A 57,671-nucleotide genomic window follows, 5' to 3' on the forward strand; every position below is an offset into this window, starting at 1 on the left:
AGTGGCACGGCGTGCGCCCGGATACCGATCCGGTCTACGCCGCGTTGCGCGCGCGCGACGCGGTGCTGGTCAGCGCGGACTGAGCCTCGCTTCTCCAACCTGGAATACCCGTATGCAAGATGGAATCCTGTTGCAACTGCTGAAGACGGTGGTGTTCCAGATCCCCGTCCTCCTGGTCTACCTGATCGGCATGGGGATGCTGGTCACGCGCCGCGCCGGCCGCCCGCGCACCCTGGGCCTGTGGGGCCTGGGACTGCTGTTGCTGGTCGTCATCGTCGGCACCGCGCTGTCGCTGTTGCCGGCCTGGCTGTTGTCGCAGGGCGCCAGCTTCGGCCAGTACGCGGTCGCTTTCTCGGTGCTGCGCGCGTTCACCGGGCTGATGGCCGCGGTGGGCGTGCTGTTGGTGGTGCTCGCGCTGCGGTTCGCCCTGCCGCCGCGCTAACTGGGCGGCGGCGGTGCCACGGACCAAGTGGGACGGGGCACCGCGCGACGTCGCGCGGGTCCATCAACGTTGGCGACAATGCCAAATCCGCGCTTCGGCGCGTCGTTCCACAGCCGCCGGAGATTGCAATGGACACTGGAATCCTGATCTCGATGTTGACCACGGTGGCCCTCCAGCTGCCGATCCTGATCGTCCTCAGCGTCGGCCTGGCGATGGTGGCCACGCGCCGCCGCGGCCATGCGCGCACGCTGGCGCTGTGGGGATTGAGCCTGCTGCTGGTCGGCGGGATCTGCGGAACGCTGACCTTGCTGCTGCCGATGTGGGCCGCGGTGCATGCGGTGAATCTTGCCAGCCACATGGTGTTGCTGGGCATCGTGCATGCGGTGCTGACCCTGCTGCATGCGGTGGCGATGCTGCTGGTGGTGTTGGCGCTGCGCCTGTCCTTATCGCGCTAGCCTGCGCGCGCCTTGGCGGCGGCCGTCGCCGTCGCCGCTACACTGCCGTGGCCATTTGCCGTGGCCGGGATGATCGCGATGCACGTTGAACGGTTCATGGATGTTGCGTTGTTGGCCGGCAGCGTTGGCCTGGCGGCCAGGCTCGGCGTCCTGCTGCTCGGCTTCCTGTTGCTGTGGCGCTGCGCGCCCGGCCGACCGCGCACGCTGTTGCAGTGGGGACTGGTGGTGCTGCTGGCGCAGGTGCTGCTGCCGCGCCTGCTGGGAGGAGTGGTGAGCGCGTGGCAGCTGAGCTTCCCGTCTCCCGGCATCGTGCTGTGGGTGCAACCGGCGATCCGGCTGCTGCAGGACCTGCTGTTCGCGATCGGCCTGGCGTTGCTGCTGCAAGCGTTGTGGCTGATCCTGCCGCGCAAGCGCGAGGTGGCGCGGGACTGAGCGGCGTGCGCATGCGCGGTCGCGGCGACTGCGACCAGACGTGAGAAAATGCCGCGATGAACGATGACGCCCCAGCGGCCGCGCCCCGCGCCGCCGACACGCCCCAGCGCCAGCTGACCGAACCGCTGAAACTGGCGATCCGCGAGACCTACACCAAGCTGCAGGCCAACACGCCGGGCTTCAAGGTGCGCCGTGCGCAGAGCCAGATGATCGGCGTGGTCTCGCGCGCGCTGGGCACGTCCGGCGGCGTCGGCGTGGCCGAGGCGCCGACCGGCGTCGGCAAGAGCCTGGGCTATCTCACCGCCGGCGTGCCGATCGCGCTGGCCAGCAAGAAGAAGCTGGTGATCAGCACCGGCACCGTGGCATTGCAGTCGCAATTGGTGGAGCGCGATATCCCTGCCTTCCTCAAGGCCACCGGCATCGAGGCGACGGTGGCGCTGGCCAAGGGCCGCACCCGCTACCTGTGTGCGCGCAACGTCGCCGAACTGCATGGCGAGGCCGCGCAGGACAGCATGTTCGAGGACGAGGCGCCGCTGTACGACCGCCCGCTGAGCCCGGCCGAAGCCGAGCAGGCGCGGGCGCTGGCCAAGGCCTATGCCGACAAGACTTGGAACGGCGACCTCGACGCGGCGCCCGAGCCGATCCCGCCGTCACTGCGCGCGCGTATCACCACCAACGCCGCCGGTTGCGCCGGGCGCCGCTGTTCGTTCGCGGTGCAGTGCCCGGTGCTGAAGGCGCGCAGCGACGTGCGCGAGGCGCAGATCGTGGTCACCAACCATGCCCTGCTGCTGTCGGCCTTGTCGCTGGGCGACAGCGACAACGGCCAGCCGTTGATCGCGCCGCCGTCGGACATGCTGCTGGTGCTCGACGAGGGCCATCACATCGCCGGCGTCGCCATCGACCAGGGCGCGGCCAATCTGCCGCTGGACGAGATGGCGCGTCGCACCGGGCGCTTGCAGGCGCTGGTCGGCGCCGCCTATCGGCTCGCCGACAAGGACACCATCGGCAACCAGTTGCCGAACGAGGCGATCGAGCTGGCGACCCAGGTCAGCAAGGGCCTGAAAGCGTTCCGCGCCGAGATCGAGCGTGCCTGGGTACCGGAACCGGGCCAGGACGAGCCGATGTGGCGCGCGCCGAACGGGCGCCTGCCGGAGCAATGGAGGCCGCTGATCGAAGCGCAGGCGCAGGACACCGCCGCCCTGCTCAACTGGGTGCAGGCCGCGCACCAACTGGTGGCCAAGTCCAAGCAGGAGGACGCGGCCAAGGAGCGCCTGCAGCGCAGCCTGGGCATGGCGCTGGAAATGGTGGAACAGCAATACGCGCTGTGGCTGGGCTGGCGTCGCGAGGACCAGGACGGGCAGGCGCCGATGGCGCGCTGGATCACCGCCTCGCGCGATGCCGACCTGGTCTGCCATTGCTCGCCGGTGTCGGCGGCGCAGGTGTTGCGCGCGCTGCTGTGGAGCGAGGTGGACTCGGCCGTGCTGACCTCGGCCACGCTCACCGGCGGCGGCGATTTCCAGGCGCTGGCGATCGACAACGGCTTGCCGCCGCACGCGGAGATGGTGTCGCTGTCCTCGCCGTTCGACCTGCCCAACCAGGCCGAGCTGGTGGTGCCGAAGTTCCCGGTGGCGCCGGACGACCGCGAAGGCCATCCGCGCGAGGTGGCGCGCTATTTGGTCAAGGAACTGGACTGGGGCAAGGGCTCGATCGTGCTGTTCACCTCGCGCTGGAAAATGCTCAAGGTGGCCGACCTGTTGCCGGTCGCGCAGCGCAATCGCGTGCTGGTGCAGGGCGAGGGCTCCAAGTCGCAGATGATCGGCGAGCACATGCGCCGCATCGGCGCCGGCGAAGGCTCGGTGCTGTTCGGGCTCAATTCCTTTGGCGAAGGCCTGGATCTGCCGGGCGAGGCCTGCACCACCGTGGTCATCACCCAGGTGCCGTTCGCGGTGCCGACCGATCCGCAGACCGCCACCCTCGGCGAATGGTTCGAGAGCCGCGGCCTCAACGCCTTCAACCTGATCGCGGTGCCGCACGCGCTGCGCACGCTGACCCAGTTCGCCGGGCGCCTGATCCGCAGTTCCAGCGATCACGGCCGTGTCGTCATTCTCGATTCGCGCCTGCTGACCAAGCGCTACGGCAAGCGCATCATCGACGCGCTGCCGCCGTTCAAGCGCGTGATCGGCTAGCGGGGTAGCGGCGACGGCGAAGGCGTCGTCGCTGCCGTTCGAACGGTGGCAGCAGGACCCGCGGTGGCGTGTGGAAGCGCTCCACGGCGCGAGCGTGGCGGCAGCGCCGGCGCAGCCGGTGGCGGGTCACGGCGGCATTTCGCGCTCACCTGCACCTTGCCCCCGCCGCAGTAGAGAGCAGCGCCGCCAAGCGCGCGCCCACCGCCAAGGTCCACAGCCTGACACGCCCCGCTACGCGCCATGGTGGCAGCCTGGAGGAGGCCGTCGGTGGTACCGCGGTCCTGCATCGCCAGGCATGCGCGGCTGGACGCCGGCACAGGCGACGCAGGTTGCTGGTGCACACGGCAGTGGCTTGCTATCGTGGATTTTCCCGCTTCCCTAGCCGCGCAACAGGTCATCGCCTCGCGGGTGCGCGCCAGAACCCATGGATCGAGTTCTTATGTCAACACCAAGGTTGCGCCTGGCCGCAATGACGGTCGTCATCGCGTTTTCCGCCGGCCTGCATGCCGCGCCCCGGTCGGAGGCGACGACGCCCGGCGCCAGCGTCAATACCGACTACCGGCAGCAATTGCTGCAGCTCGCCGAGGCGGACCAGAAGATCCGCGCCGAAACGCTGAAGCAATACACGCCGCAACAGCTGCAGAGCGATCCTGGACTGGCGCGCACCTTGGCCATGCAGATCCACGCGTCGCAGCAGCAGAACCAGGCGCGTCTTTCCGAGTTGATCGCCAAGTACGGGTTTCCCGATGCCGCGGCCGTCGGCGTCGATGGCGCGCATGCCGGCTTCCTGCTTGCGCAGCACGCGCCGGATCGGGCGTTTCGCGATACGTTCCTCCAGGGCATCGAGGCGGCCGCGCAGAAGGGGCTGTACAGCAAGGCGGACCTTGCGCTGTTCGTGGACCGCAACCGCATCCTGGCCGGTCAGCCGCAGGTGTACGGGAGCCAGCGCAAGGCCGACGGCAGCCTGTTCGAGGTCGAACAGCCCGAGCAGTTGCAGCAGCGCCGCGCGGCGATGGGGCTGCCGGACGAGACGGAAAAGCCGTAGCGCCGGCCCCGCCTCAGGACGCGGCGCGTGGGATGCCCACTCGCCGCGTCGTCTGCGCGATGCCGAGCGCATCCCGCAGGCACGGTGATGCATGACGGCGTTGCCGGCGTCGACGCGATGGCGGTTCTGGTGCCTCGCTCCGGCATCGGCCAAGCCGCACGGCGCAGCGCGTTACCACGGCGTCTACGATTTGCGGTCGATTGCACCGCGCCTGGGCCTGGCAAATGGCGCGTGGCGCGCTCAACTTGCAACCGATCCCACGCGCCATGGGCGACCGCAATCACGGCTTGCGGCCAAGCATCCATCGCGCCTATCGCGACCATAGCAACTAACGAATTCTCCGCGCGCGGCACCGCCGCCATGATGCAGCTCCCTTCACACGAACTGACGCCATGCGCCCTGCAACCCTGTTGGTGCTCGCCTTGCTGTCGCAGACCCTGGTCGTTCCCGCCGGGTTCGCCCAGTCCACGCTCACCCGCGACAACGGCGCGCCGGTCGGCGACAACCAGAACTCGCAGACCGCCGGCGCCACCGGCCCGACCCTGCTGCAGGACGTGCAACTGATCCAGAAGCTGCAGCGCTTCGACCGCGAGCGCATTCCCGAGCGTGTGGTGCACGCGCGTGGCACCGGGGTGCACGGCGAGTTCACCGCCAGCGCCGACATCTCCGATCTGACCAAGGCCAAGCTGTTCACCGTCGGCGAGAAGACTCCGGTGTTCGTGCGCTTCTCCTCGGTGGTGCACGGCAATCATTCGCCGGAAACGCTGCGCGATCCGCACGGCTTCGCCACCAAGTTCTACACCCGCGAAGGCAACTGGGACCTGGTCGGCAACAACTTCCCGACCTTCTTCATCCGCGACGCGATCAAGTTCCCGGACATGGTGCACGCGTTCAAGCCGGACCCGCGCACCAACCTCGACGACGATGCGCGCCGCTTCGATTTCTTCTCGCACGTGCCCGAGGCCACGCGCACGCTGACCCTGCTGTACTCCAACGAAGGCACGCCGGCCGGCTACCGCTTCATGGACGGCAACGGCGTGCATGCCTACAAGCTGGTCAACGCGCAGGGCGAGGTGCACTACGTCAAGTTCCATTGGAAGAGCCTGCAGGGAATCAAGAACCTCGATCCCAAGCAGGTGGTGCAGGTGCAGGGCAAGGACTACAGCCACCTGACCAACGATCTGGTCGGCGCGATCAAGCGCGGCGACTATCCCAAGTGGGATCTGTACATCCAGGTGCTCAAGCCGGAAGACCTGGCCAAGTTCGACTTCGACCCGCTGGATGCGACCAAGATCTGGCCGGACGTGCCCGAGCGCAAGATCGGGCAGATGGTGCTGAACAAGAACGTGGACAACTTCTTCCAGGAGACCGAGCAGGTGGCCATGGCGCCGGCCAACCTGGTGCCGGGCATCGAGCCTTCGGAAGACCGGTTGTTGCAGGGGCGCATCTTCTCCTACGCCGACACCCAGCTGTACCGCGTCGGCACCAATGGCCTGAGCCTGCCGGTGAACCGGCCGCGGGTGGCGGTGAACAACGGCAACCAGGACGGTGCGATGAACGCCGGCAGCACCAGCAGCGGCGTGAACTACGAGCCGAGCCGGCTCAGCCCGCGGCCGCAGGATCCGAACGCGCGTTACAGCCAGCTGCCGCTGTCGGGCACCACCCAGCAGGCCAAGATCGTACGCGAGCAGAACTTCAAGCAGGCCGGCGAGCTGTTCCGCAGCTACAGCAAGAAGGAACAGCAGGACCTGATCCAGAGTTTCGGCGAATCGCTGGCCGGCACCGACGACGCCAGCAAGCACATCATGCTCTCGTTCCTGTACAAGGCCGACCCGGCCTACGGCAGCGGCGTCGCCCGCGTCGCCAAGGGCGACCTGGCGCGAGTCAAGCAACTGGCCGCGCAGTTGCAGGATTGATCGCCTCCCCGCGCGGTGCGGCTGCGTTGGTCGCCGCATCGCGCCTTCCTTGCCGGAGATCGCATATGCCCCGTTTGCTTCCGCTCGCCCTGGGCCTGCTGGCCGCCGCGACCGCCACGGCCGCGCCGGCGCCGGTCGCCGCCGACCCGGCCACGGTCCAGGCGCAACTGCGCGACTATTTCTTCGACGCGGCGCGCGAAGGCCGCCAGGACATGCTGGCCGAGTTCATTCGCGCGCACTACGACCTCAACACCCGCGACGACAAGGGCTATACCGCCTTGATCCTGGCGGCCTATCACGGCCAGCAGCCGGCGGTGGAGCAATTGCTGCGCGCCGGCGCAGATCCGTGCGCGCAGGACAAGCGCGGCAACACCGCGCTGATGGGCGCGATCTTCAAGGGCGAGCTGGCGATCGCCAAGCGGCTGATGCAGGCCGAGTGCGCGCCCGACCAACGCAACAACGCCGGGCAGACCGCGGCGATGTACGCGGCGCTGTTCCAGCGCACCGAAGTGCTGAAGGAACTCGCCGCCAAGGGCGCCGACCTGCAGGCCAGGGACGCGCAAGGCAACGATGTGGCAAAGCTGCAGCGCGGCGAGTTCGCGCAGGCGCCGGCGCGCTGAGGCATCGGCGGCAGTAAGTGCCGCGCTCCGGGCGCCAGGCGAGCGGCGGGCGGTGCGTCGGCACGGGTTCGTGCGCACACCGGTCGGACCCGGCTAGCGCGTAGCGCCACGCTCGCCGCCAGGTTCGGCCGGCATCCAGCGCCGCGTCGCTGCCCAGAACAGCAGCGCCGCCGCGCTCGTCGCCGCGCCCAGCGTGCACACGCCGGCCCAGCCGAAACGCGCATAGGCGGTGGTGGAGCCGATCGCGCCCAGCCCGCTGCCGAGCGCATAGAACAGCATGTAGCCGGCGACGCGCCGGCTGTGCGCCTGCGCGTCGCCACGGAAGATCAGGCTCTGGTTGAGGACATGGATCGCCTGACCGGCCATGTCCAGCGCGACGATGCCGGCGATCAGCGCCGTCAGCGACTGCATGCCCATCGCAAGCGGCAGCCACGATGCCAGCAGCAGGACCAGCATCGCCCCGCTGCCGCGTTGCGCGCAGCCCCGGTCCGCCCAGCGGCCGGCGCGCGCCGCCGCCAGCGCGCCGATCGCCCCGACCAGGCCGAATGCGCCGATCGTGGCGTGCGAATAGGTATACGGTTTCGCGCTCAGCGGCAGCACCAAGGCGGTCCAGAAGATCGAGAAGCTGGCGAACAGCAGCAGGGCGATGCCGCCACGGAGCTGCAGCACCCGTTCGTGCGCAAGCATGCGCAGCAGCGAGCGCAGCAAGGCCAGGTAGCCGGGCGGAGAGTGCGGCGGCGGCAGCGCAGGCAAGGCCAGCCGCAGCGCCAGCAGCAACACCAGCATCGCCGCCGCGGAGACGGCATACACGGCACGCCAGCCTCCCAGGTCGGCGATGGCGCCGGCCAGCACGCGCGCCAGCAGTAGACCGATGACCACGCCCGCCTGCGCGGCACCGACCACCCGGCCGCGCTCCGCCGGCGCGGCGCTGGCCGCGGCATAGGCGATCAGGCCCTGGGTCATCGCGGTGCCCAGCAAGCCCAGCGCCAGCATTCCGGCCACCAACACCGGCAGCGACGGCGCCGCCGCCACGGCCAGCAGCGCCAGCAGCAATGCGGCGCCCTGCCACAGCATCAACGGGCGCCGCGCGTAGCGGTCGCCCAGCGGAACCACCAGCAACAGGGCCAGCGCGCACCCAGCCTGGGTCGCGCCGATCAGGCCGCCGACCGCGCCGGGGTCGATGGAGAATTCCGCCGCCAGCGCATCCAGCAAGGGCTGCGCGTAGTACACGTTGGCCACGCTGGTGCCGCTGGCGCAGGCGAACAGCAGCACCTGCGCGCGGCGCAGCGGGGGCGCGGCGAGCGCCGCGACGGGGTCGCGATCGGCTGGGGCGGACGAGGGTGCGGACATCGCAATCCGGTTGCAATTAAAAACCACACAAGGTGGTCGAGTTGGTTTTAAAATGCAACCGGATAGTCGCGATCGAATGGGAGCACGCATGGCCAGACGCAGCAACGACCCGGCACCCCCGTGCCCGGTGGCGCGCACGGTGGACCTGCTCGGCGAGCGCTGGGCGTTGCTGATCGTGCGCGACGCCTTCGACGGGATCCGCCGGTTCGGCGACTTCCAGCGCAGCCTGGGCGTGGCGCGCAACATCCTGGCCGACCGCCTGCGGCGGCTGGTCGAGGCGCAGATCCTGGCGTTGCGGCCCGCGGCCGACGGCAGCGCCTATCAGGAATACGTGCTCACCGAGCAGGGCGAGCAACTGTTCCCGTTGCTGCTGGCGTTGCGCCAATGGGGCGAGCGGCACCTGTTCGCGCCGGGCGAGGCGCACTCGCGCCTGCTCGATCGGCGCACCGGCAAGCCGCTGCCGGCGATGCTGCCGCGCGATGGCGCCGGCCGCGCGCTCACGCCGCAACAGACGCTGCTGCGCAAGCTGGACGTTGCCGACGGCGGCAGGTGACCGCGTACCGCGGCGTCAGCCCTGCCGTGTTACGCGCGTCAGCCGTCGCGAGGCGACGGTGGCGCAGCAGGCATGGCGCTGGCGGCACCGGATCGGCGAAAATGCTGCCGGACCAGCCTGTCCCGGTCCGTCGCCCGCCTTCCGCGCGCCGCCACCCCCGGGCCTGCCGCACCGTCGCCACCCGCTGTCTCCCTCGGCGTTTCGCCGCGCCTTCGCCATGGCTGCCGCCGCTCATTCCGGATCCGTCTTGAACACCACCGCCTCGCCCCCAGCCACCGACGACCTGCCCCTCACCGAGCGCCTGCGCGTCGCCCTGGACCTGCTCGAAGCCATCGACGCCGACCGTAGCGTGCTTGACGCGCTGCCCGAGGCCGACCGCGTGCGCCTGCACCAGGTCGTCGCCAAGGTCTATCACCCCGAGCCCAAGGCGCGCCGGCAACTGCTCAAGCAGCAGGCGCGCGAACGCCACCAGGAGAAGGTGCGCAAGGCCGAGGCGCTGCTCGAGCAGACCGGCATCCGCGCGCTGCGGCGCAAGCCGGTGTTCAGCACGCCGAACTACTTCCCGCCGCATGCCGCCGGCCTGCACGATGCGCGCAACGCCGCGGCCGAGGAACCGGCGGCGGCCCACTCGCCCGAGCTGCGCCACTGCTACGTGTGCAAGCAGAAGTTCACCCAGTTGCACCATTTCTACGACCAGATGTGCCCGGCCTGCGCCGAGCTGAACTACTTCAAGCGCACCGAGACCGCCGACCTGCGCGGGCGCGTGGCCTTGCTGACCGGCGGCCGGGTCAAGATCGGCTACCAGGCCGGCCTGAAGCTGCTGCGCGCCGGCGCCGAGTTGATCGTGACCACGCGCTTCCCGCGCGATTCGGCCGCGCGCTACGCGCAGGAGCCGGACTTCGCCGAGTGGGGCCACCGCCTGCAGGTATTCGGCCTGGACCTGCGCCACACGCCCAGCGTCGAGGCGTTCTGCAGCCAGTTGCTGGCCACGCGCGAGCGCCTGGACTTCATCGTCAACAACGCCTGCCAGACCGTGCGCCGGCCGCCGCAGTTCTACGCGCACATGATGGCCGGCGAGACCGCCGCGCTGCACGAACTGCCCGAGCACGTGCGTCGCCTGGTCGGCCACTACGAAGGCCTGCGCAGCCCGGAGCTGCTGCCGGCCGCGTCGGCGACCACGCTGCCGGCGGGCTTGGGCCATGGCATCAGCGGCGCCGATGGCCTGACCCGCGCCGCCGAACTGTCGCAGGTGCCGTTGCTGGCCGATGAACTGCTCGGCCAGCAACACCTGTTTCCCGAAGGTCGCCTGGACCAGGACCTGCAGCAGGTCGACCTGCGCGGGCGCAATTCGTGGCGCCTGCTGATGGCCGAGGTGCCGTCGGTGGAATTGCTGGAGACGCAACTGGTCAACGCCATCGCGCCGTTCATCATCAACGCGCGGCTCAAGCCGTTGATGCTGCGCACGCCCGAGCGCGACAAGCACATCGTCAACGTCTCGGCGATGGAAGGGCAGTTCTACCGCAACTTCAAGACCACCCGGCACCCGCACACCAACATGGCCAAGGCCGCGTTGAACATGATGACGCGGACCTCGGCGGCCGATTACCAGAACGACGGCATCCACATGAACAGCGTGGACACCGGCTGGGTCACCGACGAGGATCCGGCCGAGATCGCCGCGCGCAAGGTGCAGGAAGAGCGCTTCCATCCGCCGCTGGACATCGTCGACGGCGCTGCGCGCATCGTCGACCCGATCATCCATGGCTTCAACACCGGCGAGCACGTGTGGGGCCAGTTCCTGAAGGATTACGCGCCGACGGATTGGTGAGGCTGGCCGCGGGGAGGACGGCGACATCGGTGCATCCGGCGCCGCGTTGCGCGCTCGTCCCGGTGACGGCCAGACGCCGCTGGGGCGCGCGGGAGCGATAGCCCATGCCAGGCGCCGCTGCGCATGGAACGGCTGGAAGCGGTATCGCGGCCGTGCGGGACGCCTTGCCTCGCGCCCGCCGGCGCGAGGACAGGCAGTACGCTACCGCGCTACTCGGTCTCGGTGCGGGCCGGCGCCGCTGCGCCGTCCTTCTCGCGGCCCCAGAATTCCACCAGGATGGTCATCGCGGTCCACACGATCAGCGTGGGCTGGACCTTGCCGGGGATGATGTCGTGTCCCTTGAGCATCAGGTCGATCATTCCCGGGAACGTCAGCACGAGCACCACCGTATAGATCGCGTAGGCGATCCGATGCCGGCTGCTGGTGATGAAGAGGATGGAGACGACGATGCCGGCAAGCATCGCCAGCACCACCCCGAACTGCCAGTTGCCGAGCTTCTCGGTGCCAGTGAGGGCCAGGCCCAGCACGGCGCCGAAGAACATGTTCATGCCGTTGAGGTTCGCCTGGTATTCGTCCCCGGTCATCTTGCCGAGGCCGAGCTTGCCGAAGCTGCCGCCGATTTTTTTCCACATAGCTCCTCCCCATCGCGCCGGCAATGCGCGTCATCGCACCGGCTGTATCGCACTGCTGCACGCGATGCCTGCGCCCCCGCGCGGCATCCGCCCTGTTCCCCGTCCGTCCGATGCCGGTCGGCATCCGCGGCCCAGGCCAACTGTAGCGGAGTTTGGCGCCGGCGACAGCGGCAACCGTGCGCAGGGCGCCGCTACCCGATGAAGCTCCGCCGTGACGCGGTTGCGATGCTGGCCGCGGCCAAGCGTCTGACCGAATAGTGCCGCCGGGAGATACCCGATCGTTCGCGTGTGCGCCCCGTGCCCAGTGGCGCGTGCGCGTCGATGTACTTACTGCGATCGTGTCTGCCGTGTCTGTTCCATGGGGGCGCGTGTGAGGCGCTCCGGGTGTCGCGCCAAACTGTCGCCAGCTGCGGCGCTAACCCAGATCCAGCAGTTCTCCGCGGACGCCACTGGGGGCCAGATGCAGATAGCCGACGCTAATCGGCAGGCGGAAGCGGCGCGGGCCGGCGCTGCCGGGATTGATGTACAGCACGCCATCGCGTGGCTGCAGCGACGGCATGTGCGAATGCCCGCCGACCACCACGTCCACATCGGCCGCCACCTGCGCCAGAGTCTTCAGATCGTGGCGCACGTGCAGGCGCACGCCGGCGATCTCGACGTCCAGGGTCTCGGGCAGCGCCTGTGCCCACGGTGCGGTATCGATGTTGCCGCGGATCGCATGCAGCGGCGCGATCGCGCGCAGGGCATCGAGGATCTCCGGCTTGCCGATGTCGCCGGCATGCACGATCGCGGCGCAGCCCTGCATCGCCGCAAGTGCCTGCGGCCGCAGCAGCCCATGGGTGTCGGAGATCAGGCCGATCCGCAGCGGGCGGGTGGGAGGCATCGTGCTGCCCGCAGTGGAGAGAGATGGCTAGCCTAACCGGCGGAGACGTCAGGTTGTGTCGTCGGGCGGTGTTGCTTCCGCGTCGCTCGTGCGCGAGCACCGGCCTCACTCATTCCGCACGTCCCAATTGGCCGGCGAGTTCAGTGTGAAGCGCATACTGCTCGGCGACGTCGACCAACGTGCGGGAGCTGCGTGTAACGGAGCCTTCCTCGGTCGAAAGAAACGGAAAGAAGCTGAAGCACTGGTCGCCGCCGGCCTGCTGCGCGTCGGTCTCCCAATCGGGCCAGCGCAACCCTTCGTAGAAGACGCCCAATCGGTCGCTGAGCGCCCAGCGCAGGAAATCGGAGTAGCCGATCTCCATGGCTTCCCATTGCAGCGTGTCGGGCGCGAAGTAGTACATCGCGCCCGGATCCTGTCCCAGGCCGCCGCCGTTGATCGCGAAGAAGCCGCCGACCAGATCGTCCGCCACCATGAGATGCCCGGAAGAGCGGCCGGCGTTCCAGCCGACGATGTCGCGCGGCAGACGCGGATGGCCGGACCCGAGGATGCGCAGCCAGCCGTGGTCGATCAGTAGCCCGCCGGTCTCGTACGCGATCGCGCCCATCGGCGACCGCGTCGTGACCTGAAGGCCGACCAGCGCATCCCCGCGCTGCGATGACGGCGGAAGCAGTTCGAACGGACGCTCGGCTTCGGCAAGCCATTGCCGCACCAGCGGCATCGCCGGGTCGTCGTGGTCGATCAACTCTTGAAGCGTGCGCATGCGGCGTCCTGCATCCGGTTTGCGGATGTTGCGAAATGGGGTGGAAGCTTGATTGGTCGAACCGCGTGGCTGCCGGCCGCGCGACGCCACCGCGTTCGAGCGGTGCAATCCTGCACACGGCCTCAGCAGCGCGCGGCGATGGTCTGCCGATCCAACCTGGGCGGGCGGAGTCGCACAATGGTGCCGCCGACCTCAGGATGCAACCACATAGGCGTTCAATTCGGCCATCAGGCCGTCTTCGAAGCGCCACACGTCGCAGTACGCGTGCGTGGTTGCCTGCCCGTTCGCATCCTTCAGGGTGATCTCGCCGATCGCGGCAACAAACGGGCCTTCCGCGATCATGCGATGCACCTGGAACACCGGCGGCGCCTTGTACGCCTCGGTCATCCACTGGCGTACCGCGTCCTTGCCGCGCAAGGTGCGCTCGCCGATGAAGTTCCACACGGTGTCTTCGGTGCAATGCCGAAGGAAGCCATCGAAGTCTGCGCGGGAGATGGCCGCGTTGGCCTTGTTCAGTGTTTCCTTGTGCAGGTCCGACATGGTGCTTTCCCGATCGACGGATGCGTGCACGCTAGCGAACCGCGCGTTGCCGTTCCGTCATGACGCCACGTGCCGCGCAACGCGCCTTCTCCGTCGCCGCACGGGGACTGTCAGTCGCCCGGCTTGGCCGGCCAGGCCAGATCGACGAGGTCGCCGATCTCCATCGACCGGTCGGCTCCGCGCATCGCGTCCTTCCATTCCTGCGGCGACGGACTCGGACGCGTGGTTGGTGCGGCGCCCCACAGCGTGGTGTTGATCGCGAAGACCACGACGCCGCCCTTGGCCTGGAACGGCGGCACCCGCTCCAGCGACGTTGCCAGCCGCGTGGAGACCGGCGCGGGAAGGGCCGGGGAAAAATCCAGCCAGACCTTGGAGCGTCCGCCGGGCCGCACCGCGACCACGATGAAGCCGGCGGCAGGCGCTGGCTTGGCCGCCTCCGACAGACTGGCCTGCGCGGCGGCGTTGACGGATTTGATGAAGTTGGAGAGGTCGTCGACCTGGACGCGCTGGCTCAGCACGCTGTCCGGCTGCAGCAGCATGAGATTCTGCATGGCGTACGGCTGCGCCGCGAACGTGGGGCCGCTGATGAGCATGGCCAGCAGGGCGATGATGGATTTCATGGGAGGTCCAGTGGCCGAACCAGGCCTGGTTGGGAGACGGATGGAGTGGAGAGGACAGCCGTCCTGCCTCGGTGCAGGGAGCATGGACCGACTGACGTGGAACCGGGCCGAGCGCGGCGAGCGGCGTGGGCGGGCATGAGCACCGGGCTATGTCGCCGCATCGTCGTCCTCAGGATGCAGGCCGAGCAGCGTTTGCTCGAAGCCGACGATGCTCACCGTCTTGTAGTCGATCATCCGAATGCGCGACACGGCAAGCTGGACCAGCGAGGGCTCTGCGCCGAGCAACCGATCCTTCACCCCGGCACTGAGATCCAGCAAAGGGAACACCCGGCGCGCGTCGCCCACCTCGACGAACGCGTGCAGCGGCGCGCCGCTGGGGCACGCATAAACGGTGAGCCACTGCGATCGGAAGTCGCCGACCTGTTGAAGCGCAAGCCCGCAGTAGCTGCAGTATCTGGACATGCGCTATCGCCGGAATCCAGTCACGTCGCGACGTGGCGCGGGCGAATGCTCAGGCCGATCGCCGCTCATCGCGCTCGCTCGCTCCAAGCCACGCCCAGTATGCGACCACCGCCGCCAGCCAGGCGAAGCCGATGCCGAGACAGGCTTTGGTGGGGCCGAACCATTCGAAGGAGTTGCCGGGATTGCGCCCGAGCAGACGCGGCCAACCCTCCGTCTGCCAGAAGTCGACGAACAAGAATGCCGCGAGCCACATCGGCGCGATCCATCCCGTCGAAAACAACACAATGCATAGCTTCCTGAAGTGACGCATGGCTTGCTCCGCGGCCTGAGGCTTGAAGGGCAATACATGACCGCGTGGCGCTGATCGTGCACCCTCGCTCCCTGGCATTGCCGCCTATGCAGAGTGTGCCACAGCAAAGGGAAGCACCGCGTCGGGCGACGCGGCAGCGGAAGCCGCTGTCGGCGCGACAGTGCCATGGTGCGATGCGAAATGGCGGGGCGCCAAGCAGCGCGCAACAAAACGCAGGCAGGAGATGGCACCGCCGCAACCAGGCGTTGTCGGGTCAGCCGATTCAGTCTTCCGCTATTCCGTATAGGTCCCGCGCCTCCCAGTCGTGGAGTGGCTTGCACAGCTGGGATGCGGGAATCGATGCCCAGTACCGCGCCGCATCCACGCGCGAGCGGGGCGCGCCCGGTGGCAGGGACGCGATGAAGTCCGACGCCGCCTGCACGACCCATCGCCTGCCGAACTGCGCGACCAGATAGAACGGAACGAAGCGGTTGCTCGCGTCCAGTCCGGAGGCATGGATCTGCGCCATCAGCGAGGCGAGGCCCCGATCCGGATCCGGCTGCAGCTCCGCGAGCAAGTAGCCCGCCATTTCAACGGCGCGACCGTCGGGGCGAAGAATCGCCAGCGACCATAACGCCTGGAACTGGGTGTCGTGCGCCATGCTGGCCACTTGATGGCAGGCCTGACGGAAGTCGTCGTAGCTGACGATCTTGCCGAGTTGCTCCTGGAGCTTTTGCGTTGCTTCCATGATTCCCAATGCTTGGGTCAACGGGTGGCGGTTCGGTGTGGTCGGAGCGCGTGAGAGAGGAGCGTATCTCCCTACGCACGCCCGGCGCTGGATCAGGCCAAGCCGCGGGGTGGTCTCGATGCCGCCCTGGTCCGGCCGCGTTTGACAGATGCCCGTGCCTTGTTGTCCGTGCGAATGAGCGGGTCGCAGCCCTGCATGGCAGGGCGGGTATGCGCGAGGTCGATCGTCTGCAAGCTGCCGCAGTCCGGATCGGCGTAGCTGCAGGGGATGAAGCGCAACGCGCGGCTCGGCAGGCCGATGCGGCGCTGGAGCGCGTTGTTCCGCTCCGCGCTCTTGATCACGTCGACGATGTCGCCGCGCTTCAGAAACTTGCCTGCCATGCGTCCTCCTGACGGGCCTGATCGCTGGTCAAGCCGCGCCGTGCAAAGGCTCGGGCTTGAACGGATGGTCGGGCGCCATGGCCTGGATGACGGCATGCAGATCCTCCACGGCGCGTTGGCGGATCTTGGGAGATTTGATGTGCCCAGGCAAGCGGCTGAGCCAGTGGCTGTTGGGGCCGTGCCCACCGCCGCGCAGGACCGACAGGCGGCGCGAGGTGGGAAGGAGCTTGCGGCCAAGCACCTGCACGCATTCGGCCAGTTGCTCGCGAGAGGAGAAGCGAAACACGAAGCCCTGCGATTCGACGCAGAGCACGGGGTAGCCGGCACGGCCCGCGGGGCGCGGTGCCGGTGGGGTATATGCCGTGGACGAACACCAGGTAGCGCCTTGCTGCTCCATATGAACCCAATAGGCCATGGGTTCCTCCCGCCAGTCCGGGACATGTTCGATCCAGTTGCGAGGAGGCTTCCTCATGCCATTTTCTTCCGAGTTGTGCCGTTCACTGTATCAGCCTGGATGCGCCGCCTGGCCGCACTTTGCGCATGCATCCCTGCGTTCCAGAAGGCGGCGTTGCCGTCTGCGCGAAACGGCAGGGGATACCGGCTGTTGACCCTACTTTTCCATGATCCTACTCAGCAGCGCCTTGCCCCCGCGTTTGGGCGTGTGCTGGCGCAGCCATGCGGGGAGTTCGCTCTTACGCGTAGGGGGAACGTAGCCGACGCCGCAACCGCATCCCTTGAATGCGAAGTCGTGCTCATAGAGCGTCTGGATGATGCTCCACGCTTCTTCCGCTCGTTGCGGCGGTGGACGGAAGTCCATCCCCATCGAAGCCATGGTCGCACCGCACTGCGGGCATGTCGACACGTCGGACAGATAACGGGCATGAATCTGCTCCAGCGTGATGCCGCTCGCTTCTTCCGCCTGCGCACGCGCCGACGCAGACGCCGCACGGCAGATACGCAGATAAGCGGCCTTCAGCGGCGATTGCTCGATGAAGTCCGCGATCGCGGGCTTGCGAAATGCCTTGCGGCACGTCATGCACGCAAAATGTTGTTTGTAGGTGTGCATCGCGTATCTGCACATCGTGGCTGTCTTCGGTTGCTAAGGCGAGTTCGTGGTCGGCCCGGATTCTAGCCAGGCCGGCAGGGCGGCGCCATCGCCGCACGGGTCGGAAAGCCCCGTATTGCGCTGTCGATCCCCAAGATGTCTCAACCTCCAGCGCTGGAAGTAGTTCGGTCAGCGATCCTATGCGTCCTCGTCGTCCTCGTCGTAAGGAACTCGCGACCATGCGCAGCCGGGTTCTTGCCGGGTCGCGCACCAGCCCGCGGGCAGGTCGGCGAGCTCAGCGATCGTATGGTCGGTCTCGACCATGCAGCCTAGGCAGACCAACTTGAGATCCTTTTCGTCGAGCGTGGTGCCGCACAGGAACTGCCAGTCACCGTCGCGCTCGTGGTAGACCTCCCGCACCGGCTCTTCCGTGGCAGCGATGGCGTTGCCCTGCAGGTAGTCGACGGAAAGCGAAAACCTGCCTGATAGAGAAGCTGCACCGCCTTCCAACCGTCGAGATCGCGCCGAAGCGGAGCCATAAAGCCGCGCCCCATCGGCGAAAGTGGCGCGCGACACGTGGGGCAGGGCGACGGTGCGCCATCCGGGCGCAGTGCGCGTTTGAAGCTCAGGCGGCATTGGAGACAGGCATGTGCCATCAGATACTGCGGACCACGCCGGGCAGGCGGTGGGCCAGCCGGGTCCCTTAGGGAGCGAAATCCTGCCCGTGGCGGACCTCCATTCTGCTCGATCTTTCAGTGCGTGAAGTCACGGCTGCGCAACCTAACACCTGAGTTAAGGCGCGCCGCGAAGCAGCGTCGGCTTGGATGAGTTGTTAGGCCCGCTGGACCTCGCCGCCAGCGACAGAAGCGATGAACTCTGCTGTCTGCCGACAAAGCGATTGATCCGAAGAGCGAACCACCAGAATCAAAGGGTCAATGGAAATCGGTTCTATGTCCACCCGTTGCCCCGGATTGCTGCGCAAGCAAACGGTTAGCTCTGTCCATTGGCGATCCTCTGGGTTGACGCTGTCGCCGTCAGAGTCGATATCGCAACCGACGCCCCACAGGTGCTCGGCAACCTGAAAGTAGGGTGGCCGAGCGCCTGGCGCGATGATTTGCAGGGAGTGATCCATTGCTTATTTGGCAGATCGCTGTGGAGAGTAGGTTGCGGGCCTAACGCCGGAGTTAGGGCGCGTGAGGTACGCACGTCGCCTTGAACGAATTGTTAGGCCGCCGGCTTGAGGAAGGCGCCACGCCGTCGTGCCGTGCGTAGCAACAGCACAACCACGACTGTGGCTGACACGATCACCAGCAGCGAACTTTCCGGACCGAACATCCCGCCGGTCAGCCAGTCGGGCCCGGCATAGCGGCTTTCGAGCGGCGCTACGGCGCGCCAGTCCTCGATGCCGGAAAGCGGCACGCCACTGAGAAAGATGGTGAAGTTCCATGCTGCGTGATTGGCGGCCACCACCCACAGGTTGCGCGTCAGGACGAACAGCCCGCCCCATAGCAGGCCCAGCACTGTCACCGAAATCAGCATGGCTACGACATCGCCGGGTCCACCGTGCGCCACGTTCTCCAAGTGCGGCAGGGCGAACAGCACCGCTTGCACCGCCAATGCCACCACTGTTCCCCAAGCCCGCTCCAGCAGACGAAACAGCAGGCACCGGTGGACCAGCTCTTCTAGGGTGGCCGCAATTCCAATGAAGGCCGCCACGCCCAGCAGAGCCGGCGAGGCGCCGCGAAACAGCACCAGTTCGTAGGCGCCGAACGCGAACAGCATGGCGATCGGCAACGCTACCAGAGCGGCGCCGCCTACACCGCCAAGTATCAGGGGAACCGGCTGCAGCTGCAGCTCGGTCGCTTTGCGCCTTTCATGCCAGCGCACATAGGCCCAGTAGCCCACGATGGCCACAAGGATGATGCCGGCACGTCTGAACACGCTGAGCCATGCGGGTCCAGGCTGGAACACCGTATCGATCAGTGGTAGCAGGCCTTGCCGAAAGACCAATACCGAACCCATGATCGCCACTCCGCCCAGCAGGAGCGAGCCAAGCATCCGGAAGGTGACGCGTATGCGCTGGCGCGCGATGCCTTCCGATTCTGCAGGAAGGGGGCGGCTTGGGTCGAAACGATCAGAAGACATGGCATCTTTGCTGGATAGGGACGAGTCAGGGGGCAGAGAATCTGCAGCCGGGTCGTGATCTTGCAGGTCGGTCTAACGCCTGAATTAAGCCGACCCGCGAAGCGGGTTCGGCTTGAATGAATTGTTAGGGCCCACTAGCGAGAGAGCGAATCTGCCGCTCTTGGCGCTGACGGACCCAGACTGTAATACCGCGATTAATAGCCCGAATAAGACCGCCGGCCACAAGCGAGGCAAGTAATAGCCAAACAAATGTTGAGTTGTGACCCTTTCTGTAGTGACTAGACTCAAATTGCAAAAGGTAGAAGAGCAAGAGCCAGGAGCAAAACCAGGCAATCAGCCATATATTGAAGCTCGTCTTGTGCCACGGCGCGACCAGCGGGAAAAAGAACGCAACGAGCAGAGCACACATGGCAAAAATTGCTGTGGCCACGACTGAGCCTCCTTGTGGGCCCTAACGCCTGAGTTAAGCAGTGCCGGGAAGCGGCATCGGCTTGAGTGAATTGTTAGGCCCCTACTCGCGAGGGTACCAACCGTCTTTGTTGCGTTCTGGCAAAGGCACCCCCTTGCTATGCAAGTGCTCGACAAATCGATCCTCTACGATCGGACCCCATCCGTCATGGCCGCTCTCCCAGCATGTGCGGCATACGGTTAGCTTTTAGCTAGGAATAACCTTGCCAGCGTAAATGTGCGGCCCGAACTGGAACGAAGATCTGCATAAATCGCAGTTGTACATGAACTTGGGATCGGGCATCTGCGGATATCCTTTGTGCGGCCTAACGCATGAATTAAGCCGACTCGCCAAGTGGGTTCGGCTTGAATGGATTGTTAGGGCTCATGCCGGGGCACTGACCGCGAGCGATAATCGGTGCCTGCAGGAGCCCAGAACATGAAACCGTTCTTGGAGATCTCCAGTGTATCCGATAGCCCGCGCTCTCTAAGCTCGCGCCGCAAGCCATCAATGCCGTCAGACGTCTCAATAATGTATCCCTCTGACAACACGTCCCCATAGTGCTTCTCGGTGTTCTGGCGGGCAAGGTCAACAATGTCCTCGGAAGACGCCCCAATAGACCATACGTGGACGTCTTGATCCGTGGCGTAAGTCTTGATGCGCCAGGCGCCGTCGTCAGTTCCAAGGAACTGAATAGTGTCAAAGACATCGTCAGTCGCTTCCGCCTCGGAGTTGCTGAGGTAGCTGCTTTGAACTGTGAGAAAGAAGACTACGAGGACGATCTTCATGAGACCTAACGCCTGAATTAAGCCGACTGGCGAAGCTAGTTCGGCTTGAACTAATTGTTAGACAGCGGCTGACTATCTTTGACTTGCCAGCCATCGCGCCATCTCTGTGACAAGAACAAATGTAGCTATCAAGAAGTCGACTCTTACACCGGAGGCCCCGAAAGTGTGCTTCTTTCCTGGTTGTTTCTGCGAGAACTCAACGTATCGTTTGGCAAGTGGATGAAAAGAACTGTTAATGCTTTTAATAGAGTCAACTTGCCTAGCGAGTTGAGCAACCTTGTCCTCTGCAAGTGTATCTCCATCATGTGCCATGCCATTACGAATGCGGTTGACCTCATGAGCAGACGCCAAAAAAGGAACTGGCATGCCAAAGGCCGCTGCCAGTGCGATTTTCTGCGCCGTGAAGCCTGGCACCTTGATGTATGGAGCCAGGTCGCTTGTGATCCGAGAACGCAAGAAGTGATTGAGAACTTTCTCTAGCGCGAGATGCATGCGTAGCACAACGCCTATTTCATCTTCAGTTTCGGCGGCGTCGATCAACTTTCCTGTGTCAAACCAATCCGCTATAACATCCACGACGTGCCTCCTCTGCTGTCTAACTACCATTGTACCGCCCAAAAGCGGTGATGCACCAAGTATTACCCAACGCCAGACGTCTGCAAAGCACAAATTTGTAAAATAAATCAATAGCCTGCCAAGTATTGGTCGCGCTTCCAGGCGTCGATGCCGGCTGCGCTATCCGACATTCGATCTGCCGTATGAGTTACGCCCGCGAAGATCGAGGTGTAACGGCGCATCCGCTGCCGAGGTTGCTGGCGCAGGCGCATGGCCGATTGCGGCTTCGGCATTACAGCCTGCGCACGGAGCAAGCGCATGTTGGCTGGCTATGAGCGGAAGGTGCGCAAATGGCGCATATGCGGACGGCCGCCGTAGACATCGAAAGATGTTTAGCGACGGCCCGCGAGCGGCAGCGACCTTCATTGCCTTCGCCAGCGCGCCTCCACGTTGAGTAGCACTTCGCAGTCGCAGAAGCCGCCGTAGCTCTTCAGCCAGGGGACGACCAGCGCGGGCTGCAGATGGTGCGCGAGCAGAAACTGCTCGGTACGCCGCAAGGAAAAAGTCGCAGCCCTCTGCGCGGGCTGCGTGCAGATGCTCGAACAAGGCCCAGAGAGTTTCCTTCGGCATCGGTAGGGCAGCCTCTCCGATCGCACGCTGCCTGGCCTCCTCGGCCCTGCGCAGTTGCTGGCGTCGCTGGATTTCCGATTTCTCTGGCATGGGCGTTCGTGAGAAAAGACTTCCAATCCTGGCTGTCGCCGTCCGTCCGAGGCAAGCCCGTCTGCATGGCCTCCGCTTGAACGCTAGGCCGCCGCAGCATGCCCCGGCCGCCAGCCAAGGAGGCGGGCAGGCAGGAACAGAATGGCGCGCAGGAGCGCGAACACGGCGGAGAACGTGATCCCCACAAGGCGGAACGGCAAGCTCAATAGCCAGACGATTGGCCACAAGACCACGACCAGCAGGGCGAGCGGCCAGCACAGGACAAGGAGCAGGCACCAGGCAATTGTCGCAATCAGCGTTTTCACGATGCGGCTCCTTCGACCCGTGAGCGGAGCCGGAAGGATCGCAGATTGCCAGGCATTGCGACCACTGGCCTGCGACGAACCAGCCAACGCGGTGGATAAAAGCGCCGAATGTGGCGACGAACTGCCAGTGGCATACGCCCGAGTCATAGCGAAAGCCGCCACGCGCGCCGAAGCTCCGGACCGGAACATCAAGCATTAACCCGCACGTAGCGGGGCGAGGCGCCATGGCGCCGCGCCCACGTGGCGTGTTGTACCGTTGCCACGCGCCCTACCCGATGTCGCGCGACGGCGCAGGGCGATGCCTTTCTTCTCCAGCAGACCCGATCGATGATGTCTTCCACTACGTCCCCTGCCGCCCCCGATGCCGCGCCGCACGGCGCCGCCGCCGTGTTCCGCGTGGTCACCGGCAACTTCCTCGAGATGTACGACTTCATGGTCTATGGCTTCTATGCCACGGCCATCGGCCATGCGTTCTTCCCGGCGAAAAGCGCGTTCGCCTCGTTGATGCTGTCGCTGGCCACGTTCGGCGCCGGCTTCCTGATGCGCCCGATCGGCGCGCTGGTGCTGGGCGGCTACATCGACCGGAACGGGCGCCGCAAAGGCCTGATCCTGACCCTGGGGCTGATGTCGGCCGGCGTGCTGTTGATCGCCTTCGTCCCCGGCTACGGCACCATCGGCGTGCTGGCACCGTTGTTGGTGCTGCTGGGCCGCCTGCTGCAGGGCTTCTCCGCCGGCGCCGAACTGGGCGGCGTGTCGGTATACCTGGCCGAGATCGCCACGCCGGGTCGGCGCGGTTTCTACGTGGCCTGGCAGTCGGCCAGCCAGCAGGTGGCGGTGGTGTTCGCCGCCGCGCTTGGCGTCGCCCTGCATGCGCTGCTGGCCGACAGCGTGATGGACGATTGGGGGTGGCGCGTTCCGTTCTTTATCGGCAGCCTGATCGTGCCGCTGATTTTCTTCATCCGCCGCTCGCTGCAGGAAACCCCGGAGTTCGCCGCGCGGCAGGCGCCGGACCTGGCCGGCATCGCGCGCTCGCTGCGCGCCAATGTCGGGCTGATCCTGGCCGGCGTGGGCATGGTGATGATGACCACCGTGTCGTTCTACCTGATCACCGCCTACATGCCGACCTACGGCCGGACCGAGCTGCAGCTGAGCGAGTTGGACAGCCTGGTGGTGACCGGCTGCATCGGCTTGTCCAATTTCGTGTGGCTGCCGGTGATGGGCGCGCTGAGCGACCGTATCGGTCGCAAACCGCTGCTGGTGTTCGCCAGTGTGGCGATGCTGCTGACGGTGTGGCCGGCGCTGCAGTGGCTGGTCGACGCGCCGTCGTTCGTGCGGCTGCTGCTGGTCGGCGAATGGCTATCGCTGCTGTACGGCGCCTACAACGGTGCGATGGTGGTGGCGCTGACCGAGGTGATGCCGGCGGAGGTGCGTACCACCGGCTTCTCGCTGGCCTACAGCCTGGCCACCGCGACGATGGGCGGCTTCACCCCGGCGGTGTCCACCTGGCTGATCCACGCCACCCACAGCCGCGCCGCGCCGGCGCTGTGGCTGTCGCTGGCGGCGCTGATCGGGCTGGGCTGCACCTTGCTGCTGTTCCGCCGTCAGCGCGGCGGCGGCGCCCCTGTCGCCGCCTGAGCGCGGCGCGGCGTCTGCGCGGTTCCCGCGCCTCAGCCCAGATCCAGTGCGGCCGTCAGGTCGCCTGGCACCACGCCGCTGGCGGCATGCATCGCCCGCTCGCGCTCGACCAGGCCCGGCAACGGCTCCAGGCCGAAGCGGCGGGTGATGAAGCGCAGGATCGAGCCCGTGTCGTAAACGCTGTGGTCGACATGGCCGCGCCTGGCGTGCGGCGACACCACCAGCGCCGGGATGCGCGAACCCGGGCCCCAGCGGTCGGCCTTGGGCGGCGCCACGTGATCCCACCAGCCGCCGTTCTCGTCGAAGGTGATGAACACGACGGTCTTGTCCCATAGCGGGCTGTCGCGCAGCGCGTCCACCACCATCGCGATGTGGCGATCGCCGGCGGCGACGTCGGAATAGCCGGCGTGCATGTTGAGGTTGCCTTGCGGCTTGTAGAACGTCACCGGCGGCAGCGTGCCGGCCTGCACGTCGGAAAGGAAGCGGTTGTCCGGGGCACTGTCGCCCAGGCCGCCGTCGCGCAGGCGGCGCGCCCGCGCCGGCGTGCCCGGGGCGAGGTTGGCGAAGTAGTTGAACGGCTGGTGATGGATCTGGAAGTTGGGGCTGCCCGGGAACTCGCTGGTGTCGCCGGTGTCGCCCTTGCCCTGCACCGCCAGCGCCCAGCCGCCGGCGTACCAGGCCCAGTCCACGCCCTTGGCGTCTAGCGCGTCGCCGATGTGGCGGTGGGTCTGCGCCGGCAGCGTGTTGGGGCTGTTGGGGTCGGCATGGTCCGGGCGCGCCGGGTCCTGGCTGGTGCTGGGCTGGAACGGCGGGCTCATCGTGTTGATCGCCCAGAAATCCGGAGTCAGCGCGCCGTTGCGCACGAAGCGCGGCCGACCATTGAGCGCGGTGTCCGGCGAATTGTCCTGCACTGCCAGGCGGATCTCGTCGGGACGCTTGCTGGCCAGCACGCTGATCTGCGTCCGCGCCGGGCCGCTGTCGGCCTTGGGGTAGAACGGCGCCTGCGCGGCGATCAGGTACTGATGGTTGAGGAACGAGCCGCCGAACGCGCCCATGAAGAAGTTGTCGCACAGCGTGTAGTCGCGGGCCAGGCTCCACAGCCGCAACGTGGCCGGCGCATCGGCGTAGTGGCCCATCACCAGGCCGCCGGCGTCGCTCCACGCGGCGAAACCGTCGTTGCGGCCGCCGTTGATCTGCATCTGGTTCTCGTAGAAGCGATGCACCAGGTCGCGGGTCACGAGGCCGTGCGGCAGCAGTTGACCATCGGGCGTGCGCAGCGCGAACGGCGCGTTGGGCAGCGGCCCGATCGCGTCCTCGCCGATCTTGTAGCGGCGGTGCGCCACCACCTGTTCGTCCGGCGCCAGCCCGCCCCAGATCGGCGGCAGGATGTCGAGCAAGCTGCCGTCGCGGTCCACCTGCCGCGCCTGCGCCGGCGTCACCTTGGACAGCGGCCGCTGCAGTCCCGGGAACTCCGGGAATAGGTTGTTGAAGCTGCGGTTCTCGGCGTAGATCACCACGACGTGCTCGATCTTCTGCCGCAGTTGCCGGTCCAGTTCTGTCGGCGACAGCGCGCGCGCTTGCGTGCGGTTGGCGCTCTGGGTGCGGGCTTCGGCGGGGCCGCCGATCGCCAGCGCGCCGCCGGCCAGTGCGAGGCCACCGAGCAGGCGCCGGCGTTGCGGGTTTTCGGGGGCGGTGTCGGTGTCGGCGGGGACGAACGCGGGATCCTGGGGCGGCTTCTTCACGGGGTCATCGGAGGAGAAGGGAAAGGCACCCGCCAGTTTGGGCCGCGTGAATGACAAGTCATAGCCAGCCTGCCGCAGTGCGCACCCGGTGTTCAGCGGCCGTATCACAGCCGGTGATGCAGTCGATCCAGGATGGGGAGGATTGGCGGTGTCGGCGGCAACTCAGTCGTGCGTTCGGCACGAGGCATAGAGCGCAGCGCGTGCGGCGTCGCCGTGCAGGCGACGCATCTGGCATTACGCGGGCTTTCCGGCGTCTTCGGCGCCCTCGGCGTCACCCAGCGCGTGTTGGACGTACAGGCGCTTGACCAGCACGTAGAGCACCACGGTCAGCGGCGCCGCCAGCACCACGCCCATCGGCCCGAACAGCACGCCGATGCCGAACAGCGAGAACAGCAGCAGCGCAGGCGGCAGATCGACCGCGCGCGCCTGGATCAGCGGCTGCAACACGTGCCCCTCGAGCTGCTGCAGCACCACGAACAGCAGCAGCGCGCCCAGCGCGACCTGCGGGCTGACGGTGAAGCCCAGCAGGATCGCCGGGACCGCGGCCACGATCGGGCCGACGATGGGGATGAAGTCCAGCAGCGCGGTCAACAGGCCGATGCCCAGCGCCACCGGCACGCCCAGCAGCCACAGGCCGACGCCGGTCAGCGTGCCGATCACCGCCATCGCCAGCAACTGCCCGGTCAGCCAGGCGCGCAGGGCCTGGCCGCTGGCGGTCAGTGCCTCGTCGGCGACGCCGCGACGGTCGCGCGGCAGCAGATGCAGCAGCCCTTGCCGATACAGCCGAGGCTGCGCGGCTAGGTACAGCCCGCCGACCATCATCAGCACCGCATCGGTGACGCCGCCGCCGGCCGTTAGCACGATCGCGCCGGCGTGCGCGGCCAGGCTCGAGGCGCCGTCGCGCAACTGGTCGGGGATGCGCTCGATTTGCGGCCCCAGCGGGCCGGACTGCAGCCAGGCATGGAACTTGTTCCAGGCCGCCGGCAAGGTGGCGCGGAAGGTGTCGATCTGCGCGGCGACCTCGGCGCCGAACAGCAGCACGATCGCCGACAGCGCCAGCACCAGCAGCAGGATCACCAGTGCCAGCGCCGCCCACTCCGGCAGCGGCAACCACTTGCGCAACAGCGCGGCCAGCCCATGCAGCAACACGCCCACCACCACCGCGCCGAACACGATCAGCAGCAGCTCCGACAACTGCCAGGCCAGCAGCGCCAGCGCGCCCAGCGCCATGACCACCAGGACCCGCGCCACGAAGGGGCGCAGGGACGACGGGGAACCGGGGACGGAGGCATTCATCGGCGCGATCCGGATCAGGACATGAGCGCGCACAGTAGTGGCAGGGGGGGTGCAGGGCGGGCGAAGAGCGGCTACGGCTGGTTGGGGAAGCGCCCTACTCGGTCGGCTTACGCCTGCGCCTGTCCGTGGTGCGTTCGGGCCCTAGTCGGATCGAGGCGGGTGGGCGGCGCTGCCGCATGGCGGCAGACGGCCAGTGTTGCACGTAGTAGCCGTGCGTCGTCGGGTGCGCTGTTGTCTACATGGTGAGTGATGCCGGCGTGCATGCGGGGCAGCCGCCATTAGACCCCTCGGGTGGACTGCCGTCCGTTCTGGTTCCAGGCCTTGATGGCCACGTTGACCTGCTCACGGATATCGACATCCGCCTTGCGACCGAGATACGGCGACCGGCTGCCCAGTAATCCCGGCGCGGTCCATTGCACCTGTTCAGCGAGCTGCGCGATGAAATCGCGACCGAGCGCATGGAATTGCGCCACTTCCTAAGCAGTCAGCGCCATGGTCCACGCGTAGCCGACCGCGCCATGGCTGCAGTTGACGTCGAGCAGCAGCGTGTCGCCGTCGCGCAGCAGGAACCAGGCGTGCGGTTCGTGGTCCACTACCTGCATGGCCTGCCCCCATGACGCGCGAGGATGACGCCTCTCGCTCGATCACTCGGCATTGCCTGCATGACGGGACAGCGCCTGCCGATCAGTGCGACGGCTTGTTCTTGCTGTACACGATCTTCTTGGCGCCGGCCGCGCAGCTGCCGATGACCTTGCGATCCTTGACGTCGGCGTTGTCGACGATCTCCAGCGTGTAGTCCTTGACCCCGCGGGCATCGAGTTTCGCGGTGAGCTCGGCCTTCAACTCATCGCAATGCATGCGGGCAAAGGCTGGAGCGGAAACGAGGGTAAGCAACAGGACGGCGAGAGTGGACTTCATGATCGTACCGATGATCGAGGAGAAGGGGCGAGTGCGTGGCAGGCCGGGTTCGACGCGTTCGAGACTTGGCCGCGAGGCCGTCCTGGCTGCCTGGCGGCTCTCGCCTGGCAGGCCGATTCGACGTGGATCGAGTGTAGCAAGCCGGACGCAGGAGCAACGGCGCCAGCGACGACCTGCGTGATCAGTGGGTGCTTGACGATGCGTCGCACGCGGGCGGGATGCTTGGAGAGGCGAGATCTAGGGATCGATCCAGACGCCCGAGTCGTACATCAACCGCATCGTGTAGTTGAGTTGCAGCGTCTGATTGGGGCCGCACGCGATCTCCGTGGTCTTGCCCGACGACCCCGGACGCGACACCAGGATCGACGAGCCCGACCTGAGCGGGTCGACCAGGCTGTACTGATAGTCGCCATTGCTGAATTCGACCGACGCATTGCCGTTCAGAAACGAGCGGTAGGTGAACAGCCCCGTCGGCGGCTTCTTGTCGGCGGGGTACTGTAGGACCAGCTTTCCTGCCTCGGAGGCGCGGTACTGGATGTAGCCGCTCGTTCGATTGGCCACCTTCGACGAACACAGCGAAAAGACGCGCTTGCGGGTTTCGCACGTCCACAGCGTGATTTCTTCCTTGGCGCACAGCGGGCTGTGTTGGTACTCGCTCTCGGCGTCCTTCAGCGTCGCCTGGGTGATGGACGGAATCGGCTCGGAGGCTTGTGCTGTTGCGAGTCCTAGGCTCACCGAGATGGCGGTGGCGATAATTTTCATCCAGGTTTCAATCACTTTTGCGCCTAATCTGGCTTTAAGTAAGGGGCCGCGAGCACGACCCGGCTAGGCGGACTTTTCCCATGTGCGGCGAACAAAATTAGCCAACTTTGAGAAAATTTCCGCATTGGTGCTTATTGTTGCCGCATCGGTCGTAATGAGGAATTTCTTCGGATTGCGGGTAAACGAAATCTTTGCTTCATCTAGGAGTTGTTGTGCGTCGTCGGCGAGATGCGGGGCAATGCGAAAGCCTAAAAGCGACTTGCCGTTACTTCGCTTGTGGAGCCAGAAATAATTGTTGCGACCAACGCTAATGGAAACGTAGTTTTTCACATAGCCGACCTGCGGTTCCTGAAGCTCATGGCCCACTACGGAAAGCAGTGTGTCAGCTGTCTCTGCAGTCCACCTCGCTTTCTTGCTCCAATAATCCCGGTTGACCTCAACGTCTTGTTCTGTGGCGCCATCGTCGATTTCTTCATAAGTGTCCAGAACCTTTGTGAAGTGCAGCGCTTTCTTCCCGCCGATGTCTACCAGCGCGACTTGGATGGCGATGATTGGGATGGAATGGCTCAGGATGTGAATGACATTAAAGAAGCGCCGCGTGATGCTTTCTGCGACCAAAACGGCGTAGTGCTGACGCTGAGGCCAACGGCGCTTTTCGTTATCCCAGTACTCGATTGTCCGAATGATGTGGGTTTCGTCTGTTTCACCCAGCATCACCTCGACTTCGTACATGGAGTCGTCCTGGGGGTCCTTGAGCAGAATGTCGACTCGGCCACCAGAGCTCTGCCTCCGCTCCTTAATTAGTGCATCCAAGTCGCCCAGGCCGAGCGCCGCCGGATTGCTCCAAATCTGATCTTGAAGCCAATATTCATCATATCCAGCGTCCCTGAGTGCTACTGATTGCGCAAATGTGATTTCCTCAGCCATGATGATTTGATGATCGAGTACTGAATGGGCCTAGCGTTTGCGCTGAGGGCGCAGGCATGCCTGAGCGCGTCCACTCGAGCGAAGGTCAGGCATCAGCGCGAGCGTAGAAGTTGCCTGCCTTTCGGATGGATGTGTACGCCGCGTTCAACTCCGCGCGATAGCCACGCCCCAGCGCGATGGGATTCAGAATGAGTCCATCGCAGATGAAATGACCCTCGAACTCAAGCACTCCGGCCTCAAATATGAAGGGTGGTTCATCAAGAAGCTCGTTCAGTGGCGTTGTGAGAGCGCGAACGGCGTACGCGTTCTTGATCTCCTTGTCGAGGAAAACGGCGAATGTCTTGGTGTGGCGCAGGTACACCCATTGGCGAAACCTCAGTGTGCGCATGGCTGCGACGACGGTCGGTTCAATCGGGTCGCTTTCGGATGTGAGCCGCGTGACGGCGGCGTCGATCAAAGACGGGTTGGCGTGCACGAGAGCACGCGCAGTGGCGAGATCTTCGTTGATCGATCCGGTACGCGGTGCATCGGCGTCAGAGAGAACGCGGAACAGTATGGACTTGTAGCCTTCGATGAAGCGAAGCGCTTGTTCACGCGGAAGGAGCATGTTCTATGAGGCCTGACGTCTGAATTAACCCGCGCCGCGAAGCGGCGTCGGCTTGATTGCATTTTTAGGGTGCTGACCGACCAAGGTGCAGCTGCCATTCAATGTAGCCATTGTACTCGTTTGCGATACATTGTTGAACGTGCCCACGGCGATCCGCAAATGTAGTGAGTGGGCCGCTACGCGACAGCAATCCGTTGCAGCCGGTGCAACATAGCTTCAGGTTACTAGGGTCATCGGTGCCACCAACGCAGCCACAACGTGGTCAACGGTAGCCGACCAGCAGGTAGAGAAAGAACTTGGCAAGTCTGAGTCGCAGTACTGGCAACTACCATTGTCACGCTCAAAGGCCTGCTGCCGAATTTTGTGATGAACCCTCACGCTCCCCCAACGCTTGAGTTAAGCGCGCCGCGAAGTGGTCGTCGGCTTGGACGAATTGCTAGGCTTTTGGCCGGCGCTCGATGGAAGCTGCCAACGCCTGGATGAGCTTGGCAGAATCCGCCGGCTCAATGAAGTCAGCGGCAGAACATGCCTCGATGACGTCGAGGACAGCCCAGTACGGCACCTCCGCGGAAGAAATAGGGGCGTACTTGCCCTCAGCGTTCCATCACGCAAGGCGAACGGCTCTTTCCTCGTAGCTGTGCTTCTCGCCAGAGATTGAGTTGCCTCCCGCAGAAGGATCAGGAAGTTCGATTCGGGCGGATCCGGTTTCGGGATCAGGCACGTAGCGGACAGTCGACGCTATAGACCTCAGACGCACTACAGTCACTCCTTCAAAGGTAATGCCTAAATCCGTCACGCCGCGAAGCGGCGTCGGCTTGAATAAGTAGTTGGGCGGTGGAGTCACGAGGTGGTAAAGCCCGGACCGTGCTCCACAGCGCCGCAGCCGAGAGCCGAGCATGCCACACATCGCGGTCTTTGGGCTTGAACGAGGTACTGGCCGCTGGATGTGATCGAGACCGAAGGCGATGATCGCAGTGGGTAACGAGGCCGGGCGACAAAGCGGCGACGATCCGGCGACACATGCACTCACGCCAACGCATGATCCGCTCAAGAATAGGTGCGCCATGCGCAGCCTGCTAAACTCCTGGTGCACACGGGACGGCGCGGCACAGCGTGACAGAGCAACGGAAGGATCGAGGCGTCGATGAAGTCGGCGAAGGGGCTGGCACGGCACCTTCCCGGCACTCGCGCCGGAGCGAATGCCTGCGAGGCGCACTTGCAGTGCAGAAGAGTGACCTTGCCCGGGCAGAACGGGAGCAGGCGTCGGGCCGCGTCCGCAGCAGCTGGGCGCTGGGCGTGGTGATCGCTGTGGGTATGGCGTTCGCGGCTTGGCGACTGCACGTTGTCGTCCACGCACTCTATAGAGGTTATGTCCTGGCATGCCCACGCCTGTCGACGGCGGGGTGCCGACGGATCCACGCCGATGATCTTGGATATTGGGCGAGCATGGGGGGCAATACGCTACTCGGCCTCCTGTTGCTTGCTGCTGCCGTGACGGCCGCCCTGGTCCTCGGGGCCATGTACCGGCGCCCATCACCGGTGCTGCAACTCATGCGCGACAGAGTGAAGCGCATCGAGGATGCGTTGCGCGCACTCCCGCTTGACGTAGACCGACGACGCTGACGTAAGGGGTACGGCGTCATGCGCCCAGGGTTGAACGGAAGTCTCTTGCGGAACGTTTAAATGACGCCATGCAATCTCCTGCGTACCAAACGCAAGACAATCATGCAAAGGAGAGCGGCTGCTGCAAAAGTGACTGGAAGAGCTAGAACTCCCCAGAGGATGCCTCCGGAAGTAACATTGTTGCCGTCCGGCGTGATGCAGCTGGAGTTCGTTAGCTCATCGATGCAGTCGGCATGCGTATGGTACCGCTCGTAGTATGCCCACCAAAGCAGGGCTGCAAGCGCCGCGACACATGCAAACACCATTGCCGGGATGCGTATGCCTTGGCTTTGGCTGCGTCTCATGGACATCTAACACCCGAGTTGCGCCGTGCCATGAGGCGGCATCGGCTTGAATGAATAGTTAGCCACCTGGCCGCATCACTGGACAAGCCCCAACTAGCGCGTTCGAAACGAGAACACTCATAGGGTCTTTCCAGACATCTTTGTGGGCCAGTAGATAATTATCAACGACGTCTCGCAACGCTTCGCTGCTCATTTCAAAAGTACATGCATGAACCTTCCGTACCTCTTCCTTGGAGGCTCCGTAGAATCCAGAGCTCAGCAGCCCGTCTACAACGCCCATTACATAGGCTGATCGAGTGGCTGGTGACTGCGTCACATACGTTTCGCCTTTCAAGTACCCATCATAGACATGCACCGACTGCGCAGAACTAGTCGAGGTAACTAACAACAGGCCAGCTAATACTCCAAATCGCATAAACAAATCTCCAAGGGGCTAATGCCAGAATTAAGCCGAACCGCGAAGCGGATTTGGATTGAATGAATTGTTAGGCCCCATCGCTGGGGCCCCAGTGCCTAAGCGTTGCCTCTACCGCAGATCTTATCTGGGCCTCACCGATGCCGGAACATTCAAAAAAGGCATTGAATGAATCCGAGAGTCTATAAAAGTCACTGTCAGATAGGAAGCCCAGTGCGTCTAGCGTCAGAGGAGCGGGAACGATCTTGACGAATGCTGAGTACACCTCGTCACCTGTAGCGTCGTCGACAGCGCCACCAATTGAAGCGCACAGTTCGCGGTTGAGTGTTGTTACCAACAGTAGGTCATGCTCGCTCATGGGGCCTAACGCCTGAGTTAAGCCGCGCCGCGAAGCGGCGTCGGCTTGAATGAATTGTTGGGCGGCACTATTGCGCTAATAGAGCATGCCGCCAAATTTTAGTAGCACAGACTTGCCACGGAATAGGCCGAAGTAGTTGGCGCCACTCTTACAGTGAACGTAACGCAGGTCGTCACCCACCTGCATCATGGAAATAGCCTCAGCCCATTCTGGCGAATCCGAGAGATTGGGATTGCCGATTAGATCAGCGTAGTCCAGGGTCTGATAGCGCCTCATAGGTTCGGTGACTGTGCAGAGGGGTAGTCCAAGTTCGCGCGCGACTCGCATTGGCTCGATGTTGGGGCCAAGTTGGTGCGCGCAGCTTGCAATGAACACGGCGCTGGCTATCGCAATTAGTTGCACCGAGGTTCGGATTTTAAAATTTCCAGAGTGCATGTCTATGCCGACCAACGCCTGAGTTAAGCCGTGCCGCCAAGCGGCGTCGGCTTGGACGAATTGTTAGGTTGCAGCCTACCGCAGGTCAACGGCGTTGGATGGATCGAGCCCAACTTTCACTGGCAGATCCCTGACGTTCTCGGGAATGTCAGGGCCGCAGACTTGGTGGCACTCAAGGACTAGCTCGCCCTGGCCAAGAAACGCCACGAACCCGCACTCGGTCTCTTCGATGTGACCTGCTACGTATGGCTCGCTGAGGGTCTGGGGCTCAGTGGGTAAGCTGGCGTGAGCCACCGTGACGAAATACCCACAGCCAGTATGCTCGTAGCGGACTGGCTGTCCTGCGGCTGCGATGGCGTGTAGCTGCTCACTCGAGAGGATGCCCTCGGCGAGGAGGCGGATTGCTTCTAGCTCGAACTTGCGTAGTGCTGCCATCTGCAACCTAACCGTTGAGTTGAGCGGCGCGCGCGCCGGCGCATGAGCTTGGCACTTTATCCTCACGCGTCCGCTCGAACGATTTGTTAGGTGTCATTGGTATCCTCCAGCTGAACGTCGATTGTACTTGGGTCCTGGCGCAGCACCCGCTCCACATCTGCGAGGAGACAGTCCGCCAGCTGCTGCTTATCAGCCTTCGCGAACATACCAAGAAGCCCTCCTCCCTCCGCAAAGGTGAATGCCTGCCAAGAGTTGTCTCCATGGTGGCCATTCGCACACGCTACAAACAGACGAAACTTCGGATCCTCGACCTCTACAAGGCGACCGAAGTCTTCGGCGATGCAACCCTTCACGCGCCACCCAAGTGCAGGTAGCTGCGTGGACAGCCATTGTGCGAACGCGCGGCCAAAGATTCCCGGGTTAGTCTCGTCGTCCTCGCCGGGCTCAATGACGAAGCGGGAGGACCGAGCATGAATCTGGCGAGTCGACTGCATGACGCCTAACACCTGAATTAAGCCGACCCGCGAAGCGGGTTCGGCTTGAATGAATGGTTAGGACCAGCCGCCAGCTTGGTGACTGATCCTGCCATCGCCGCACACCCACACGACCAGCTGTGCATCAAACGCTAGCTCGTTTGGTAGCCACATGACCGACCAGCAGCTTTTCTCTGGGTGGCCTGGCTCCTCATGCCACGAGATGCTAGCAAGGTAACGGTGGGTGTTTGAAATTTTATTGCTTGAGACACAAGTATCGGCCAAGCGTAGTGCTTCAGGAAGCTCAGTGCTGGGCTTGGCTAAGGATGCGCCGCTAGCTAGTAACAGTGTGCCGAGAAGACATGCGCGGTTGAGCATGATGGCCTTTGAGAATATCTGACTGGGCCTAACGCGTGAGTTAAGCCGACCGGCGAAGCCGGTTCGGCTTAAATGAATTGTTATGTTGCAACGACAGCCTGCCTGAGGATTCCATTGGCGCGCCAGCGCTTGCTGAACTCGGACCGAAGCATTAGTCCTTCTGCGCTATATGGCAAGAGGATCTTGTTTGCTATAGCGCCTGCTAATGGAGAGAAGTGGCCATCCCCTCCCGGAGCGATGTAGCTCACAATTACACTCGCGCCGGTAGCAACATCCGCGACTAGCTTTGACAAGGGGGCCGCAGGTAGCACGGAGACTCGTTGATAGGCCGAGCGTTCTAAATCGTTTGGATCTGGATCTGGATCCGAATGAAGGCGAACACGCAACCCAAAGCTTTGCAGTGTCTCAGCCAAGCAGACGGCGAAAGATCCAAACGTTTCGCTGTAGTTGCAGCGGCGGATGATTTCGGCTGGCTCAGCTGCTATTCCGTGGCGTGTGAGCACAAGCCAGACTGAAATGGGGCCACATGACCTCCAAGTTTCGTTAGCTCAGCAGGCGCCTTCTCAACGTTTGCGTACATGCTTGCCTTGGAACATAACGCCTGAATTAAGCCGAGCCGCGAAGCGGCTTCGGCTTGAATGAATTGTTAGGTGCCATGCTGAAGCACTTTACGGCTCAATGTCCACGTTTAGCTCGGCGCGCTGATTGAGCGAGTTCTCCTCCCATTTGCCAGCGATCGGGCGAGTGGACCCGTACTCGGTTAGAGCAATGACACAAAGCGGATCTACGCCAGCGGCTAGCATGAACCTGTATAGGAGAAGCGCTCGTCGTTGGGCGAGATAGCGGCACTCTTGCCCGGAACACTCATACTGATCCGTATGGCCCGCAATCTCGAACCTGACGTCCGGGTAGCGCTTGATTAGCTCGACAGAGCGATTCAAGTTGGCAATTTGGTCTGCCCCAGTAACAGCCTCGTCGATCGTCTCGCCCTTGATGGGATGGCCGGCCTTGAAGAAAGCACCAGACAGGTCGAGTGAAGAACTGCATGCAGCGGCGGAATATCCACCGAGCAGAGCTGTCGATAGCAGGATTGAGAGGAGCTTGGACATGGCACCTAACTACTATTGGACCGCCTAAAAGCGGTGATGCACCAAGTATCCTCCAACTTCAGACATCTGCAAAGCAGGGAATTCTTACCCCACATCAGTGACTTGCCGGATGGTAGCTGCGGCTCCGGACGTCGATGCTGGCAGCGTTATCCGACGTTCGAGCTGGCGTATGAGTTACACCCATGAAGATGAAGGCGTAACGGCGCATGCACCGCCGAAGTTGCTGGAGCGGGTACGTGGCCGGTTGCGGCTTCGGCACTATAGCCTGCGCACCGAGCAAGCGTATGTTGGCTGGATACGGCGCTTCATCCTGGCCAACGACAAGCGGCATCCATCGCGGATGGGGCAGGCCGAGGTCGAAGCGTTCCTGACCAATCTGGCGACCCAGGGGCAGGTCTCGGCCGGCACGCAGAATCAGGCGCTGGCGGCGCTGTTTTCCTCTATCGTGATGTTCTGGGCGTGGAACTGCCCTGGATGGAGAATCTGGTGCGCGCCAAGCGGCCGCGGCGAATTCCGATGTTGCTCTCGGTCGAGGAGGTCGCACGCTTGCTGGTCGCCCTGGAGGGGCCTTGCTGGCTGATGGCCGGGCGGCTCTACGGCAGCGGCATGCGGTTGCTGGAATGTCTGCGGTTGCGGATCAAGGATGTGGACATGGAGCGCGGCGAGATCGTGGCGCGTGACGGCAAAGGCGGCAAGGAGCGGCGTGTGCCGTTGCCGGCGCGGCTGCGCGAGGCGCTGCTACGACAACGCGACAGGGCGCTGCTGCTGCACGCGGTGGATCTGGCCGAAGGTGCGGGGCGGGTGTATCTGCCGCACGCGCTAACGCGCAAGTACCCCAATGCCGAGATCGAACCGGGCTGGCAATACCTGGTCCCGGCGGCGCATCGGTCGGTGGATCCACGCAGCGGTCGGGTTGGCCGGCATCACGTGTCCGAGGAAGTGCTGCAGCGTGCAGTGCGGGCGGCGCGGCACCGGGCCGGCATCGTCAAGCCGGCGACCTGTCACACGCTGCGCCATTCCTTCGCCACGCACCTGTTGGAAGCCGGTCACGATATCCGCACGGTGCAGGAACTGTTGGGTCACAAGGATGTGGCTACCACGCAGATCTATACGCATGTGCTGGGGCGTGGTGCGTCTGCGGTGCGCAGTCCGCTGGACGGGTTGGGCGCCGGCGAGCGCCGCTAGCATCGAGAAAGTCCCCGGCTGTGGTCGTTTGTGGTCTCGCGTCGGGACTAAAAGCACCTCCAATAGCCCCCAAAAGCTACACCTAAGCACTCGCAAGCGACTGATGTGCTTAGCGCGTAGCTTTCGAAGTCGAGGCTACTAGAGGTGCCATGAAGTCCCTCCCACAGTGCAACGCCGCGACGCCATGCAGACCTTGGGAGTCCGGGGTCTTCATGGCATGGCAGCGCCTCACCCGTCCAACATCGCCTTGTCCCGCACCGCGCCCTTGTCGGCGCTGGTCGCCAGCAGCGCGTATGCCTTCAATGCAGTGGTGACCTTACGCGGGCGCGCTTCCACCGGCTTCCAGCCTTGCGCGTCCTGCGCTGCGCGGCGGGCGGCCAGTTCGGCGTCGTCGACCAGCAGGTTGATGCTGCGGTTAGGGATGTCGATCAGGATGCGGTCGCCGTCGCGGACCAGGCCGATGGCGCCACCCGCCGCCGCTTCGGGCGAGGCGTGACCAATCGACAGGCCGGAAGTGCCGCCGGAGAAGCGGCCGTCGGTGAGCAGGGCGCATTGCTTGCCCAGGCCTTTGGACTTCAGGTACGAGGTGGGGTACAGCATCTCCTGCATGCCGGGGCCGCCCTTGGGGCCTTCGTAGCGGATCACCACCACGTCGCCGGCCTTCACCTCGTCGGCGAGGATGCCCTTGACCGCGGTGTCCTGGCTCTCGAACACCTTGACGTTGCCTTCGAACACATGGATGGACTCGTCCACGCCCGCCGTCTTCACCACGCAGCCGTCCTCGGCGATGTTGCCGTACAGCACCGCCAGCCCGCCTTCCTGCGAGTAGGCATGGGCGACGTCGCGGATACAGCCCGTAGCGCGGTCAGCGTCCAGTGTCGGCCAACGCGTGGCCTGGCTGAAGGCGACCTGGGTGGGGATGCCGGCCGGCCCGGCCTGGTAGAAGGTCCGCACCGCGGCGTCGTCGCTCTGGGTGATGTCCCACTGCGCGATGGCCTCGGCCAGGCTGCGGCTGTGCACGGTGGCCTGATCGGTGTGCAGCAGGCCGCCGCGCGCCAGTTCGCCGAGGATGGCGACGATGCCGCCGGCGCGGTGCACGTCCTCGATGTGGTACTTCTGCGTGTTCGGCGCCACCTTGCACAGCTGCGGCACGCGCTTGGACAGGCGGTCGATGTCGCGCAGGGTGAAGGGCACCTCGCCCTCCTGCGCGGCGGCGAGCAGGTGCAGGATGGTGTTGGTGGAGCCGCCCATCGCGATGTCCAGGGTCATCGCGTTCTCGAACGCTTCGAAGGTGGCGATGCCGCGCGGCAGCGCGCGCGGGTCTTCGGCGCCGTACCAGCGGTGGCACAGTTCGACCGCGGTGCGCCCGGCCTTGAGGAACAGTTGCTCGCGGTCGGCATGGGTGGCGACCACGGTGCCGTTGCCGGGCAGGGCCAGGCCCAGCGCTTCGGTCAGGCAGTTCATCGAGTTGGCGGTGAACATGCCCGAACACGAGCCGCAGGTGGGACAGGCGCTGCGCTCGAACGCGGCGACCTTTTCGTCGGAGGCGGTGGGATCGGCGGCGATCACCATCGCGTCGATCAGGTCCAGGTTGTGGTCGGCGAGCTTGGTCTTGCCGGCTTCCATCGGCCCGCCGGAGACGAACACGGTGGGGATGTTGAGGCGCAGCGCGGCCATCAGCATGCCGGGGGTGATCTTGTCGCAGTTGGAGATGCACACCAGCGCGTCGGCGCAGTGCGCGTTGACCATGTACTCGACCGAGTCGGCGATGATCTCGCGGCTGGGCAGCGAGTACAGCATGCCGTCGTGGCCCATGGCGATGCCGTCGTCCACGGCGATGGTGTCGAATTCCTTGGCCACGCCGCCGACGCGCTCGATCTCGCGCGCGACCAGCTGGCCGAGATCCTTCAGGTGCACGTGGCCGGGCACGAACTGGGTGAAGGAATTGGCGATGGCGATGATCGGCTTGTGGAAGTCGGCGTCCTGCATGCCGGTGGCGCGCCACAGTGCGCGGGCGCCAGCCATGTTGCGGCCGTGGGTCGAGGTCTTGGAGCGATAGTCGGGCATGGGAGCAGCGAACGTGCGGGCGGGGAGGCTGGCGATGGTGGCGCGATCGGATCGTTGCTGCTGCAACCGTCCTGGCGTCCACCGCTGGGCCGATCACGTTAGCACGCAGGCTGGCGCCGCCGCGCGCCGGGCGGGAGTGGGAAGCGGATCGCAGACCCGCCTGCCTGCGCTTGGCAGACTGGGTAGGCCGGTGCGTCAGGGGGCGTCGGCCCGGCCCGCCCATCATGACCACAGGAGGTGTCCATGCTTCGGCATGCGCGTTTGCCGTCTTCCGCTGTTTCCTTCCCCACCCCATCCATCGCGTCCTCGCCGGCCGATCCGGGCCGCCGCAGCGTGCTGCGTGCCGGTGTCGGCCTGGCCGCCGGCGCCGCCCTGTGGGGCCTCGGCGGCCAGGCCCGCGCTGCGGGCAGGTTGCCCTTCGCCGGTCTCAATATGTCGGGGCTGGCGTCGAACAATTTCGTCGACAACGCCATCATCGACCGCCACTACCGCGATATCCGCGACCAGCACATCGCCGCCGCCGGCGCCTGCCCGCTGTTCCGCCTGCCGACCACCGCCGCGCGCTTCAGCACCGGCCAGGGCATGCCGCTCAACGCCACGTATTGCGACCAGGTCGAGCAGGTGCTGAACCGGCTCGCGCAGCGCGGCAAGCTGGCGATCCTGGAACTGCACGACTACATGCGCCTGCCGATCAAGGTCGCGAGCAAGTCCGGTTACCGGCGCGATAGCGCCGGCCAGTTGATCGGGCCGGACGGGCGTGTGGTCACCGATCCCGCCGCCGACGCGGTGTGGGCCGGCACCTACCGCAAGGGCAACTACCTGTACCTGGGCTACTTCGATCCTGCCGACAGCCTGCTCAAGCTCTACGAGTATCGGGTGATCGGCACGCCGGGCTGCACGCTGTACAACGCCGCCGGTCTGCCGGATCTGTGGAGCCGCATCGTGCAGCGTTTCCGTTCGCATCCGGCGATCTTCGGCTGGGGCCTGATGAACGAGCCCTACCAGGGGCCGGAGGTCAACGCCGACGGCAGCAAGCTGGTGATGGCCGACCACTGGCTGCGCACCGCCACCGCCACCGCGGCGCGCATCTTCGATTTCGACCGGTCGCACTACGTGTTCGTCTGCGGCAACCAGTACGCCAGCGCCCGCCAATGGGAGGATCTGTCCGAAGGCCTGTACGCCATCCCCGATCCGTACGACCGCATCGTCTACGAGGCGCACAACTACCTGGACGAAGGCGGCCGCGGCGGCGGCAATTGGCGCAATCCCAACGAAACCGTCGCCGCGGACACCGGCATCGAGATGGTCACGCCATTCCTGCGCTCGCTGGGCCGCGCCGGCAAGCGCGGCTTTCTCGGCGAGCACGGCTATCCGGCGGGCAATGCCAGCGCCGAGCTGGCGACCACGCGCATGCTTGCGCATCTGCAGGCCAACAATATCCCCAGCACGCAGTGGTGCTTCGGCCCGGGCTGGCCGGACAACGATGTGCTGGGCATGAGCCGCGACGTCGGCATGGACATCCAGGTCAAGTCCAACATCGCCGCGGTGCAGCCGTATTTCACGGCGCGTCTGTCCAGTTACGTGCCGCCGCCGCCGCGCTGATTGCGCCAGCGTTTACGTTTGCGAACGCATTCGGCCGGCCGCGGGTTCCCGTGGCCGGCCGAACCGGGCATCATCGTGGCTGGACTCAGGAAGACGTTGCCATGAAGAGGTCGAAGACGACCGCGCTGCTGCTGATGAGCGCCGCGCCGCTGCTGTTCACCGCCTGTGGGCGCGAGCCCGAGAGCAAGACCCAGGAAGGCCTGTACACCTCGGTGGATGCCTGCGTGGCGCAGACCCACGACATCGCCACCTGCCGCGAGGCGTTCGCGCGGGCGCAGAAGCAGGCCGCCGAGCAGGGCCCCAAGTACGCCAGCCGGGAGCAGTGCACGCAGGACTATTCCGCCGAACGCTGCGTGGAGCAGCGCGACAGCCAGGGCCATTCCTTCATCGGGCCGCTGATGACCGGCTTCTTCCTGTCGCAGATGCTCAACGGCAATCGCATGGCCGGGTTCAATGCCGCGCCGGCCTACCAGGACCGCCAGAACCAGTGGCAGCGTCCGGCCACTGGCGCGGGCGCCGGCACGGCCTTGCGCGGCAATCAGACCATGACCCATATCGGCGCCACGCCCAACCGCGCGGTCACCGTCAGCCGTGGCGGCTTCGGCGGTTCCAGCGGCGCGCGCGGCAGCGTCGGCGGTTGATCCCGCCGCTCCGGAGCGAGGCACGCAACGCATGAAACGCATCGCGATCGTCGAACGCGGCGACTGGCGCGCGCAGGCCGCCGAGTGCGGCTTCCGTTTCCACACCATCGACGGCGAACGCTATTGGGACGAACGCGCCTACTACGCGTTCACCCTGCGCCAGATCGAGCGCGACCTGGAGGACCCCAGCGCCGAGTTGCACCAGATGGCGATGGGCCTGGTGGACGAGATCGTCGCCAGCGAGGCGTTGCTGCAGCGCCTGGCGATTCCGCCGGCGTTCCGCGACTGGATCGCCGAGAGCTGGCGGCGCCGCGATCCGCACCTGTACGGGCGGCTGGACCTGGCCTACGACGGCACCGGTCCGGCCAAGCTGTACGAGTTGAACTACGACACGCCGACCTCGCTGTTCGAATCGGCGTTCTTTCAATGGCAGTGGCTGGAAGACCAGCGCGCGCAGGGCCGCCTGGCGCAGGACGCCGACCAGTTCAACTCGATCCACGAAGCGCTGGTGGCGCGTTTCGCGGAGCTGGCGGCGCAGTTGCCGCCGCCGTTGTACTTCGCGGCGGTGCGCGATTCCGAGGAAGACCAGGGTACGGTCGCCTATCTGCGCGACTGCGCGGCGCAGGCCGGGCTGTTCGGCGAGGCGATCGCGATCGAGGACATCGGCCTGTCCGAGGACGGGCGCTACACCGACCTGGACGATGCGGTGATCGGCGCGCTGTTCAAGCTGTATCCGCTGGAGGACCTGTTCGCCGAGCGCTTCGGCCAGGCCTTGCCGGGCTCGGGGCTGCGCTTGCTGGAGCCGCCGTGGAAGGCAGTGCTCAGCAACAAGGGCATCCTGCCGCTGCTGTGGGAACGCCATCGCGGCCATCCCAACCTGCTGCCGGCCACGTTCGACGACGGCAATGCGCTGTCGCCGGGTTGGGTGCGCAAGCCGCTGCATTCGCGCGAGGGCGCCAACATCGCCCTGCACCTGGCCGACGGCCGCAGATTCGAGAGCGACGGGCCCTACCAGGGGCCGTGCATCCTGCAGCAGGCGCATCCGTTGCCGGCGTTCGACGGGCGCTATCCGATGGTCGGCAGCTGGATCGTCGGCGATGCGGCGTGTGGCATCGGCATCCGCGAGGACGACGGCCCGATCACCCGCGACAGCGCGCGCTTCGTGCCGCACGCCATCGTCGAAGCGGGGCGGCCGGGCGTGCTGTATGCCTGAGCGCACACCGTTGCCGGGCGCGCCATCGCCCGGCGCGCCGCGGCGGCATCGCAACGACGGGACGCCGTTGGCCGCCTATGCGGAGCGGGTGGCGGTGCGCTGCCATCGTTGCGACGCGCCGGGCTGGGTGCTGGCGCAGTGGCAGCCGTATCGCTGGCAGGCGCGCTTTCGCTGCGGGCAGTGCAGCGCGGCGCTGGACAGCGGCAACGGCGACTGGGTGGGCGCGGTGTGGCTGTCGGGGCGCCGTGCCTGCGGCCATTGCGGGCACCAGTGGGTGCAGGTCTGCGCGACCTCGACGGCGCGGATGCCGCCACCACCGACCCTGCCGGGGCGATGCCCGCGTTGCCGCAAGGACAATGCGGTGGCCGTGCAGCCGCACCGCGTGCGCGACGCGCTTCCCTGCGACCCGCATTTCGGCATGGCCCTGGCGCTGGTCGCCTCGACGCGCGTCGGCGTGGTGTGGGCCTACAACGCGCGTCAGCTGCAGGAGCTGCAGGACTATGTGGCGGCGACGCTGCGCGAGCGCCGCGGTGTGTTCGGGCGCTCGATGGTGGCGCGCCTGCCGGGGTGGATGAAGCTGGCGCGGCACCGGACGCTGATGGCGCGAGCGCTGCAACGGTTGCAGCACGCCTGCGCGGCATTGCCGCCGGTGCCTGCCGCCGCTCCGTGAGCTGGCCGCCCGGAATCGAAATGTCGGACCTGCGGTCGCCTGGGCCGCGGCGGCGGGATGGCGCGTCGCGTGCGGCGCGGTGCGGGCGCGTGCCACGCCAATCGCGATGGCGTGCGTCGCAAGGACGGCGCCGGAGCGGTACCGCATGCGAATCGAAGGCCACGGGTCGGTTGCCCAGCGACACGGTGGATCGGCGCTGAAGCCCCTGCAATGCGTAGGGCGAAGGAGGACATCGTCCGCGACATCGCCGCGGTCGTCGGGCCTGTGCTGGAACGCAAGGGTTTCACGCACAAGACGCATCGATTCGATGCGGCGGACGGCTTCGGCAACAAACGTCCGCGCCCCCTGGCGCGAGCTCCTTCGTCATGCCGCGCCAGGCATGAAAAGACCGGCGGGCATCGCTGCCCGCCGGTCCATTGCCGTCCTGGCGTGTCGCGCGCTTACTGCACGCAGGTGCTGATGGTGTTCTGCACCGAGCTGCGGAACGCGGCGACGCCGTCCAGGTAGGCGAAGCCGGCCGGCAGCGCCGGGCGGGTGCTGCTGCTGTAGAAGATGCCGTACAGGTCCTTCACCGCCTGCACGTGCGCGGCGCTGCCGTTGCCGCTGGTGAAGCCGGCCAGGTAGGTGACCGCCGCGATCGGGTAGGCGTTGGTGATCGCAGCGCTCGGGTTGACCAGGCGCACGCAGTTCTTCACCGCGGTGCTGTTGTTGCCCGGCACCGCATTGACGGTCGCGCCGTCGAGCACGCGGCCGCTGAGCAGCGCGCCGGACGCCAGCGAGATCGGCGTCGCCTGGCCGGCGGAGTTCTTGCCGAACTGCGCCGGGTCGAAGCCGTTGACGGTGACGTAGCTGGCCGCCTGCAGCAGCACTTCGCCGATGTCGGCATAGCCCAGCGCGTTGCTGTTGGTGACGCGCACCGAGGTCACCACGCCGTTGTTGCCGCTGGCGTCGATCGCGCGCGAGCCGTACACGCCGCTGACCCCGCCCGGCAGCGCCGAGGTGAAGGTCTGGTTCGGGGTGAAGGCGAAGCCGGACGGCACGTTGCTGGTGCCGTTGCAGTTGGCGGCCAGGAAGCTGGTGAAGGCGAACGTGGTGCCGCTGCCGTCGGTGCGGTAGACGATCTTGATCGGGCCGGTGGTGCCGCTGCCGGACACGTTGCCCCAGTCGCTGACCAGGCCGGAGTAGATCTGGCAGACCTGGGCGGTGGTGAGGTTGAAGACGGTGGTCGGCGTGCTCTGCGGCAGCGCGATGGCGCCGGCGAGGGTCGGGATCTGCACGATGCCCACGCGGCCGGCATTGTTGCCGCCCAGGAACGCGTTGTAGTCGTTGGTGCTGTACGGCGCATCGGTGCCGATGAAGTCCGGCGCGGCGTTGGCGCCGCTCAGGCCGGTGGGCGAGGTGCTGAAGTCGTTGCAGGACTGGTTGGCGGCGGTGGACACCAGGGTGTTCTTGCCGAAGCCACTGCCGGTCTGGCAGTACGAAACCTTGTTGGTGCTGTTGTTGCTGTAGGTCAGGAACACCGAGCCGGTGCCCAGGGTCGCAGTGCTGAAGCCGGCGCCGGCGGTGTTGCCGGCATTGGTCGACAGGCGCGCGTTCGGGGTCGTGCCGGTGTAGGTATTGCCGACGTACGGCTGCGCCGGGAAGGTGGCGCCGCCGCCGTACAGATTCTCGGCCGCCATGGCCGAACCGGTGGACAGGGACGCGATCGCAATGGCGATGGCGCTGATACGGGGGAAATGAAGATTGAGCACTTGCCTCTCTCCTTGGTGAGAAAACGACGGAAGGGATCCGGGGGAATTCTTGACCTGTAGCGTGCTGGCGCCATCGACTGGCGCCGAGAAAGGTTGCGCTGGGCAGATGATGCTGCGACGACACGCGTCGGAATGTTTTTTTACCTGTGATGCAACGTCCGGAATCGGGTCGTGGTTAATCGCGTTGACATAATGGATCGACCTGAAACTAACGATTAACTTCCGTATTTCGTTTCGACATATTCCGTGTCTACGGAATGCACCGTTTGAAGCTTGCCGCGGCGCCCTGTTCGGCGCGCCGCGGCCTGCGTCGCCGCACTGTCATGGCCCGGGCTGGCAGCGCGGATCGTCGACCTTGCAGTCGCCGAAGCCGAGCACCTGCACGGTGATGACCGAGGGCGCTTCGCGCGGGGTGGCGCCGGTGCGCGAGGCGAGGTCGCCGACCGCGTCGGAGACCGCGGCCGCGGCATTGGACGCCGCGCTCAACGCGCCGCTATCGACGTTGCGCGCGGTGCCCACGCCGACGGTGTCGCCCTGCACCTGGATGTTGTCGGCGTTGGCGACGAACTGCGCGGCCACGATCAGGTTGCCGCTGGCGCGAATGCCGGCGTCGCCCGCATCGACGGTACCGCGCGGGGCGACCAGCACCGCATTGCCGCGCGGATCGTCGGTGGTCAGGCGCAACGTGGCGATGCCGGCGCCGCTGACCTGGCCGCTGGCATCGAGCGTGCAGTACTGGTCCTGGTCGCACAGGTAGCGCGCCCGCGCGCGCTCGGCGCTGGTCTTGCTGCCCTTGCCGGCGTTGATGTCGCCGTTGGAACTCCACAGCAGCAGGTCGCCGCCGCGCTGGGTGAAGATGCGGCTCTGCGCCAGCAGCACGCTGGCATCGGTGAACACGCCGATGTCGCCGCGGCCCACCGCCAGGATGCCCTGCTGCGCCGGGCCGATCAGCACGTTGCCCTGGGAATCGGTGACCACCGGCGGCGCCAGCGCGCTGCCGACCTGCAGGCCGCCGCCCGGGCCGAGGATGCGGATATCGCCGCCGGCCTGGGTCTGCAGGGTGGAGCCGCGCATGTCCAGGGTGCCGGTGATGCTGCGGGTCGCCGCGCCGTTGACCCCGCCTTCCAGGTTGTTGCGGGTGTAGCCCAGGCGCGACGGGAACAGCGTCTCGATGGCGGCATAGCCGCGCGTGTATTTCTGGAAATCCGCGCTGGCCGGATCGGCATGGCCTTCGCCGACCTGCTTGAGCACGTCCAGGAACACGCGCTCGGCCAGCAGGCGGCGGGTGTCGGCCGGCAGTTGCTGGAAGCGCTGCCAGGCCGCGGCGGGGGTGAGCGCCTCCTGCGCCGCGGCGGCGTGCTGCGCGACCGGGACGGACGCGGACGCGTCGGGCGCGCGTTGCTGCACGAACTCGACCAGCCATTGCCGATAGGTGGCGCTGCTCTGCGCGCTGCCCGGATTCAGGTACAGCGCGCTGAGCGCGTCGGCCTCCTCGCCGTTGGCGACGCCATAGCGCACCACCAGGTCGGCGCCGGAGGTGGTGCGGATGCCACCCGCGTTGCGGTCGACCAGACTGATGCGCAGGCCCTTCATGGCCTCTTCCGCCGAGGTCAACGGACCGAGATTGCGCCCCGCCTGCACCTCGAACGTGCCCGGGCCGGCCAGCGTCATCCAGCCCCAGCGAATGGCCTCGTCCCCGAGCGGACCGCCCAGGATCGGGGTGTAGTAGAGGTCGCGCCCGGCCTGGACCCGGGTCACGTCCGAAGCCCGATGGTTCTGCGCGCGCAGGTCGAGATTGACGATGTCGCGCCCGGCGCGGATGTCGGCGGGCTTCGGCAACTGCAGGGTCAGCGGATTGAGCATGAAGCCGTCTGCCGCATAGCCGCTGGCCACGTCGCCGTCGCGGCTGTAGAGGCGGACCGGTTGCGCGTCGTCCTGGTGCAGGCCGAGTGGGGTGCCGGCGCCGGCGGGATTGTCGTTGCCGTCGTAGTTGCCGGTTTCGTCCAGCATCGCCAGCTGCCGATTGCTCTTGCCGGCCACCAGCGTGTCGTTGAACAGGCGGATGTCGCCTTGCGCCAGCAGTTCCAGCTGTCCCTGCGCCGACGGCGCCAGGCGCCCGCTGGTCTCCACTTGCAGGCTGCCGCCATGGGCGACCGCTTCCACCGTGGCCGGCAGTACGTTGTCGAACACGCCCTCGTTGACGATGAGCGCGTCGGTGCCGCGGCTCGTGTCGCGCGCGCCGTTGCCGAACAGCACGCCGGGCAGCTTGAGCGTGCCGAGGCGGATGTCGCCGTTCAAGGCGTCGACCGCGATCGCCGAGCCGCTGCCGTAATCGGTGGTGGCGCGGGTGCTGTCGCCCATCAGCGCGGCGACGCCGCCGGTGGACAGGACGTAACCGGGATTGACGATGGCGCCGAGCGCGGCATCGCCGCCGGCGTGGATCGACCACTGGCCGTCCTGCACGGCGATCACCGGATCCACCGCGCTGACGACATCGCGCAACGCGCCGCTGCTGCCGTAGCCCTGGCCGCTGAGCGTGAACGCGCTGCCGAGGTTGCCGCCGGCGTCCAGGCGGCCTTGTCCGCGCGCCACGAAATAGTCGCCGCCGAGCACGTCGCGTCCGGCCTCCACCTGCAGGTCGCCGCCGCCGTAGGTCTGGCGGCCCTGCGCGGTCAGCCGGTAGCTGGTCGGCAGCGACACCGATAGCTCGCGCACATCGCGCCCGGCCTGCACCGCGACGTCGCCGCCGCTGCTGAGCACGCCCTGGGCGAAGCCGCCGTAGTTGATCAGCCCGGCGCTGGGCGTGACGCCATCGGCGCCGACCGGATTGCCGACCTGCAGCCACGGCCACCAGTACTGGCCGACGTAGTTGCCGGCCACGCCGGTGCGGCTGCCGTCGCCATCGAACACCTGGCGGTTGCCGAGGATGTCGCGCCCGGCCTGCAGCAGCAGGTCGCCGGCGGCCTCGGCATTGGCTTGCGCGCTGACCAGTTGGCCGGGAACGCTGCTGGCGACGCCGCCGGCGTCGATGCCGGCGCGCACGATGCGCACGTCGTCGCCGACGTCGCTGCCGCTGCCCGGCTGGCCGGCGCTGTAGATGCTGGCCGGCGCATCGGCATCGGCGAAGCGCAGGTCGCGCGCGGCGGCGATCTGGATGCTGCCGGTGCCGGTGCGCACCACGGTCGGCAGCAGCACGTCGTTCTTGCCGGCTTCCTGGTAGCGCTGGTGGCCGTCGAGCACCACGTCGGCCTCGCTGCCGGTGCGCAGCGCATCGGGGCGGATGCTGGCGAAATCGGCGCCGGCGACGATGCGGTAGCGGCTGCTGTCGCCGCCGATCAGGCTGGTGGTGGCCAGCGGCAGCGGATTGCTGGCGTTGGCCTGCAGCGACGGCGTGTTGTGGGTGGCGGCCGGCAGCAATGCGCCGAGCACCGGCAGCGAGGGCAGGGTCAAGGTCGGCAGCGGGTATTCGCCGGAGGCGTTGTAGAACGCATACATGTCGAGCACATAGCGTTCGTAGTTGCTCACGTACTGCGCATAGTCGGCGGGCGAGGTGGGCGCGGCCGGCGCGGTGGGTTGGCCGGCATAGTCCTGGATGGGGTATCCGGCGTCCGGCGAGTAGTTGACCAGGAAGGCATTGAGCAGGTTGTCGTACGGCGGCAGCAGGCCGCCCGCGGTCAGTTCGTCCTGCGGCTTCTGCAGCATGTCCAGCAGTTGCAGGTACTGGCCGTAGTACTGCGCGGCTTCGCCCTGGTCGTCGCCGACGCTGGCCGGCGGCGACGGGATCAGGCCCTCGACGCTGACGAACGCGTTATCGTAGGCGTTCTGCAGCAGGCGTTGATAGGCCGTGCTGGCATTGCCGTAACTGGCCTGCGGGCCGCCGCCGCCGAACGGATTGCGCAACTGGTAGAAGCCGTCGCTGAGGCTGGCCTTGATGGCGACACCGCCTTCGGCGCGCAGGGTCAGCACCGGCGCGTTGCCGTTGTAGCGGAAGTCCAGCTGGTCGCGGTTGGCGCCGGCGCCGAGGTTCCAGTTGCTCATCACCCGGATCTCGCCGCCGTTGATGGCCGGATCCGGATTGCGCAGTTCGATGCCCGGCCGCGCGCGCAGGTTGGGCAGGTTGCCCAGGCGCGCCTCGAACGCGAAGCCCGGGCGCTGCACGAAGCCCATCAGCGTGCCGGGCGTGCCGGCGCTGTCGTCGGCATAGCCATAGAACTGGCGGTGCGCGGCGTTGGCGGCATCCGCGACGAACACGTAGCGGCCGAGGTAGTCGGCGACCTGCGCCGGCGTGGTCGGCGCGGCCACCGCGTTGCCGGCAAGGTCCGACCAGGTCCCGGCCAGCAGCGCGCCCTGCGCGTCGTACCAGCCGGCCGGATCGATGATGCCGTCGAAATGCTTGGCCGGGTCGGTGCTGGCGTCGGTGGTGCTCCACACCGCATACGCTTCCAGGCCCACTTCGCGCGCGCCGCGCACGCTGGCGCCGTTGGCCACGGTCACGTTGACCTCGCCGTCGGCGAGCAGCGGCGTGCGGATGTCCACGCTGCCGCCGGACAGGCCGCCGGCGCTGCCGCCGGATACGTCCAGCACCGCGCCGGCGCCGAGGGCGATGCTGCCGGCCGCGCCGGCCTGCACGTTCTGGTAGCCGTAGTCGGCGTTGAGGGTGCCGTCGTCGCGGCCGCTGCTGCCCAGCGCGATGCTGCCGCCGCGTTTGTCGGCGGCGCTGCCGCGGGCCAGCAGCTGGCCGTCGATCGCCACGCCGTGGCGGCCCCACAGCGCGATGCTGCCGCCCTGGGTGCCGGACGCGTCGATGCTGCCGGCGATGCGGATGTTGCCGTTGTCCGCGTCGCGGGCGATGGCGTCGGCGCCGCCGTCGGCGGTCAGCGTCACCGCGTCGGCGCGCAGCGTGGTGCCGGCCGACAGCAGCAGGTTGCCGCTGCGCGCATGCACGTCGATGGCGCCGTCGAAACCGCCGCCGGCCAGTTGCGACGCCAGCGGATCCAGAGCGATCGCGCTGCCCGCGTCGAGCGCGAAGCGCCCCCCGCGGCCTTGCGCGGCATGGCCGTCGAGGACGCCGGGCAGGGCCACGCGGCCTTGCGCCGCGGCCAGGCTCACGCTGCCGGCGTCGGCCGCGCCGGGCGCAGACACGTCGATGCGGGTGGAGGCATCGGCGAGCACGTCGCCGGCCAGGGCCTGCAAGGCGACCGTGCCGCCCTGGGTCGGCTTGACGGTGTCGAAGAAGGGATTCGCCACCCCGGACGCGTCCAGCGTGGCGCCATCGTGCAGGCGCACCGCGCCGTCGGTGCTGCGCAGGGCGATGCCGCCGGAGTTGGCGCGGATCAGCCCGTCGCTGTCGATGCTGGCGGCGACCAGGCTGACCCGCCCGCCCAGCGGCTGCGCCGCGCTGCCGTTGCCGGCGCTGCGTTGCAGGCGCAGCGCGCCGGTGGTGCGCAGGGTCTGGTCGGCGCCGGCGTCGGCCAGCAGCAGCGGCGTGCGCAGGTCCACCGCGCGGCCGCCGAAATCGAATTGGCCGCGGTCGCGCACGAATAGCGTCTGCGTCGCGTCCACCGCGACCGCGCCGAACCCGCTCAGCTGCTTGTCGCCACCGGCGAAGGCGACCTCGCGCCCTTGCAGGTGCAGCAGGCCGCCGCCGCTCGCGTCGGCGTCGGCCGGCGCCGCGGTGGCGCCGAGGTTGGACAGGGTCAGCTGGTCGGCGCTCAGCGCAACGTCGCCGCCGTCGCCGACGAAGCGGCCGGCGCTGAGGGTCAGGGCGTTGCTCACGCGCAGGTCCAGGCCGCCGGCGAATGCCATGTCGCCGTAGCTGTGCAGGCCGACCTGTCTGGCCTGCGCGAACTGCGCCAGGCTGCCGGCGCCCAGCACCAGGCCGTCGGCGTCGCCGCTGGCGGCCTGCGCGTCCAGGCGCACGTGGCCGGCGCTGGCGTCGATCCGCTGGCCGCGTAGCACCGCGCCGGCGGCGATGGCGCTGTCGCCGGTGGAGTCCAGGCTCAGCGCGGTGCCGCCATCCAGCACCGCGCCGCTGCCGATCTGCAGGCGCGCCTGCGCCTGTGCCGCGTCCGGCACGTTGGCGCGCACGAGCGTGGCGGCGCCGAGGCTGGACAGGCGCAGCAGCGCGCTATCGCCGCTGTCGCCGCCGTCCTTGCCGATCAGCAGCGGCGTCGTCGCGCGGTCGCCGCTACCGCCCTGCGCCTGCAACACACTGCTGGCATCCACGCGCAGGCCGCCGTCGGCATCGCTGCCGTCGCCGGCGGCGGCCAGCAGCAGTTCCGGCGCGCGCAGCGCGCTGTCGGCAGCGTTGCTGACCCGCACGCGCTCGGCACGCACGTGCAGGCGCATGCCGTCGCTGGTCTGCTCGCGGGTGCCGCCGAGCAACAGGCTGCCGGCGTTCATCGCGTTGAGCGCGGTCGCCTCCACGCCGACGTAGCCGGCCGCGGCCGTCTGGCCGCGGCCGAGCACCTGCAGCGCCTGTGCGGCGATGTCGATCTGCGCGGCATTGCCGCCGCTGGCGGCGGCGGTGGCCAGGCTCGCGCCCAGACCGAGCGCGCTGCCGGCGTCCAGGATCAGCTGGCCGCCGTCGCGCGGCAGTTGCGGCGTCGCGGTGCCGCGGCCGGCGGCCTGCGCGGCGAAGAACGCATTGGCGCCGGTGCGGGTGTATTCGGAGTACTGGCCCCAGGTCGCGGCCGACTGCACCTCGAACACCTGGCGACGCGCGCTGCGGGTCCCGCTCAAGGTGTCGACCAGATAGCCGGCGACCACCGCGGTGCCGTCGGCGGCGACCAGGTTCTGCGCGGCGGTGGCATCGCTGCTGCCGCTGCGCGCGACCACCCGGTAGGCGCCGGGCAAGGTGGCGTATTTGGCCGGCAACAGCGTGTAGTCGCCGTCGGCCAGGCCGGGCACGCCGCTCAGGTGCACGGCGCTGCCGAGCGCGGGCGTGCCGCCGTTGCGTTCGAACGCCGCATCGCTGGCGGCCACCGGCGCCTGCGCGCCGGGCACGATCGCGTAGACCGTGCGGCCGTCCGGGTACAACGGCACCTGGGTGGCGCTGCCGCCGGCATAGCTGGTGTTGGTGGAGGACAGCAGGTCGCGGCTGCCGCCGGTGCCGGGCACCCACTCGCTGGCCTGCAGGTCGCCACCGCCGGACAGGTCCACGCGCGCGCCAGGGGCCAGCGCGATGCGGTCGCCATCCAGCTGCACTTGCTTCTGTGGCGGCGCGGTCAGGGCCGCGTTGCCGCTTTGCGCGCTGCCGTCGTAGCGCCATTGCGCTCCGTCCACGGTGCTGCCGTACGGAAGCGTCGCGCCCTCCAGCGAGACCGAGGTCAGGCTGCCGGCGCCGAGGCTGACTTCCCGGGTCGGGGTCACGTTGCGGGTGCCGAACACCGCGCGCGCGGCCGCGTCGTCGGCCCCGCTCACGCCGAGCAGCAGTTGCCCGCTGGGCGCGCGCAGGCGCCCGTCCTGGGCGATGTAGGTCGCATCCAGCGCCAGCGTGCCGCCGGCCGACAGCGGCAGCGCCGGCGCATCGCCCTGGGCTTCGATGCGGATGCGGGTCTCGGCGCGGGTGCCGTCGCTGCCGAGCGCGCCGAGCGCGCGCACCAGGAAGGTCTCGCCGCTGGCCGGATACAGTTGCGCGGCGCTGAAGGTGAGATCGCCGGCGGTCAGCAGCTCGCCGGCGCGCGGCGTGGCGACGCCGTTGGCATCGACCAGATAGGCGTAGGCGGCGGGCGTGTGGAAGCGCACGGCGCCGCTGCTCGACAGGCGCGTGTGGCCGGCGCCATCCAGCGCGAACTGGCCGCCGAGGTCGATCTGCGTGGCGTTCACGTCCAGCGTGGCGCTGCCGGGCGCCTGCGGTTCGGCCAGCACGGCGGCCGGGCTGTTCGGCGCCTGCCAGCCGTTGAGGCCGACATAGGCCGCGCGCAGGCCGACATGGCCGCTGTCGGCGAGCTGGCCGAAGCCGGTCGCGCCGTCGGCCAGCAGCGCATAGCGCGGCGCGTTGAACACCAGCGCGCGGGCCAGCGCCAGGTCGACGTCGCCGGCGAAGCCGACCGGCAGCTGCGGGCGCGTGCTGCCGGCGGGCGACTGGTCGCCGACCAGCAAGGTGTCCATGCCGCTGCCGGCCAGGCGGTCGGCGGCGAAGTACAGCGGGCCGGGCGTGGCGCCGGCGCCGGGCAACGCCGCGCCGGGCTGCGCGCCCCGCGGCAGGCGGCTGTCGTGCTGGGTGAAGATCACTCCGCTGGGGCCGGGCAGCACCGGATTGCCGCCTTCGAACAGTTTGAGCGGCAGCAGCGCCAGCGTGCCGCCGCGGTCCTGTGCGCTGCCGCCGCCGGCGCGCAGGCTGCCGTCGAAGTACAGGCCGGTGCTGGCGGCCAGGTCCAGGCGCCCGCCGGCGCTGCCCACGGTCTGCGCCTGCAGCGTGGCGCCGCCGCCGATGATCGCGTTGCCGGTGGGCAGGTCCAGCACCGCGCGGGTGCCGGACAGGTCCAACTGCGCGCCGGCGGCGACCACGATCGCGCCGCTGTCGTTGCTGAGGGTGATCCGGCCGCCGTCGAGCACGCGACCGCTGCGCGGCCGCACCAGGCCGTTGGCGCCGGGCTGCAGGGCGGCCTGTGGATCGAGCAGGGCGATGCCGGAGACGTCCAGGCGGCTGTCCGCGCCCAGCCACAACGCCTTGCCGGGTGCCGCGTAGGCGCGGCCGCGGTCCACGTCCGGCGCCGCGGAAAGGCCCGAGTCGCGCGAGGTGTCGCCGGAGAGCGCGATGCTGCCGCCCTGCGCCTGGATGCCGCCCAGCACCGCGACCTCGCCACGCCCGCCGATGCGCACGTTGGCGCCCGGATCCAGCAGCAACTGCGTGCCTTCGTCGAGCAGCACGCGGCCGCTGGCGCCGCTCAGGCTGGGATTGCCGGCGATGCGGCCGAGGAAGTCGCCGCCGCGCAACGCGAAATCGGTGGCGGGGCGATAGAACGGATCCAACTGGCCGAGCGTGGCGAAGCCATTGCCGCCGGCCTGCGCCGCGCCGCCGACCACATCGCGGCCGCTGGCGGCACCGCGCAGCGCCTGCAGGTTCGGCAGCAGGTTGCGCTGGCTCACCCGCAGTTGGGTACCGGCGACGAGGGTGGCGTCCTGTTCGGCGGCCAGGTCGTAGCCGCCGAAGCCGTTGCCGTCGAAGAAGCCCGCATCCAGGTGCAGCACGCGCGCATCGCCGGGTGCGTTGCCGCCGATCTGCACGCCGAAGGCGCGCAGGCTCAGCGTGCCGCCGCCGGCGAAGTTGTCCGCGTGCAGGCTGGCCGGGTCGAACTGCAGCAGCCCGGCGCCGTCGGCGACGGGGGCGTCGGCGGTGTAGGTGGGCGAGCCGGCACTCTCGCTGGAGGGACGCAAGTAGGTGCGCAGCGCGATGTCGCCGCCGTGGCCGAGCGGGCGTCCGTCGCGCATGGCCAGTGCGCCGTTCGCGTCGACATAGCCGCCGCTGGAGGCGTCGAGCACCGCGCCGGGCGCGATCAGCAGCGATGCGCTTTGGTCCAGGCCGGCGAAAGCGGACTGCATCCCGTCGAGCGCGATGCTGCCGCCATCGACGAAGGCGCTGCCCTGCGCTTCGGTGCCGAAGCGGCGGTCGTCGTTGATCCAGCGTCCGCTCACGTCCAGTCGCGCGCCGGCGCCGAGCAGCAGGTCGCCGTGGCCGAGCGACTGCCGCGTGCCGGCGGTTTGCCTTGGATCGTCGACGAAAGCGAAGCCGCCGCTGCTCTGCAGCGCGATCTTCCCGGCGTGCGCGATGAGCGCGCCGTCGATCTGCAGGCGCTGGGCTTGCAGCGAAAGCGTGCCACCGTCGGCGAGCTGCAACGTCGCACCGGCCGCGATCTCGATCAACGGCGCATTGCCGATCGTCAGCGTCTGCAAACCGTGGCCATTGATCATCCGCGTGGACAGTTGCGACCAGAAAAGCGGATTGTCCTGGTCTTGCGCCGCGCCTGCGCTGTCTGGCAGTTCGGCCGCGCGCGTTCCCCGCGCGAGCCCTTGCGGCAGCTCCACGGGGTCGTCCGTGATGCGCCAGTTGCGTTGATCGCGGTTGATGCCGTCCGCCAGGCCGATCATCGCGTTGTACAAACCGGTGTCGCTGTTGATGCGCAGCGCGCCGCCGTGCGGCGAGGTGTCCCGCGTCAGTTGGTAGCGCCCGGCCAGCGCCTGCGCGGAGAGATCGCCAGCGAGCACGGCCACGCCGGGTTGCGGTCCCTTGCCGTTGGCCTGGCGTCCAAGCTCGATGTTCAACGCACCGGCGTCGCCGCCTTGCAGATAGTCGCTCTCGTAATAGCGGCGGCTGCCCAGCAACGGATTGGCGAACTGTTCGCTCACGCCCCAGCGCGTGTGCGCGACGGTCTGCGTGCCGGCCACGCCCAGGTAGCGCATCGACGGGTCGGCGCTAGCCAGGTCGTACAGGCGGCCGTCGGCGCCGAGCAGGCGCGGCGTTTCGACCATGCCGCCGAGCATGTGCACGTAGCCGCCATCCATGGCGAGCTTCGCGCCGGGCGCGATCACCAGGTCGCGCGCGCCGATGTTCAGGGTGCCGCCGTCGAGCAGCATCTGGTCGATCGTGCGCGGCACCTGGTCGACGTAGCCCTGCGCGTTGAGCAGCGGGCTGCCGACCCAGGCCTGGCCGTCGTCGCGCACGCCCTTGGCGCGGCGATCGAACTGCAGCGATTGGCGGAACAGCGCGCCGTCGCGTTGCAGCGGCGCATCGGCCAGTTCGTTCTGGCCCACGCGCGGGATCTGCACCAGGTTGCTGCTCATCGCTTGCCGCACGTCGGCGATGCCGGACACGTCGAGCTGCGCGCCGCTGTCGATCAGCAGCCGGCTGGTGAGGGCGGAGCGCCCCTGCAGGCGGGTGGCTTCGCTGTCCAGGCCGATCAGGTTGACGGTGCCGCCCGGGGCGAAGGTGAGCGATTGCCCCTGCAACTGCACCTGCGCGCCGGCCAGGACCATCTTCGGGCCGAGGAAGGCCAGGTCGGCGGCGGCGCTGGAAGTGGTGGTCTCGCCGTCGTGCTCGGGCAGGATCGCGGTGACCGAGCCGGACGCGAGATTCAGTGCGCCGCCGCGGTAGCTGGCCAGCGCGTCGCCGCCGACCACCGCTTCCTGGTCGATCGCCAGCAGCATCGCGCTACCCGGGCGGCTGATGCTGGTGGTGGCCTGGACCAGGCCGCGCTGCTGCACGCTGTAGCCGGCCAGGGTCACGTTGCCGCGGGTGGCCGCGACGATGCCGCTGTTGTCCAAGGTGCCGACCTTGGAACGGTCGCTGCCGGTCGGCGAGAAGAAGCTGCTGAACCCCAGCGGCAGGAGGTTGCCGCCGCTGGACTCCAGCAGCGTCCGCAACTCCTGCGACTGCCGCAGGCCCAGTACCGCCGCCAGCATCGTCTGTCCGTCCTGCGCGGTCACCGTGCCGGCGTTGCTGACGTTGGGCGCGGCGATCAGGCTGTAGCCCTGGCTGCCGCTGGCGATGCGCGCGCCGCTGTCGATGCGGATGTCGCCCGGGGTCTTCCCGGCGGCCAGGCTGTCCAGCCCGGTCAGCACGATGCCGGTCTGGCCGGTGGCGCCGAACAGGCCGCGGGCGAGGAAGGTCTGGTCGCTGAGCGCGCGGTTGCCGTCGAACAGGTCCAGCGAGGACACCAGCAGCGAATGCGCGTTGACCTGGCTGGCGCCGCCGAACAGCACCCCGTTGCGGTTGAGCAGGTACACCTGGCCCGGCGCCTGGATGCTGCCGAGGATCCTGCTCGGCGCCGCGCTCGGATCGTTGACCCGGTTCAGCGCGATCCACTGCGCCGCGTCGCTGCCGCCGGCGGACTGGTCGAACTGCAGGCGCGTGCGGCTGCCGACGTTGAACGTCTCCCAGTTGAGGATCGCCTTCTTCTGGGTCTGCTGGATGGTGACCTGGGTATCGCCGCCCACCACCTGCTGGGTCGGCGCGCGCGCGCCCAGCCAGACGTTGCGCTGGCCCAGGCGCGGATCGTCGCTGCGCACCGCGCCGGGATCGACGATCGCGCCGTCCGGCAGCTGCAGGCCGCCCTTGCCGAGGCCGTCCGGCACCATCCCGACCTGCGCGGCCTGGGCCGCGGCGCGCGCGGCGGCCTGCGTCGCGTCCAGGCTCTGCCGCGCCTGCGCGGCGCGCTGGAACGCCTGCAGCGATTTCTGCGCCAGATTGCTCGCCGCCGCCGACTGCAGGCCCTGTTGCTGCGCGGTCGCCGCCGCCTGTGCGCCCGGATCGGCGCCACGGCGCACGAACGGGCTGGTCTGCGCCTGGCTGCGGCCGACCAGGACGGCCGAGATCGCCATGCTGAGCACGAGTAGGCGAAGGGGACGGCGGGCGCGGTGGCGGCGGCGAGTGCGGGACATGGCGGCGGTCTCGGTGGCGGCGCGTCAACGCGCCGGAGCGAAGGGAGTGGGGAGGTAGTGCGGCTGCGGCCGCTGCGGGGTCAGCGCGCGGCCGTACGCGCTGCCGTAGCGCTGGCGCAGCGCCGCCGGCGTCGGCTGCCCGCGGTGCAGCGGATCCAGCGCGGTGGCGGCCGTGGCCAGCGGCGGCGCGTCGGGGCGGGCGCGGGCGGCGGCGTCGCGCAGGACCTGGTTGAGGCAGTGCAACTGGCCGGCGACGTCCTCGCCGATCCGCACCTGCACGCAGGGCGCGCTCGCCGGCGGCGCTGGCGGCGCGGCGCGCGCGGCGCCGACGGATGCGGCGACGGCCGCGGCGGCCAGCGCCAGCCACCCCGCGGCGGCGCCGGCGCGGGTCATGGCGCCGCGTCCTGCAGCATCGCCGTGGACGTGGACGTGGCGCCGCATGCCTGGGCCTGCGCGTGCTGCTCGGCCAGGCGGTCTTCCAGCGCACGCACCCGGTTCTCGCGGGTCACCCTGGCCATGCCGAACAACTCGCGGCCGTGGCTGCGCACGAAGCGCAC

50 protein-coding genes and 1 pseudogene (2 of these 51 running past the window's edge) are annotated in these 57,671 nt (G+C 67.2%); 16 read left to right on the top strand and 35 right to left on the bottom strand.

Annotation, left to right across the window (positions count from 1 at the left end):
- From aroE to AB3X07_RS02040, 8 genes are all read left to right on the top strand, one after another.
- Positions 1-83: the final stretch of a shikimate dehydrogenase gene (gene aroE, locus AB3X07_RS02005; RefSeq protein WP_369942287.1), read on the top strand. It extends 766 nt beyond the left edge of the window; only the last 83 of its 849 coding nucleotides appear in the window; its start codon lies beyond the left edge, outside the window; the stop codon is at positions 81-83.
- 29 nt (positions 84-112) lie between these two features.
- On the top strand, positions 113-442 hold the full coding sequence (locus AB3X07_RS02010) for a hypothetical protein (protein WP_369942289.1): 330 nt from the start codon (positions 113-115) through the stop codon (positions 440-442).
- A 128-nt stretch (positions 443-570) separates the two neighbouring features.
- A complete protein-coding gene (locus tag AB3X07_RS02015) occupies positions 571-897 on the top strand; it encodes a hypothetical protein (protein WP_369942291.1) in 327 nt (108 codons plus the stop codon).
- A 78-nt stretch (positions 898-975) separates the two neighbouring features.
- Positions 976-1,329 (top strand): hypothetical protein, encoded by a 354-nt coding sequence (locus AB3X07_RS02020; RefSeq protein WP_369942292.1) that lies wholly within the window; start codon positions 976-978, stop codon positions 1,327-1,329.
- Positions 1,330-1,385: 56 nt separating this feature from the next.
- Positions 1,386-3,515 (top strand): ATP-dependent DNA helicase DinG, encoded by a 2,130-nt coding sequence (gene dinG / locus AB3X07_RS02025; protein ID WP_369942293.1) that lies wholly within the window; start codon positions 1,386-1,388, stop codon positions 3,513-3,515.
- A 469-nt stretch (positions 3,516-3,984) separates the two neighbouring features.
- A complete protein-coding gene (locus AB3X07_RS02030) occupies positions 3,985-4,560 on the top strand; it encodes a DUF6624 domain-containing protein (protein ID WP_369942295.1) in 576 nt (191 codons plus the stop codon).
- A 392-nt stretch (positions 4,561-4,952) separates the two neighbouring features.
- On the top strand, positions 4,953-6,476 hold the full coding sequence (gene katB, locus AB3X07_RS02035) for a catalase KatB (RefSeq protein ID WP_369942297.1): 1,524 nt from the start codon (positions 4,953-4,955) through the stop codon (positions 6,474-6,476).
- Between the two features lie 65 nt (positions 6,477-6,541).
- Positions 6,542-7,096, top strand: a complete 555-nt coding sequence (locus tag AB3X07_RS02040) for an ankyrin repeat domain-containing protein (protein WP_369942299.1) — start codon at positions 6,542-6,544, stop codon at positions 7,094-7,096.
- 93 nt (positions 7,097-7,189) lie between these two features.
- Here AB3X07_RS02040 and AB3X07_RS02045 read toward each other — a convergent pair whose 3' ends face one another.
- Positions 7,190-8,446: an MFS transporter gene (locus AB3X07_RS02045; protein WP_369942301.1), complete on the bottom strand. Its 1,257-nt coding sequence runs from the start codon at positions 8,444-8,446 to the stop codon at positions 7,190-7,192.
- A gap of 88 nt (positions 8,447-8,534) precedes the next feature.
- Between AB3X07_RS02045 and AB3X07_RS02050 the strand changes: the two genes are divergently transcribed.
- Complete coding sequence (locus AB3X07_RS02050) at positions 8,535-8,999, top strand: winged helix-turn-helix transcriptional regulator (RefSeq protein WP_369942303.1); 465 nt, start codon at positions 8,535-8,537, stop codon at positions 8,997-8,999.
- Between the two features lie 217 nt (positions 9,000-9,216).
- The gene (locus AB3X07_RS02055) at positions 9,217-10,827 is read left to right on the top strand and encodes an SDR family NAD(P)-dependent oxidoreductase (protein WP_369942304.1); all 1,611 of its coding nucleotides are present in this window, start codon (positions 9,217-9,219) and stop codon (positions 10,825-10,827) included.
- A gap of 209 nt (positions 10,828-11,036) precedes the next feature.
- Here the strand turns inward: AB3X07_RS02055 and AB3X07_RS02060 are convergent, their stop codons facing one another.
- From AB3X07_RS02060 to AB3X07_RS02145, 18 genes are all read right to left on the bottom strand, one after another.
- Complete coding sequence (locus AB3X07_RS02060) at positions 11,037-11,459, bottom strand: hypothetical protein (protein ID WP_369942306.1); 423 nt, start codon at positions 11,457-11,459, stop codon at positions 11,037-11,039.
- A 415-nt stretch (positions 11,460-11,874) separates the two neighbouring features.
- Complete coding sequence (locus AB3X07_RS02065) at positions 11,875-12,342, bottom strand: metallophosphoesterase family protein (RefSeq protein WP_369942308.1); 468 nt, start codon at positions 12,340-12,342, stop codon at positions 11,875-11,877.
- 109 nt (positions 12,343-12,451) lie between these two features.
- Positions 12,452-13,102: a DUF2625 domain-containing protein gene (locus AB3X07_RS02070; RefSeq protein ID WP_369942310.1), complete on the bottom strand. Its 651-nt coding sequence runs from the start codon at positions 13,100-13,102 to the stop codon at positions 12,452-12,454.
- A 192-nt stretch (positions 13,103-13,294) separates the two neighbouring features.
- Positions 13,295-13,642, bottom strand: coding sequence for a nuclear transport factor 2 family protein (locus AB3X07_RS02075; protein ID WP_369942311.1), 348 nt, complete (start codon positions 13,640-13,642; stop codon positions 13,295-13,297).
- A 110-nt stretch (positions 13,643-13,752) separates the two neighbouring features.
- A complete protein-coding gene (locus tag AB3X07_RS02080; protein WP_369942313.1) occupies positions 13,753-14,262 on the bottom strand; it encodes a hypothetical protein in 510 nt (169 codons plus the stop codon).
- 147 nt (positions 14,263-14,409) lie between these two features.
- On the bottom strand, positions 14,410-14,724 hold the full coding sequence (locus tag AB3X07_RS02085) for a hypothetical protein (protein WP_369942315.1): 315 nt from the start codon (positions 14,722-14,724) through the stop codon (positions 14,410-14,412).
- A gap of 49 nt (positions 14,725-14,773) precedes the next feature.
- On the bottom strand, positions 14,774-15,034 hold the full coding sequence (locus AB3X07_RS02090; protein ID WP_369942317.1) for a hypothetical protein: 261 nt from the start codon (positions 15,032-15,034) through the stop codon (positions 14,774-14,776).
- A 262-nt stretch (positions 15,035-15,296) separates the two neighbouring features.
- Entirely contained in the window at positions 15,297-15,761 is a 465-nt protein-coding gene (locus AB3X07_RS02095) for a hypothetical protein (protein WP_369942319.1), read from the bottom strand.
- A gap of 92 nt (positions 15,762-15,853) precedes the next feature.
- Positions 15,854-16,141, bottom strand: coding sequence for a hypothetical protein (locus AB3X07_RS02100; protein ID WP_369942321.1), 288 nt, complete (start codon positions 16,139-16,141; stop codon positions 15,854-15,856).
- A gap of 28 nt (positions 16,142-16,169) precedes the next feature.
- Positions 16,170-16,556: a hypothetical protein gene (locus AB3X07_RS02105; protein ID WP_369942323.1), complete on the bottom strand. Its 387-nt coding sequence runs from the start codon at positions 16,554-16,556 to the stop codon at positions 16,170-16,172.
- 195 nt (positions 16,557-16,751) lie between these two features.
- Complete coding sequence (locus AB3X07_RS02110) at positions 16,752-17,207, bottom strand: hypothetical protein (protein ID WP_369942325.1); 456 nt, start codon at positions 17,205-17,207, stop codon at positions 16,752-16,754.
- A 177-nt stretch (positions 17,208-17,384) separates the two neighbouring features.
- Entirely contained in the window at positions 17,385-17,762 is a 378-nt protein-coding gene (locus AB3X07_RS02115) for a hypothetical protein (RefSeq protein ID WP_369942327.1), read from the bottom strand.
- A gap of 256 nt (positions 17,763-18,018) precedes the next feature.
- Positions 18,019-18,318, bottom strand: a complete 300-nt coding sequence (locus AB3X07_RS02120; RefSeq protein WP_369942329.1) for a hypothetical protein — start codon at positions 18,316-18,318, stop codon at positions 18,019-18,021.
- Positions 18,319-18,410: 92 nt separating this feature from the next.
- Positions 18,411-19,331, bottom strand: a complete 921-nt coding sequence (locus tag AB3X07_RS02125; RefSeq protein ID WP_369942330.1) for a lysostaphin resistance A-like protein — start codon at positions 19,329-19,331, stop codon at positions 18,411-18,413.
- A gap of 825 nt (positions 19,332-20,156) precedes the next feature.
- Positions 20,157-20,567 carry a hypothetical protein gene (locus tag AB3X07_RS02130; protein WP_369942332.1) on the bottom strand — a complete coding sequence of 137 codons (411 nt, stop codon included), beginning with the start codon at positions 20,565-20,567 and terminating at the stop codon, positions 20,157-20,159.
- A 72-nt stretch (positions 20,568-20,639) separates the two neighbouring features.
- Positions 20,640-21,143 (bottom strand): hypothetical protein, encoded by a 504-nt coding sequence (locus AB3X07_RS02135; protein ID WP_369942334.1) that lies wholly within the window; start codon positions 21,141-21,143, stop codon positions 20,640-20,642.
- A 401-nt stretch (positions 21,144-21,544) separates the two neighbouring features.
- Positions 21,545-21,679, bottom strand: a complete 135-nt coding sequence (locus AB3X07_RS02140) for a DUF2695 domain-containing protein (protein ID WP_369942336.1) — start codon at positions 21,677-21,679, stop codon at positions 21,545-21,547.
- A gap of 246 nt (positions 21,680-21,925) precedes the next feature.
- Positions 21,926-22,147: a hypothetical protein gene (locus AB3X07_RS02145; RefSeq protein ID WP_369942338.1), complete on the bottom strand. Its 222-nt coding sequence runs from the start codon at positions 22,145-22,147 to the stop codon at positions 21,926-21,928.
- A 330-nt stretch (positions 22,148-22,477) separates the two neighbouring features.
- On the opposite strand from AB3X07_RS02145, the gene AB3X07_RS02150 reads away from it, so the two are divergent.
- Positions 22,478-23,782 carry an MFS transporter gene (locus tag AB3X07_RS02150; protein ID WP_369942340.1) on the top strand — a complete coding sequence of 435 codons (1,305 nt, stop codon included), beginning with the start codon at positions 22,478-22,480 and terminating at the stop codon, positions 23,780-23,782.
- 32 nt (positions 23,783-23,814) lie between these two features.
- Here AB3X07_RS02150 and acpA read toward each other — a convergent pair whose 3' ends face one another.
- The 11 genes from acpA to AB3X07_RS02200 all read right to left on the bottom strand — a co-directional run bounded on the left by acpA (position 23,815) and on the right by AB3X07_RS02200 (position 35,604).
- Entirely contained in the window at positions 23,815-25,524 is a 1,710-nt protein-coding gene (gene acpA / locus AB3X07_RS02155; RefSeq protein WP_369942342.1) for an acid phosphatase, read from the bottom strand.
- 234 nt (positions 25,525-25,758) lie between these two features.
- On the bottom strand, positions 25,759-26,754 hold the full coding sequence (locus AB3X07_RS02160; protein ID WP_369944624.1) for an AI-2E family transporter: 996 nt from the start codon (positions 26,752-26,754) through the stop codon (positions 25,759-25,761).
- Positions 26,755-27,098: 344 nt separating this feature from the next.
- Entirely contained in the window at positions 27,099-27,293 is a 195-nt protein-coding gene (locus tag AB3X07_RS02165; protein ID WP_369942344.1) for a hypothetical protein, read from the bottom strand.
- A 3-nt stretch (positions 27,294-27,296) separates the two neighbouring features.
- Entirely contained in the window at positions 27,297-27,422 is a 126-nt protein-coding gene (locus AB3X07_RS02170) for a hypothetical protein (protein WP_369942346.1), read from the bottom strand.
- An 82-nt stretch (positions 27,423-27,504) separates the two neighbouring features.
- Positions 27,505-27,738, bottom strand: coding sequence for a DUF1161 domain-containing protein (locus AB3X07_RS02175; RefSeq protein WP_369942348.1), 234 nt, complete (start codon positions 27,736-27,738; stop codon positions 27,505-27,507).
- Positions 27,739-27,975: 237 nt separating this feature from the next.
- Complete coding sequence (locus AB3X07_RS02180) at positions 27,976-28,500, bottom strand: hypothetical protein (protein ID WP_369942350.1); 525 nt, start codon at positions 28,498-28,500, stop codon at positions 27,976-27,978.
- 63 nt (positions 28,501-28,563) lie between these two features.
- Positions 28,564-29,427 (bottom strand): hypothetical protein, encoded by an 864-nt coding sequence (locus AB3X07_RS02185; protein ID WP_369942352.1) that lies wholly within the window; start codon positions 29,425-29,427, stop codon positions 28,564-28,566.
- 85 nt (positions 29,428-29,512) lie between these two features.
- Positions 29,513-30,034 carry a hypothetical protein gene (locus tag AB3X07_RS02190; protein WP_369942354.1) on the bottom strand — a complete coding sequence of 174 codons (522 nt, stop codon included), beginning with the start codon at positions 30,032-30,034 and terminating at the stop codon, positions 29,513-29,515.
- Between the two features lie 2,025 nt (positions 30,035-32,059).
- Positions 32,060-32,416, bottom strand: coding sequence for a Rap1a/Tai family immunity protein (locus tag AB3X07_RS22935; protein ID WP_420018521.1), 357 nt, complete (start codon positions 32,414-32,416; stop codon positions 32,060-32,062).
- Between the two features lie 1,314 nt (positions 32,417-33,730).
- Positions 33,731-34,138 carry a hypothetical protein gene (locus tag AB3X07_RS02195; protein ID WP_369942356.1) on the bottom strand — a complete coding sequence of 136 codons (408 nt, stop codon included), beginning with the start codon at positions 34,136-34,138 and terminating at the stop codon, positions 33,731-33,733.
- Positions 34,139-35,163: 1,025 nt separating this feature from the next.
- Positions 35,164-35,604 (bottom strand): OmpA family protein, encoded by a 441-nt coding sequence (locus AB3X07_RS02200; protein ID WP_369942358.1) that lies wholly within the window; start codon positions 35,602-35,604, stop codon positions 35,164-35,166.
- A 169-nt stretch (positions 35,605-35,773) separates the two neighbouring features.
- Between AB3X07_RS02200 and AB3X07_RS02205 the strand changes: the two are divergent.
- Positions 35,774-36,789: pseudogene (locus AB3X07_RS02205) on the top strand (integron integrase).
- A 228-nt stretch (positions 36,790-37,017) separates the two neighbouring features.
- On the opposite strand, the gene ilvD reads toward AB3X07_RS02205, so the two are convergent.
- Positions 37,018-38,856, bottom strand: coding sequence for a dihydroxy-acid dehydratase (gene ilvD / locus AB3X07_RS02210; protein ID WP_369942360.1), 1,839 nt, complete (start codon positions 38,854-38,856; stop codon positions 37,018-37,020).
- A 243-nt stretch (positions 38,857-39,099) separates the two neighbouring features.
- Here ilvD and AB3X07_RS02215 point away from each other — a divergent pair, with 243 nt between their 5' ends.
- The 4 genes from AB3X07_RS02215 (at position 39,100) to AB3X07_RS02230 (ending at position 42,982) form a co-directional block, all read left to right on the top strand.
- On the top strand, positions 39,100-40,458 hold the full coding sequence (locus AB3X07_RS02215; RefSeq protein ID WP_369942362.1) for a glycoside hydrolase family 5 protein: 1,359 nt from the start codon (positions 39,100-39,102) through the stop codon (positions 40,456-40,458).
- A gap of 101 nt (positions 40,459-40,559) precedes the next feature.
- Positions 40,560-41,099: a DUF1190 domain-containing protein gene (locus AB3X07_RS02220; RefSeq protein WP_369942364.1), complete on the top strand. Its 540-nt coding sequence runs from the start codon at positions 40,560-40,562 to the stop codon at positions 41,097-41,099.
- A gap of 31 nt (positions 41,100-41,130) precedes the next feature.
- Positions 41,131-42,312, top strand: coding sequence for a glutathionylspermidine synthase family protein (locus AB3X07_RS02225; RefSeq protein WP_369942366.1), 1,182 nt, complete (start codon positions 41,131-41,133; stop codon positions 42,310-42,312).
- Positions 42,305-42,982, top strand: coding sequence for a hypothetical protein (locus tag AB3X07_RS02230; RefSeq protein ID WP_369942368.1), 678 nt, complete (start codon positions 42,305-42,307; stop codon positions 42,980-42,982). The genes AB3X07_RS02225 and AB3X07_RS02230 overlap by 8 nt, the downstream gene beginning before the upstream one ends.
- Before the next feature lie 440 nt (positions 42,983-43,422).
- On the opposite strand, the gene AB3X07_RS02235 is transcribed toward AB3X07_RS02230, so the two are convergent.
- The 4 genes from AB3X07_RS02235 to AB3X07_RS02250 form a co-directional block, all read right to left on the bottom strand.
- A complete protein-coding gene (locus tag AB3X07_RS02235; RefSeq protein WP_369942370.1) occupies positions 43,423-44,733 on the bottom strand; it encodes a PstS family phosphate ABC transporter substrate-binding protein in 1,311 nt (436 codons plus the stop codon).
- A 321-nt stretch (positions 44,734-45,054) separates the two neighbouring features.
- Positions 45,055-57,054, bottom strand: coding sequence for a filamentous haemagglutinin family protein (locus AB3X07_RS02240; protein WP_369942372.1), 12,000 nt, complete (start codon positions 57,052-57,054; stop codon positions 45,055-45,057).
- Positions 57,055-57,138: 84 nt separating this feature from the next.
- Positions 57,139-57,507, bottom strand: a complete 369-nt coding sequence (locus AB3X07_RS02245; RefSeq protein ID WP_369942374.1) for a hypothetical protein — start codon at positions 57,505-57,507, stop codon at positions 57,139-57,141.
- Positions 57,504-57,671, bottom strand: partial view of a hypothetical protein gene (locus tag AB3X07_RS02250; protein WP_369942376.1) — the 3' portion only. The gene runs 498 nt beyond the window's last position; the window shows 168 of its 666 coding nt (coding positions 499-666); the start codon falls outside the window, past its right edge — the gene reads right to left on this strand; the stop codon is at positions 57,504-57,506. Before AB3X07_RS02250 ends, AB3X07_RS02245 begins: the two co-directional genes overlap by 4 nt.

Source organism: Xanthomonas sp. DAR 35659, from assembly GCF_041242975.1.
Classification (GTDB): Bacteria; Pseudomonadota; Gammaproteobacteria; order Xanthomonadales; family Xanthomonadaceae; genus Xanthomonas_A; species Xanthomonas_A medicagonis.

Excerpts from the sequence above, each read along its gene's own strand:
- AB3X07_RS22935 (WP_420018521.1), bottom strand. The coding sequence starts at position 32,416 with ATGCGATTTGGAGTATTAGCTGGCCTGTTGTTAGTTACCTCGACTAGT.
- AB3X07_RS02160 (WP_369944624.1), bottom strand. The coding sequence starts at position 26,754 with ATGGCGCTGGGCGCGCTGGCGCTGCTGGCCTGGCAGTTGTCGGAGCTG.
- AB3X07_RS02225 (WP_369942366.1), top strand. The coding sequence starts at position 41,131 with ATGAAACGCATCGCGATCGTCGAACGCGGCGACTGGCGCGCGCAGGCC.
- AB3X07_RS02055 (WP_369942304.1), top strand. The coding sequence starts at position 9,217 with ATGGCTGCCGCCGCTCATTCCGGATCCGTCTTGAACACCACCGCCTCG.
- AB3X07_RS02195 (WP_369942356.1), bottom strand. The coding sequence starts at position 34,138 with ATGCAGTCGACTCGCCAGATTCATGCTCGGTCCTCCCGCTTCGTCATT.
- AB3X07_RS02190 (WP_369942354.1), bottom strand. The coding sequence starts at position 30,034 with ATGCTCCTTCCGCGTGAACAAGCGCTTCGCTTCATCGAAGGCTACAAG.
- AB3X07_RS02200 (WP_369942358.1), bottom strand. The coding sequence starts at position 35,604 with ATGTCCAAGCTCCTCTCAATCCTGCTATCGACAGCTCTGCTCGGTGGA.
- AB3X07_RS02045 (WP_369942301.1), bottom strand. The coding sequence starts at position 8,446 with ATGTCCGCACCCTCGTCCGCCCCAGCCGATCGCGACCCCGTCGCGGCG.
- AB3X07_RS02090 (WP_369942317.1), bottom strand. The coding sequence starts at position 15,034 with ATGCGTCACTTCAGGAAGCTATGCATTGTGTTGTTTTCGACGGGATGG.
- AB3X07_RS02065 (WP_369942308.1), bottom strand. The coding sequence starts at position 12,342 with ATGCCTCCCACCCGCCCGCTGCGGATCGGCCTGATCTCCGACACCCAT.
- AB3X07_RS02170 (WP_369942346.1), bottom strand. The coding sequence starts at position 27,422 with ATGCAGGTAGTGGACCACGAACCGCACGCCTGGTTCCTGCTGCGCGAC.
- dinG (WP_369942293.1), top strand. The coding sequence starts at position 1,386 with ATGAACGATGACGCCCCAGCGGCCGCGCCCCGCGCCGCCGACACGCCC.
- AB3X07_RS02010 (WP_369942289.1), top strand. The coding sequence starts at position 113 with ATGCAAGATGGAATCCTGTTGCAACTGCTGAAGACGGTGGTGTTCCAG.
- AB3X07_RS02130 (WP_369942332.1), bottom strand. The coding sequence starts at position 20,567 with ATGAAGATCGTCCTCGTAGTCTTCTTTCTCACAGTTCAAAGCAGCTAC.
- AB3X07_RS02100 (WP_369942321.1), bottom strand. The coding sequence starts at position 16,141 with ATGGCAGGCAAGTTTCTGAAGCGCGGCGACATCGTCGACGTGATCAAG.
- AB3X07_RS02060 (WP_369942306.1), bottom strand. The coding sequence starts at position 11,459 with ATGTGGAAAAAAATCGGCGGCAGCTTCGGCAAGCTCGGCCTCGGCAAG.
- AB3X07_RS02185 (WP_369942352.1), bottom strand. The coding sequence starts at position 29,427 with ATGGCTGAGGAAATCACATTTGCGCAATCAGTAGCACTCAGGGACGCT.
- AB3X07_RS02080 (WP_369942313.1), bottom strand. The coding sequence starts at position 14,262 with ATGAAATCCATCATCGCCCTGCTGGCCATGCTCATCAGCGGCCCCACG.
- AB3X07_RS02245 (WP_369942374.1), bottom strand. The coding sequence starts at position 57,507 with ATGACCCGCGCCGGCGCCGCCGCGGGGTGGCTGGCGCTGGCCGCCGCG.
- AB3X07_RS02150 (WP_369942340.1), top strand. The coding sequence starts at position 22,478 with ATGTCTTCCACTACGTCCCCTGCCGCCCCCGATGCCGCGCCGCACGGC.
- AB3X07_RS02220 (WP_369942364.1), top strand. The coding sequence starts at position 40,560 with ATGAAGAGGTCGAAGACGACCGCGCTGCTGCTGATGAGCGCCGCGCCG.
- AB3X07_RS02085 (WP_369942315.1), bottom strand. The coding sequence starts at position 14,724 with ATGTCCAGATACTGCAGCTACTGCGGGCTTGCGCTTCAACAGGTCGGC.
- AB3X07_RS02040 (WP_369942299.1), top strand. The coding sequence starts at position 6,542 with ATGCCCCGTTTGCTTCCGCTCGCCCTGGGCCTGCTGGCCGCCGCGACC.
- AB3X07_RS02015 (WP_369942291.1), top strand. The coding sequence starts at position 571 with ATGGACACTGGAATCCTGATCTCGATGTTGACCACGGTGGCCCTCCAG.
- AB3X07_RS02110 (WP_369942325.1), bottom strand. The coding sequence starts at position 17,207 with ATGCACACCTACAAACAACATTTTGCGTGCATGACGTGCCGCAAGGCA.
- AB3X07_RS02120 (WP_369942329.1), bottom strand. The coding sequence starts at position 18,318 with ATGGATCACTCCCTGCAAATCATCGCGCCAGGCGCTCGGCCACCCTAC.
- ilvD (WP_369942360.1), bottom strand. The coding sequence starts at position 38,856 with ATGCCCGACTATCGCTCCAAGACCTCGACCCACGGCCGCAACATGGCT.
- katB (WP_369942297.1), top strand. The coding sequence starts at position 4,953 with ATGCGCCCTGCAACCCTGTTGGTGCTCGCCTTGCTGTCGCAGACCCTG.
- AB3X07_RS02050 (WP_369942303.1), top strand. The coding sequence starts at position 8,535 with ATGGCCAGACGCAGCAACGACCCGGCACCCCCGTGCCCGGTGGCGCGC.
- AB3X07_RS02105 (WP_369942323.1), bottom strand. The coding sequence starts at position 16,556 with ATGGCCTATTGGGTTCATATGGAGCAGCAAGGCGCTACCTGGTGTTCG.
- AB3X07_RS02075 (WP_369942311.1), bottom strand. The coding sequence starts at position 13,642 with ATGTCGGACCTGCACAAGGAAACACTGAACAAGGCCAACGCGGCCATC.
- AB3X07_RS02180 (WP_369942350.1), bottom strand. The coding sequence starts at position 28,500 with ATGAAAATTATCGCCACCGCCATCTCGGTGAGCCTAGGACTCGCAACA.
- AB3X07_RS02215 (WP_369942362.1), top strand. The coding sequence starts at position 39,100 with ATGCTTCGGCATGCGCGTTTGCCGTCTTCCGCTGTTTCCTTCCCCACC.
- AB3X07_RS02240 (WP_369942372.1), bottom strand. The coding sequence starts at position 57,054 with ATGGCGATCTCGGCCGTCCTGGTCGGCCGCAGCCAGGCGCAGACCAGC.
- AB3X07_RS02230 (WP_369942368.1), top strand. The coding sequence starts at position 42,305 with ATGCCTGAGCGCACACCGTTGCCGGGCGCGCCATCGCCCGGCGCGCCG.
- AB3X07_RS02070 (WP_369942310.1), bottom strand. The coding sequence starts at position 13,102 with ATGCGCACGCTTCAAGAGTTGATCGACCACGACGACCCGGCGATGCCG.
- AB3X07_RS02095 (WP_369942319.1), bottom strand. The coding sequence starts at position 15,761 with ATGGAAGCAACGCAAAAGCTCCAGGAGCAACTCGGCAAGATCGTCAGC.
- AB3X07_RS02020 (WP_369942292.1), top strand. The coding sequence starts at position 976 with ATGCACGTTGAACGGTTCATGGATGTTGCGTTGTTGGCCGGCAGCGTT.
- AB3X07_RS02125 (WP_369942330.1), bottom strand. The coding sequence starts at position 19,331 with ATGTCTTCTGATCGTTTCGACCCAAGCCGCCCCCTTCCTGCAGAATCG.
- AB3X07_RS02030 (WP_369942295.1), top strand. The coding sequence starts at position 3,985 with ATGACGGTCGTCATCGCGTTTTCCGCCGGCCTGCATGCCGCGCCCCGG.
- AB3X07_RS02175 (WP_369942348.1), bottom strand. The coding sequence starts at position 27,738 with ATGAAGTCCACTCTCGCCGTCCTGTTGCTTACCCTCGTTTCCGCTCCA.